A 56493-nucleotide genomic window follows, 5' to 3' on the forward strand; every position below is an offset into this window, starting at 1 on the left:
CACCACCAGCGCCGGATACGGCTCGAAGCCGGTGATCAGCCGCTCGATGCCCTCGCGCACCACGTCCACCACGGCTCGCGGCCGCCCCTCCGGGCTGCCGGCGTCAGTCCGTCCAGGTGGTGAAGAGGGCGTTCAGTCCCTCGGCCATGGTCGGATGGGCGATGAGGCCGTCGCGCAGCGCAGTGTACGGCAGCCCGGCCCACATGGCCGTCTGCACCACGGTCAGGACCTCGGAGGACTCCGGACCGAGCAGCGCCACGCCGAGGATCTCCTCGGTGTCGCGGTCCACGACCGCCTTCCACAGGCCCCGGGTGTCGCGCAGGGTCCGGGACCGGGGAATGGCCTTGACCGGCAGCTTCGCGACCCGTACGTTCCGGCCGGTGGCGCGGGCCTGGGCCTCCGTGAGGCCCACGCGGGCCAGCTCCGGATCGGTGAACAGGTTCCAGGGGATCAGCCGCCGTGAGGTGCTGCGGGTGCCGCCGGCGATGTTCTCCTTCACGACGCGGTAGTCGTCGAGGGAGACGTGGGTGAACTGCGGGCTGCCCGCCACGTCACCCACGGCCCAGGTGTGCGGCGCGTCGGTGGCCAGCCGGTCGTCCACCCGGATGAAACCGCGCGCGTCGGTGCGTACGCCCGCCGCGTCCAGTCCCAGCCCGGCGGTGACCGGGTCACGGCCGGTTGCCGCCAGAATGTCGTCCGCGACCAGGGACCGGCCGTCGTCTAGGAGCAGCCGGAGGCCGTCCTCCTCGCGGACGACATCCTTGACGGTGACACCCCTGACCATCTCCACGCCGTCCTCGCGCAGGTACTCGGCGAGCACCTCTGTGATGTCCGGATCCTCCTGGGGCAGCAGGGTGAGGTTGCGGTCGAGCACGGTCACCTGACTGCCGAAAGCGGCGAACATCTGCGCGAACTCCAGACCGACGTAACCGCCGCCGATCACCACCAGCCGTTCCGGTATGCGGTCGAGCTGCTGGATCGTCTCGCTGTTCAGCGCTCCGGCCTCGGCCAGGCCGGGGACCGGCGGCAGGTGTGGCACGGTCCCGGTGTTGATCACGACGTCCGCGCCCCGCACGAAGCGGCGCCCGCCGTCGTTCAGGCGGACCTCGACCGTCCGCTCCGCGACGAAGCGGGCCTCCCCCAGAACGAGGTCCATTCCGCTGTCGAGGAACTGGCGGTGGTTGAGGTCGACCATCTCCGAGACCACACCCTCCTTGTGGGAGCGCAGGAGCCGCAGGTCGACCTCCAGCTTGCCCAGGTTCAGCCCCAGCGACTCGGCCGTGGCCGCGCGGCGGGCCAGTCGGGCGCTGGTGACCAGGGCCTTGGTCGGGATGCACGCCACATTGATGCAGGTGCCGCCGATCATGCCGCGTTCGACCATGACCACCTTGCGGCCGACCCGGGCGGTGTCCATGGCCAGCGTCTTGCCGGCCTTGCCCCCGCCCACCACCAGCAGATCGACGTCCTCCACGACGTCCTCGGTACCGATCATCGGCGTGCACTCCCTCAGAGGTGTTACGAACGGACAGTGGACGGCTCTCCCGGTGGTTCCGGTCGACGGCCGTCAGGTCCCAGCGTCACCCCGACGCCGCCTGCCGCGCATCGGTCACATGACTCGTCTCCCCGGGTCTGCCGAGGAACGGCGGCGTTGAGTCATCCGACCGATGCGGGCCCCCGGCCCGGCGCCCTACGTTGGCCCGGCCGCCGGAGTTCCGCATGCGGCGGACGGTACGGGAGCAACGAGCGGAGGCCGTCATGACCATGCACCCGAGGGGCGCGACGACCGGCGGACCGGCCGGGGAACCGGGAGCCGTCGGACCCAGCGTCCGTTTCACCGTCCTCGGCCCGGTACGGGTGTGGGCGGACGGTGTCGAACTGCCCACCGGGCCACGGCAGCAACGGCTCGTCCTGGCGGCGCTGCTGGCACGGGCCGGACGCCCGGTGTCCCTGGAGGAACTCGTCGCTCTGCTCTGGGAGGAGGATCCGCCCGCCAGCGCGGCCAATGCCGTGCACCGGTACGTCGGTGCGCTGCGCCGCCTGCTCGAACCGGGGCTCCCGGCCCGTGCGCCGGGCCAGTGGCTGGTCCGCCGGGCCGGCGGTTATCTGCTGCGGGTCGGTCCGGACGAACTGGACTTGCTGGCCTTCCGGCACCTGGTGCGGCGGGCCCGTGCGGCCGCGGACGCCGACGAGGCGGTGGACCTGTTCGTCGCGGCGTTGGAGCAGTGGCGGGGCCGGTGCGCGGCGGACGTCGTGACCGCGGACCCGGTGCCGCGGGTCTTCGCCTCGGTGGATCACGAGTACGTCGCCGCCGTGTCGGCGGCTGCGACCGTCGCCCTGGGCTGCGACCGGCCCGGAGCCGTCCTCCTGGCGGCACGCCAGGCGGTGGAACGGCAGCCGTTCAATGAGCAAGTGCTGGCCCGGACGATGCTCCTGCTCACCGCCGACGGCAAACAGGCCGAGGCGCTCACGCTCTACCACCGCTTCCGCGCCGACCTGAAGGAGGCGCTGGGACTGTCACCGGGAAGGGACGTGCGCGCCGCCTACGACCGGATCCTGCGCGAACCCCGGGAGCCAGGGCCACCGACTGCGAACGCCGGCCCGGTGACTCCCGCCGCCACCCTCCGGCAGGTCCGTCCGGAAGCGCCGGTACCGCACCATCCGGCGCTCGCCCAACTCCCCGCTGACCTTCCCTGTTTCATGGGACGTACCGAACTCTTGGAGCAGGCGGCGCGCTTCGCGGCGGCCGACGACGACGCGCTGCGCGTGCTGGCCGTGGACGGCATCGCCGGCGTCGGCAAGACCGCTCTCGCCGTCCACCTGGCGCACCGGATCGCCGCCAGCTTCCCGGACGGCCAGCTCTTCGCCGACCTCGGCGGGTTCGCTTCGGCCGACGGCCCGGCCGAAGCGGGCGAGATACTGGCCGGCTTCCTCGCGGCACTGGGGGTAGACCGCACCCGTGTCCCCGCTCGGACGGACGCCAGGGCCGCGCTGTTCCGCAGCGTGCTGGCCACCCGAAGGGTCCTGATGGTGCTCGACAACGCCCACGACGCGGACCAGGTAAGGCCGTTGCTGCCCGGCTCGGCCCGGTGCTCGGTTCTGATCACGAGCCGTCGCAGGCTCACGGACCTCGCCACCATGAACGGCGCCCGGCTGATGTCGCTGGACGTTCCCTCCGCACAGGAGGCGGCCGACTGCTTCGTCCAACGGGTGGGCACCGGAGGCCCCGTCACGGACGCCGCAGCAATCTCCGACATCGTCGAGCGCTGTGGCCGGCTGCCGCTGGCCCTGGGCATCGTGGCCGCCAGGGCGACGGCCTACCCGGACGTGCCGCTGCGGCGGATCGCCGACGAACTGGCGGCGGCCGGGGAGAACCTCGAAGCGTTCAGCGACAACGACCGGGACAATCCGGTCCGCGCCGCCTTCTCCTGGTCGTACCGCCTCCTGGGATCCGACGCGGCCCGGCTGTTCCGCGCTCTGCCACGGCACGGGCGGGGAAGGCTGAGCACCGCGGAGCTGACGCGTCTCGTTCCCGTGCCGGCCCATGTGGCCGCCGAGGCCGTCGCCGCACTGGTGCGTGCCCGGCTGCTGACGCCTGTACGGCCGGACCGGTACGACGTGCATCCGCTGGTCCTGGCGTACGCGGCGGAGCTGGCCCGCGAGAGCCGGCGGCGGACGGGCGTCACCCGGACCGCACGGGCCGGTGCCGGACGCGTCGTGATCCCATCCGCCGGACGGCGTGCGCGCTCCGGCCGCGCCCCGGCGGCGCTGCCGCAGGTCAGGCCGGCGCTTCGCTGACTGCTGCTGCCACGACGCTACGGCTGCGGGCGTCACCGCCGTACCGCTGCGCCTGCCGATTCGACCGAACCCGTGGCTGTCCGCAACGGACGGTGGGCGCAGTACCACGGTGGTGCCTGGTGCCGGCCTGCCCCACGGTGACTGGACCTGCCGGGCCGTGCGTGCACCGGGCGCCCGGGGAACACGTGTGGGTGAAGAGTGTGCCGCACGCCGGTGCCGGAGTGTCAGGCGCGCAGGGCGTCCAGGGCGATGGCGACCTCGTCGGCGACGGAGGACTGGTCCCCGACCACCTTAGCCCGCAGCGTAGCGCCCTCCAGGAGGTCGAGCAGGAAGACCGCGAGAGCGGCGGGCGACCGGTCCGCCGTGATCTCCCCAGTGGCCTGCCCTTCGGCGATCGTCCCCGTCATCGCCTCCGTCCAGCTGTCCAGGGCCTCGCGCACGCTCTCCCGTACGCGCCGCCCCGCGGTGGCACCGTCGCCGGCGAGGGTGCCCAGGAGGCATCCGAACTCCACGCCCGAGGCGCGGACGCGGTCGATCTGTCCGGTGAGGTGCCGGTGCAGCCGCTCCAGGGCGGGGCCTTCGTCGCTCAGAGTGGAGAAGTCGGTGGCCCTCGCGTATCGTGCCACGATCTCCGAGGCCAGATCCTGCTTGCCGGTGAAGTGGTTGTAGAACGACCCCTTGGGCACACCCGCCGCCTCGGTGATGTCCCGCACGCTGGCCGCGTTGAAGCCCTTGAGGCGGAACACGTCTTCGGCGTGCTCGATCAGTTGTTCCCGCACGCTCACACGTGGCATGTCAGCCTCCTTGGACGAGGTGCGGGCTGCCCGCCCGGCGCGCCCGCCGGGCGAGGGAGAGAGCGGCTGTCGCGGCGAGCAGGGCGACGGCGGCGCCGTAGGCGACCACCGTGGTGGGCAACGGAACGAAGTCGGTCGCGAGACCGGCCAGTAGGACCGGTACCCCGTAGGCGGTGTACGCGATGAGGTAGACCGCGGCGAAGAGGCCGCCGCGGTGGGCGTTGCCGGCGGTGGGGCCGAGGATGCGCAGAGAGGAGCCGAACGCCGCGCCCTGTCCCGAACCGCCCGTGAGGGCACCGGCGATGACGAGCGGGAGGCTGGACGCCGCGACGCCGGCGCCCGCCAGTACGGAGCCCGTGAGGAGCAGCATCGCGCCTGCGCGGGTGGCCGCCGTGGCCGGCATACGGCCGAAGGCGATGCCCGCGACGGCCGCGGCCATGGGCTGCAGCGCGACGATCACGCCGTTCACCGCCCCGCTGTGGATGCCGAAGACCTGGCTGTCGAAGGAGGGCGCCAACCCCAGGAAGAGGCCGGAGAACATCCAGCCGGCCGCGACGAGCGGCGCCAGCGACCAGAACCAGCCGCGGGCCGGCCGGACGACGTTGATCTGTGGACGCAGGGAGGCCAGGGCACCTGGACGGCGATCCGCTGTCTTGGGAACGGTGAGCACCGAGACGATGCCGTAGAGCAGGACGAGGGTGAGGCCAAGGAAGACGACCGCGGTGGGGTGGTCGGTGAACTCCACCGCCAAACCTGCGAAGAGCGCCCCCAGGGCGAGACCGCCGACCGGGGCAGCGCTGGTCAGCACGGTCATCAGGGGCAGTCGGCGAGGGCTGGCGAGTTCGATGATCGCGGCGGTGAAGGTGCTCGTGGCCGCGCCGGTCGCCATGCCCTGGACGGCGCGGGCCGCGATGATCCAGCCGATACCGTCGGCGGCGAGGAACAGCCCACTGGTCACCAGCAGCAGAAGCATGGCGACGACCAGCACCGGACGGCGGCCGATGTGATCGGAGGCCGATCCGGCGACCAGCAGGGTGGCCAGGAGGGTTACCGCGTAGACGGTGAAGGCCGCCGTCAACTCCCAGTCGGAGAAACCCCACTGGCGCTGGTAGAGCACGAAGAGGGGACTGCCGGCCCCCGCTCCGAAGGCGACGGCGACAGAGGCGGCCACGACGCCCCACGTCGACAGAGGGCTGCCCCGACCGTCGGGCCCCTCGGATGCGGAGGTGCGCGGTCCGACCGGTGCCGGCCGAGGTGTCATGGGCGTCACTGCAGGGAGCTTCACGGCGTCTCCTCGCGGTCGTCGTTCCGGAAGGGAACGGGTGGTGGCCTGCCGCGGTCGGCAGGCCACCACCCGGGGTCAGGCGGCGACGGAGAGGGCGCGGCGGCCGGCGCTGATCGTCGCGGCGTGACGGGCCACCCGCGCGCCCAGGTACTCGGCGGTGGCGATGTCCGCGGCGTGGACGGTGTCGGTTCCGCCGTCCATCGGGGTCTGGGCACCGGCCCCGGCCCAGAAGCCGAGACGGTTCAAGTCGTTCTCCGATGCGGTGGTGCTGTTCCAGCCGGGGGCCAGGCCCAGGCTGACCCAGAGCATCTGGTGCTGGGCCGCCAGGGCGGCGAAGAAGGCCAGGGTGTTGCTCTTGTCGCCGCTCTTGGACGCGGAGTTGGTGAAGCCGGCGGCGAGCTTGTCAGCCCAGCGTCCTTCGATGAACCGACGGCTGGTGGCCTCGGCGAAGGCGTGGAAGCCGGCCGAGGCGCCGCCCATGTACGTGGGGGAGCCGAAGATGATCGCGTCCGCGTCGTCCAGCTGCTGCCACTGCTCCTCGCTGATGTCGTCGACGTTCACGAAGGCCACGTCGGCCCCGGTTCCGGCGATGCCGCGCCGTACGGCTTCGGCCAGCACCGCGGTGTGTCCGTAGCCGGAGTGGTACGCGACGGCGACGGTGGGGCGGGTCGTCGATGCGGTCATGGTGCAGCTCCTTGAACAGAAAGAGGGTGGGTGAAGAGTTCCGGCCGGTCAGGAGCGGTGGCGCACCACCACCCTTTCAATATGACCGGTCGTCTTAAAATGGTCAAGTGGCCAAGCGAGGCAGAACGGTTTCAGAAGCCGGTCAGGGTCACGCCGCCGTCCAGCCCGGCACCTTGAGGGTGCCGTCCGGCGGCGCTCCGGCTGACCTGGTGGCCGACCGGGTCAGCCCCGTGCGAAGGGGTGGCTCAGGGCCTCGAAGTCGGCCTGTGACAACTCCAGCGCGGCGGCCGCCACGTTGTCCTCCAGGTGCGCCACCGACGAGGTGCCGGGAATCGGCAGCACGACGGGTGAGCGGCGCAGCAGCCAGGCCAGGGCCGCCTGGGACGGCGAGGCGCCCAGCCGGTCCGCGATCCGGGTGAGCGGGCCGCCCGGACTCGCGAGCTGCCCGGTGGCCAGCGGGAACCAAGGCAGGAAGGCGATGCCGTTCGCCTCCGCGTACCGCACGACCTCCTCGGAGTCGCGTTGCGCCACGTTGTAGAGGTTCTGCACGGAGGCGATGGGGACGATCGCCTGGGCGCGGTCCAGATCCTCGACGCCCACCTCGGAGAGCCCGACATGGGCGACTTTGCCTTCGTCGCGCAACTCCCGCAGGACGCCGATCTGCTCCTCGAAGGGCACGGCGGGGTCGATGCGGTGCAGCTGGAAGAGGGGGATGCGCTCCAGGCCGAGTCGGCGCAGGCTGGACTCCGCCTGCCGCCGTAGGTATTCGGGCCGCCCGTTCGACCGCCACTGGCCGGGACCTGGACGGGTCAGGCCGGCCTTCGTGGCGATCACCAGGTTCTCCGGGTACGGGTGGAGAGCCTTGTGGAGAAGTTCCTCCGCCGCGCCGGGACCGTAGGAGTCGGCCGTGTCGAAGAGCGTCACGCCGAGTTCCACGGCGCGACGCAGCACACGCACGCCCCGCTCCTGGTCGGGGAAAGGACCCCATACACCGGGACCGGTCAGCTGCATGGTGCCGTAACCGAGCCGGTTCACCTCCAGCTCGCCGCCGAGGATGAACGTCCCGGAGGACGTCGCTGAGATGCTGTTCATGGTGGTGCTGCCTTTCTGGGGATCGGGAAACCGGGAAGCGACGGTCAGGAGACCGTCACGTCCTCCAGCCGGACCGACACGACCAGTGGGTCGGGGACCTTGTGTCCCCTCTCGTCCCGGCTGTAGATCATCCGGGTGGTCGGAATGACCAGTCCGGAGACCTCCCGGTGGCCGGAGACGTAGTGGGCCGCGGGCGTGGAGCCGGCGATCTCCACGCTGTAGTCACGCCGTCTGATCAGCCCTGAGCCGTCGACGTACAGGGTCTGTTCGGTGCTGAGCGTGGCGATGCTGTCAGGGAAGACCACGTGCAGGCGGCGGAAGGTCTCGCCCTCCTCGGTCCAGGTGCCGATCTCCTCGGTGCGCACGCCCGGGAAGGTGAGGGAGAGGGGCTCGGCCAGGTAGGTCCACATCGCGCTGCCGGAGAAGTAGGCGAGCTGGAGCCGGCTCCACGGGGTCATCAGGTCGTGGCCCGCGAACGAGGTGCGCGGATCGAGGAGTTCCTCGACGGCCCTGCCGTCGGTGTCCTCCACCGCGACCCGGTCCGCCGTGAACGACGTGTGGTGGCCGTCCTGAAAGAAGGGGTCCTGCCGGACGTACTGGCGGCGCAGCCCGACGGTGACGTCCACATCGTCAAGGGCTCCCGGATGGCCCTTCATCCCCCACAGGGCGCCGCCGAAGAACTGGCGGGCGTGGATCTCGTTCGCCTCCTCCCAGCGGGCGCGGCCTCCGTGGGCGTCGAGGACGGTGCTGAGCAGATCGGACATGGTGATGCTCCTGGTGCGTGTGGGATGGAATCAGCCGAGGAACGCGTTGACGTCCTTGGCCACGTCGTGCGGGTACTGGAACAGCGACGCGTGTGCTGCGTCCGGGTAGATGCGGATGCGCGCGTCCGGTATGAGACCGGCCATCAGGTGGCTGGCCTTCGTCGGGATCATCAGGTCGTCGTCGCCCTGGACGATCAGGGTGGGGGCCTGGATGCCGGTCAGCCGCTGGAGGGCCGAGTGGTCGGGGACGCCCCACTCCAGTACGGCGTCGTACTGGGCGTCGCGTGAGGTGAGACTGCTGGGCACGTCCCGGTCCTCGGTGCGCGCCATGAAGCGGCCGAGGAACTCGATCCCCTTGGCCTGGCTGGTCTCGGTGTGCGCGAAGAAGATGTACAGCAGGTCCTCGCCGGTCGGCTCCTTCGCACGGGCGCGGTTCTCGATGTCCTCGCGCCAGCCGTGCATTCCCGGCGCGCCCTTCGGACCGGTGCCGGCCAGCACCAGGCGCCGGATCAGGCGGGGTCGCACCAGCGCGATGTCCTGGGCGGCGAAACCACCGAGGGAGAAGCCCAGGAGGTCGATCCGCTCCAGGCCGAGGGCGACGGTGAAGTCGATGATCTGCCGTGCCAGTTCGGCGACGGTGCGCGCCGGTGTCCCGGTCGAGGAGCCCACCCCGGGGTAGTCGACGAGGATGACCTCGCGCTCCGCCGCCAGGGCGTCCACGAGCGCGGGGTCCCAGTTGTCGAGGTTGCCGGTGAAGTGCTGGAGCATCACCAGCGGCGCCGGGCCGCCGGTACCCAGCCTGCGGTAGGCGTAACGGACACCGTCCGCCTCGACGAACCGGGTGGGCGCGGTGTGATGCGTCACGGGGGACATGACTTCTCCTTGGCGGGCCGTGTGCGATGAGGGGCCGACTGCGGCCACCGCTCCAGCATCAGCGGCAGAAGTGGAAACTTTGTGGCCCGCTTCTTGACGCCGGGCGGTGGGCGGACGCGGATCACGCCGGCGGTCGCTGCCCGTGACGCGGTGGTGTGCGCAGGCGGATGTCCCGGGGCCGGGCCCCGGCCTCGTGCGTACCCTTCCCGACCGGGCCTGGCCCCGGATGCCGGAGACGGGATGCCGCCTCGTGGGCGACAGGATCGCGCTGCGGGCGCGGAGAACCGATATCTGCTCCGCGAGGACCGCCGCGGGTGCCTCGTGGCGTCATATCCGGATGTTCCAGGCAGTTCAGTGCAGTGCTGAGAATTAACGGGCCATGGACCGTCAGGGCGCTACTGCCAGCTGGGTTACGGCTCTTGCCAAGCTGCTGTCCGTGTCCTTTTGGTGGCCCGCTATATGACTTGTGGCTAGCCGTGTATCGGAAAGAGGACTCGAAGCCGTTCGTGCGATGGTCGATGAAGGACGACCGTAAGGCGGGCCACATCGCTGTCCTTCATTGCCGGTCACGAGTGGGCGGGGAGTCAGCTCATTGTCAGCCTGCTCCGGCCGGGTCGGGCACTGGTTCGGGCGAAGCCGTCCGGTTGTGGTCGAGACGTGTCGGTGCGCCGGGATCGATGGGACGGTTGCGCGATGCCGTCCCGTACGGGGGTCTGACTCGTGAGATTTTTGACCGAAGTGTCCAGTCACCGGCATGTCGACCGTCGTTGCGGGATGCTGCCTGCCACCGAGCCACAGGGCGTGTCCCTATAGGGGCCTTGCCGAGTTCCAGGCGCCATCACGGTTCAGACCGCCCGAGCGGGCCGGTGCCATCCACACAGCCAGCACGTCACCACGTAGGAGGCGAATCATCATGACGACCCGACAGCGCAGTACCTCCTCGAGCACGGATCCGCCCGTCCGGCGCGAGGTCGTCCTGGGCGTGGACACGCACGGCAAGGTTCACGTCGCCGCCGTGATCTCCCCGCTCGGGAAGATCCTGGGCACCGAGTCCTTTCCGGCGACGGCGGCCGGTTACCGACAACTGCTCGTGTGGGCCCGCAAGCGGGGTACGGTGCGCCGAGCCGGCGTGGAGGGCACCGGCACCTTCGGAGCGGGCCTGTCCCGCTACCTGGTGACCCAGCAGATCCAGGTGTTCGAAGTGAACCGGCCCGACCGGTCGGCCCGCCGGTTGCTCGGTAAGTCGGACCCGCTCGATGCGCAGGCCGCAGCGCGAGCCGTGCTCAGTGGTCGCGCCCGGGCCCAGGCCAAATCCGGCGACGGACCCGTGCACAGCGCCCGGATCTACAAACTCGCCAAGGACTCCGCGGTCAAGGCCCGCACCCAGGCGATCAACCAGCTCAAGGCCGTCCTGGTCATCGCCGACCCCGCCCTGCGGGAACGGTTGTCGACCTTGGGCAATGCCGAGCTGTTCCGCACCTGCGCGACCCTCAGCCCACCCGATGGTGGGGGAGACGAGGACGCGGTGGCCCAGGCCACCCACATGACATTACGCATGCTCGCCGAACGCATCGAACAGCTCAGCGGACAGATCAACGAGCTGAACCAACGCCTGACCCGGCTCGTCGAACGCTACGCGCCGCAACTGCTCGTACCGGTGGGCATCGGCCCGGACAGTGCCGCCACTCTCCTGATCACCATGGGGGACAATCCCGAGCGACTGAACACTGAGGCGTCCTTTGCTGCCCTTTGCGGAGTCAGCCCCATCGAGTACTCCTCTGGCCGACGGTGCACGCGTCGGCTCAACTACGGCGGCGACCGGCAGGCGAACGCTGCCCTGCACCGCATCGTGTTCACCCGCCTGCGCCACGACCCGCGCACCCGGGCGTACTACGAACGCCGCACCCAGGAGGGCAAGACCCGCCGTGAGATCATCCGATGCCTCAAGCGATATGCCGCCCGCGAGGTCTTCAACCTGGTCAGACCGGTTTCCCGCACCCCTGCGTTATAGGGGCGTCCGTGAGACGTGAGAGGGTCTGGGGCGTGAGCGAGACACCACCCAACACCCTGCAATACCGCTTTGACGGGCCAGAAGACGCTCCGGTCCTGATCCTGGGTCCCTCACTGGGTACCACATGGCACATGTGGGACCGGCAGGTCCCCGAGCTGACGAAGCAGTGGCGTGTGTTCCGGTTCGATCTGCCGGGACACGGAGGCGCCCCCGCCCACCCCGCGGGCTCGGTCGCCGATCTCACCACGCGGCTGCTCGCCACCCTCGAGAGCCTCGGCGTGCAGCGCTTCGGCTACGCGGGCTGCGCGCTCGGCGGCGCCGTGGGGATCGAGCTGGCCCTGCGCCACCCCGAGCGCCTGGCGTCCCTCGCGCTGATCGCCGCCTCGCCCCGCTTCGGCACGGCGGACGAGTTCCGCCGGCGCGGGGTGATCGTACGGACCAACGGGCTCGACCCCATCGCCCGCTCCGCGCCGGAGCGGTGGTTCACCGGCGGCTTCGCCGCCGCCCAGCCCGCGATCACCGAATGGGCCGTGCAGATGGTGCGCACCACCGACCCCGGCTGCTACATCGCCGCCTGCGAGGCGCTCGCCTCGTTCGACGTGCGGGCCGGACTCGGCAGCGTCGGCGTGCCGACCCTGGTGCTGGTCGGCTCCGAGGACCAGGTCACCGGCCCCGCCGAGGCCCGCACCCTGGTCGCCGGGATCCCGGACGCCCGGCTCGCCGTCGTACCCGGCGCCTCCCACCTGGTGCCGGTGGAGCAGCCGGCCGCCGTCACCGATCTGCTGGTGCGGCACTTCTCCACCGCCTGGCAGCCCGGTTTCGACACCGCCACCGGCCACGTCGCCCTGCCGGCGGCGGCGGTGAAGCCGGTGCCGGCCGTCGCCCCGCCGCAGCAGGTCCCCGTCGCCGAGATCGCCCCGCCGCCCGTCGCACCGCAGCGGCCGCAGGGCAGACCGGACGCCTACGACGCCGGGCTCAAGGTCCGCCGGGAAGTGCTGGGCGACGCGCACGTCGACGGGGTGCTGGCCGGGACCGACGACTTCTCGGGCGACTTCCAGGAGCTCGTCACCCGCTACGCCTGGGGCGAGGTCTGGGACCGGCCCGGACTCGACCGGCGCACCCGCAGCTGCGTCACCCTCACCGCCCTCGTCGCCGGCGGCCACCTGGAGGAGCTCGCCCTCCACGTCCGGGCCGCCCTGCGCAACGGGCTCACCCCGGACGAGATCAAGGAGGTGCTGCTCCAGGCGGCCGTCTACTGCGGCGTCCCGGCGGCGAACAGCGCCTTCCGGGTGGCCCAGCAGGTGGTCCGCGAGGAGACCACGCCCCAGGAATGAGCCCCCCGGGGGTGCTCCGCGCGGCCGTGAGCGGCACGGGGGCAGGATGGAACCATGAAGCTCACGAAGAAGTCGCACGCCTGTGTCCGCCTGGAGAAGGACGGCCGCGTCCTCGTCCTCGACCCCGGAGGGTTCAGCGAGCAGGACGCGGCCCTCGGCGCGGACGCCGTCCTGGTCACGCACGAGCACCCCGACCACTTCGACGAGGGCCGGCTGCGGACCGCGCTGGAGGCCGACCCGGCCGTCGAGATCTGGACCCTGAGGTCGGTCGCGGAACAGCTCTCGGCGGCCTTCCCGGGCCGCGTGCACACCGTCGGCCACGGCGACACCTTCACCGCCGCCGGCTTCGACGTCCAGGTCCACGGTGAACTCCACGCGGTGATCCACCCCGACATCCCGCGCGTCACCAACGTCGGCTACCTCGTCGACGACGGGAAGCTCTTCCACCCGGGCGACGCGCTCACCGTCCCCGACCGGCCGGTCGAGACGCTGATGCTGCCGGTCATGGCGCCCTGGAACAAGATCTCCGAGGTCATCGACTACGTCCGCGAGGTGAAGCCGCGGCGCGCCTACGACATCCACGACGCCCTCCTCACCGACCTCGCCCGGCCGGTCTACGACCGCCAGATCGGCGCGCTCGGCGGCGCGGAACACCTGCGGCTCGCGCCGGGCGGCTCCGCCGAGCTGTGAGGCGGCGGGCGGCGGGCGAGCGTTGTCACAGGTGCCGGGTAGGTTGGGGAACATGCGCATCGCGACCTGGAACGTGAACTCGATCACCGCCCGCCTGCCGAGGCTCCTGGCCTGGCTGGAGAGCAGCGGCACGGACGTGCTGTGCCTCCAGGAGGCCAAGGTCGCCGAGGAGAAGTTCCCGGTGGAGGAGCTGCGCGAGCTGGGCTACGAGTCGGCGGTGAACGCCACCGGCCGGTGGAACGGCGTGGCGGTGCTCTCCCGCGTCGGCCTGACGGACGTCGTCAAGGGCCTGCCGGGCGACCCCGGCTACGACGGCTCCGTCGAACCCCGCGCCGTCTCCGCGACCTGCGGCCCGGTCCGCGTCTGGTCGGTGTACGTGCCCAACGGGCGCGAGGTGGACCACCCCCACTACGCGTACAAGCTCCAGTGGTTCGAGGCGCTCAAGGCCGCCGTGGCCGGCGACGCGGCGGGCGGCCGCCCGTTCGCCGTCCTGGGCGACTACAACGTGGCACCGACCGACGACGACGTCTTCGACCGGGCCGTCTTCGAGGGCTCCACCCACGTCACCCCCGCCGAGCGCGCCGCCCTCGCCTCCCTGCGCGAGGCCGGCCTCTCCGACGTCGTCCCGCGCCCCCTCAAGTACGACCACCCGTTCACGTACTGGGACTACCGCCAGCTCGCCTTCCCCAAGAACCGGGGCATGCGCATCGACCTGGTGTACGGCAACGAGCCCTTCGCGAAGGCGGTCACGGACTCCTACGTCGACCGCGAGGAGCGCAAGGGCAAGGGCGCCTCGGACCACGCACCGGTCGTGGTGGACCTCGACGTGTAGCGAGACGCCGGCCGGCCGCCGTCCGACCCCGCGCGCCTGTGGTGTGCGACACGGTACGGATGACAGGCTGGCGGTATGAACATCCCTTTCCTGGGCAACCGGCGCCGGAAGACGGGAGTTCCCGATCCCGAGGGCATCGCGGAACTCCTCGCCGAATGCGAGCTCTTACGCTCCCAGGCCGACCGGGCGGGGGTCCGGCTCGACGACTCCCCGGCCTCGCTGGAGGCGCTGGACCAGCTGGTGCCGCGCTGGCGGGACGACGAGGAGACCGCGACCTGGCTGGGCAACGACGCCGGACTGTATCTCGGCACCGTCATCGTGCGCACCGTGCCGGGGGCCGGCTGGGAGATCCGCGCGGACGGCCAGCCGGTCGTACGGCTCACCTCCGGCCGGGAGTTCGACGTCGTGGACGCCGGACACGAGTGGGCGGCCGACGGCGTGCCCGAGCTGTCCCAGCTGTACGCGGAGGTCGCGGAGGCGTGAGGCCCCGGTCCGCCACTCGGCGCACACCGGTGTAAATACGGCTGATGACCGAGGAACGCGTGTCGCACCCTCCCGGTGATCTTGTCCGGATACGTTGCGGCGACCGCTGCACGGCCGAGACGAGTAGGGGCGGGCATGACCGTCGATCCGCTGATCGAGCTGCGTGACGCCGACAAGTACTTCGGGGGCCTCCGCGTCCCGCGGGACGTCGGGCGCACCGTGGGCAGGGGAGAGGTGGTCGTCGTCATCGGCCCGTCGGGGTCGGGGAAGTCGGCGCCGTGCCGGGCGATCAACCGGCTGGAGACCGTCCGGTCCGGCACGATCCTGCTCGACGGACAGCCGCTCCCGCACGAGGGCAAGGTGCTGGCGAGGCCGCGCGCCGACGTCGGCATGGTCTTCCAGTCGTTCAACCTCTTCGCGCACAAGACCGTGCCGCGGAACGTCTCGCCGGGCCGGGTGAAGGTCCGCGGACGGAAGAAGGAGGACGCCGACCGGCGCTCCCGCGACCTCCTCGACCGCGTCGGCGTCGTCGACCGGGCGGACGAGTACCCGGCGCAGCTCTCGGGCGGCCGGCAACCGGGGTCGCCTCCCAGGCCTTTGAGGCACTGGGGGAGGGTGGCGATCGCGCGGGCGCCGGCGGTGGAGCCCAAGGCGGTGCTGTTCGACGAGCCGACCTCCGCCCTGGACCGGAAGGTGATCAACGAGGTCCTGGAGGTCGTGCGGCAACTGGCCGGTGAGGGCATGACCGTGATCGTGGTCACGTACGAGACGGGATGCGCCCGCCCGGCCGCCCACCGCGTGGTCCTCATGGCCGACGGCCGGATCGTGGAGGACCGCCCGCCCGGTGAGTTCTTCGGCGATCCGAGGAGCGACCGGGCCGAGGACTTCCTCTCCAAGATCCTCAAGCACTGACGGATGAGGCCCATGGATCCGTTCGCCCGGACCTCGACTAGGATGGTCCCTTCATCCCGGTGGGGGAGGGGACTCCGCGTCAGGAGCGGGGACACCGTCACCGGGAGGGGCCCACCGCCCCACGTCCACGGGGCGGCGGAGCACATCGGCCAGTCCCGTCCGGCGGCAGTCGGAGATCACTGCTCGCGCGGCGGACGCGACCCCGACGGGTCGCCCGCCGGCGAGGAGAAGGTCAGCTGCGCGCCGGACGGGTGGTGCCGGACGAGGTCAGCCCGCCCGGTGACCGGTGCGCGGCGCGGCAGCCGGCAGCGCGCTCTGCGCGGTCCTGGTCACATCCGCGACCAGTTCGACCACATCGGGGCCGTACGCCTGTGAGTTGATCACCTTCAGCAGCAGGACGAACGAGTTCGAGCCGTACTTGCGGGCCAGCCGCTCGTGGTGGCGGGCGAGGTAGCGGGTCGCGGCCTGGTTGGTGATCGCCCGCTGACCGCAGAACAGGAACACCGGCCGCGTCTCGCGCCGTTCACCGGCGGTCAGCCGCGCCAGCAGGACGTACTCGGTGACGCCCGGGTCCATGCGGTAGCGCTCGGAACCGATCTGGAAGGCGCCCCGGTCCGGGCCCGGCTCCGGATCTATGTTGACCCGCACCCCCGGCAGCATGGCCGCCATGTGGGCCACCATCCGCCGGTTCGACCCCGGCCCGCCCACACAGAACTCGGTCCGCTCGCCGAAGCCCTGGTGGGCCGCGTCCTGGGTGATCATCTGGACGTGCGCCCCGCAGTCCTTGATCAGCGCGGAGAGCTCGAGCAGCGCGAACACGTCGAAGCGGTGCACCGCCGGTTCCGCCGCCGCCGGATCGCGGTTGACGACGAGCAGGGACTCGGAGTTCTCCGGCAGGCCGAAGAACGCCTGCTTGCGCCGGAGCTTCCGCCTCCACAGATAGGTACGGGCGATCCAGCCCAGCGCGGCGCTGATGCCGGCGGCCACCACGCCCAGAACGATGTTGCGCACGTCGTCACTCATGGGCGCGCATGCTAGCGGTCCCACGCAAACCCGTGTTCGAGACGTAGACCGCAAGGCCCGCCGGACGACGGGACGGCACACCCCTTCGGCATCCCTGACGGGAGCCCGGTGACGAACTAGGCTGCGCGGACAGCCGTTTACCGGAGGTACGGATGCGCCGTCCTGTCGCACGGAATCTCGCAGCCCTGGCGGCCGGTGCCGCCGTCCTGTCGGTGGGGGCGGCCCCGCCGCCCGACCGGCACGAGACGCCCGCCCGACACACCCCCGACAAGGTCCCGGTGGCCGTCGGCCACGGCGGCGCGGTCTCCAGCGTCGATCCCGACGCCTCCGCCGCCGGGATCGAGATCCTGAGGAAGGGCGGCAACGCCGTCGACGCGGCCGTCGCCACGGCCGCCGCGCTCGGCGTCACCGAGCCGTACTCGGCCGGCATCGGCGGAGGCGGCTACTTCGTCTACTACGACGCCCGCTCCCGCACCGTGCACACCCTCGACGGCCGCGAGACGGCCCCGCTCACCGCCGACGCCGGACTGTTCCTGGAGAACGGCGAGCCGGTCCCGTTCGCCGAAGCCGTCAGCAGCGGACTCGGGGTCGGCACCCCCGGCACCCCCGCCACCTGGCAGCGGGCGCTCGACAGGTGGGGCGAGCGCGGCCTGGGCACGGTCCTCAAGCCCGCCGAACGCCTCGCCCGCGACGGCTTCACAGTCGACGACACCTTCCGCGCACAGACCGCCGCCAACGAGACCCGCTTCCGCCACTTCCCCGACACGGCCGAGCTGTTCCTCCCGGGCGGCGAACTCCCGGCCGTCGGCTCCACCTTCAAGAACCCCGATCTGGCCCGCACCTACAAGGAGTTGCGCCGCGAGGGCGTCGACGCCCTGTACCGGGGCGACATCGGCCGGGACATCGTGCGGACCGTCAACAAGCCTCCCGTGGACCCCGATTCCGGCTGGAACGCCCGGCCCGGCGAGCTGTCCGAACGCGATCTCGCCGCCTACCGCGCCAAGTTCCAGCCGCCCACCAGGACCTCGTACCGCGGACTGGACGTCTACTCCGTCGCGCCCTCCTCCTCCGGCGGCACCACGGTCGGCGAGGCCCTCAACATCCTGGAGCGCACCGACCTCTCCGAGGCGAGCGACGTCCAGTACCTGCACCGCTTCATCGAGGCGAGCCGCATCGCGTTCGCGGACCGGGGGCGCTGGGTCGGCGACCCCGCCTTCGAGGACGTACCGACCGAGGAACTGCTCTCCCAGCGGTTCGCCGACTCGCGCGCGTGCCTCATCGAGGACGACGCCGTCCTCACCAGCCCCCTCGCCCCGGGCGACCCCCGCGACCCCGAGCCCTGCGCGACCGGCGGCGAGGCCGCCCCGACGACGTACGAGGGCGAGAACACCACGCACCTCACCACCGCCGACCGGTGGGGCAACGTCGTCGCCTACACCCTCACCATCGAGCAGACCGGCGGCAGCGGCATCACCGTGCCCGACCGCGGATTCCTGCTCAACAACGAGCTGACCGACTTCTCCTTCGCCCCGGCGAACCCGGCCGTCCACGACCCGAACCTGCCGGGCCCCGGCAAGCGACCCCGGTCGTCCATCTCGCCGACGATCGTGCTCGACCGGCACGACCGGCCGGTGGTGGCGCTCGGCTCGCCCGGCGGCTCCACCATCATCACCACCGTGCTGCAGACCCTCACCGGGTTCCTCGACCGCGGGCTGCCCCTGGTCGACGCCATCGCCGCGCCGCGCGCCAGCCAGCGCAACACGGCACGGACGGACCTCGAACCCGGCCTGTACGGCAGCGAGGTCAGGCAGCGCCTGGAGGCCATCGGACACTCCTTCCGGGAGAACCCGGAGATCGGCGCGACCACGGGCGTCCAGCGGCTGCCGGACGGCAGGTGGCTCGCGGCGGCGGAGAAGGTCCGCAGGGGCGGCGGCTCGGCGATGGTGGTCCGCCCCACGCGCTAGGAACACGCGGGGGACGCCGGTGCTCTCACAGCTCGGGAGCCGGCGTCTCCCGCGTTTGGAACGTCAGGCGCCCGTCCGCCGTGTCCACCGTCACCCGGCCGCCCTCCCGGACGCGGCCGTCCAGCAGCAGCCGCGACAGCTGGTTGTCGACCTCCCGCTGGATGGTGCGGCGCAGCGGCCGGGCGCCGTACTCGGGCTGGTACCCGCGCTCGCACAGCCAGTCGACGGCGGCGTCGGTGAAGTCGATCGCGATGTCCTGGCCCTTCAGCCGGCGCCGGGTGCTCTCGAGGAGCAGGTCGGTGATCCGCCGCAGCTCCTCGGCGGTCAGCTGGCGGAACACCACGATCTCGTCGATCCGGTTGAGGAACTCGGGCCGGAAGTGCTCCCGCAGCGGCCGCAGGATCTGCTCGCGCCGCGCCTCCTCGTCCGCGTCCGCGCCGCCGGACGCGAACCCCAGGGTCGCGCCGCGCCGGGTGATCGCCTCGGAACCGAGATTGCTGGTCATCACGATCACGGTGTTGGCGAAGTCCACCGTCCGGCCCTGCGAGTCGGTCAGCCGGCCGTCGTCGAGGACCTGGAGCAGGATGTTGAAGACGTCCGGGTGCGCCTTCTCCACCTCGTCGAGCAGCAGCAGCGAGTACGGGTGCCGGCGCACCACCTCGGTGAGCTGCCCGGCCTCCTCGTGCCCCACGTAACCGGGCGGGGCGCCCACCAGCCGGCTGACCGTGTGCCGCTCCTGGTACTCGCTCATGTCGAGGCGCACCATCCGGTCCTCGCTGCCGAACAGCGCCTCGGCGAGCGCCCGCGCCAGCTCCGTCTTGCCGACGCCGGTCGGCCCGAGGAACAGGAAGCTGCCGATCGGCCGGTCGGGGCTGGCGAGCCCCGCGCGGGAGCGCAGCACCGCGTCCGACACGACGCGCACCGCCTCCTCCTGGCCGACGACCCGCTGGTGCAGATGCTGCTCCAGCCCCAGCAGCCGGTCCTTCTCCTCCTCGGTGAGGCGGCTGACCGGGATGCCCGTCTGCCGGGCCACCACCTCGGCGATCGCCTCGGCGTCCACCCACAGGCTCTGCCCCTCGTCGACCTCGCCGTCGCCGCCGGCGTCCGTGATCCGCTGCTTCAGCTCCCCGATGCGGTCCCGCAGCTGCGTGGCCCGCTCGTACTGCTCGTCGGCGACCGCCTGGTCCTTGTCGCAGGTCAGCTGTTCGACCTCGCGCTCCATGGCCCGTACGTCCGTGCCCTTGGTCCGGGCCCGCAGCCGCACCCGCGCGCCGGCCTGGTCGATCAGGTCGATGGCCTTGTCGGGGAGCCGACGGTCGCTCAGATAGCGGTCGGACAGCTCCACGGCCGCCAGCAGCGCCTCGTCGGTGTACCGCACCTGGTGGTGGGCCTCGTACCGGTCCCGCAGACCGCGCAGGATCTCGACCGCGTCGGCGGGCGTCGGCTCGGGCACCATGATCGGCTGGAAGCGGCGGGCCAGCGCCGCGTCCTTCTCGATCCGGCGGTACTCCTCCAGGGTGGTCGCGCCCACGATGTGCAGTTCGCCGCGGGCGAGGGCCGGCTTGAGGATGTTTCCGGCATCCATCGAGCCGCCCTCGCCTCCGCCCCCGGCGCCGACGACGGTGTGCAGCTCGTCGATGAAGATGATCAGCCGGTCGGAGTGGGACCGGATCTCCTCGACGATGTTGTTCATCCGCTCCTCGAAGTCGCCCCGGTAGCGGGTCCCGGCGACGACCGCCGTCAGGTCCAGGGCGACCACGCGCCGTCCGAGGAGTACGTCGGGTACGTCCCCCTCGGCGATCCGCTGGGCCAGCCCCTCCACGACGGCGGTCTTGCCGACGCCCGCGTCACCGATCAGCACCGGGTTGTTCTTGCCGCGTCGGGAGAGCACCTCGACGGTCTGCTCGATCTCGTCGTCGCGCCCGATCACCGGGTCGACACGGCCCTCGCGGGCGAACTCGGTGAGGTCACGGCCGTACTTGTCCAGGGTCGGCGTGCCCGTCGCGGGGCGGGGCCGTTCGGCGCGGACCTGCGGGGGCTCCGGTGCCTCCGGGGGGCCGGAGGGGGAGAACCGGGCCGCGTTGAGGATGTGGCCCGCAGCCGAGTCGGGGTTGGCGGCGAGGGCGGTGAGCACGTGCTCCGGGCCGATGTAGCCGGCGCCGGACGCCCTGGCCATCTCGTGCGCGTCCAGCAGGGCCCGCTTGACGGCGGGGGTCAGGGACAGCGAGGTCGGGGGCGGGGCCTCGCCCGGGCCGTGCTGGACGGGTCCCGACCGGTCGTCGATCTGGGACGCCAGGGAGTCGGGGTCCGCACCGGACCGGCTGAGCAGGCTCCGGGTCGGTTCGGCGGAGAGGGCGGCGCGCAGCAGATGCTGGGTGTCCAGGTCACGGCTGCCGTGTTCGGCGGCGTACTGGGCGGCGCCGCGCACCAGTTCCCGGGCGGGCTGGCTGAGGAGTCGGCCGATGTCGATCTGGCGGGGGCGCGCGCCCCCGAAGAAGCGGGCGAGGAATTCTGCGAAGGGGTCGCCCTCCGGGCCGACGAAACCACTCGTCATCGTCATCCGTTCCTTCGCTGGGTCGACGTGCCGGGGCCGGGTAACCCGGTCGGGGCTCGCTCATGCCCACGATGACACGTTCCGTATCCGCGGGCATGTCAGGAGGGCGACGGAGTGCGGCCCGCGGACCGGCGGTCGCCCGGCCGCAGCATCTGGCTCGCGGCCAGCTTCCGGTAGAGGGGGTTGGCGGCCAGCAGCTCCTCGTGCCGCCCCTGGCCCACGGTCCGGCCCCGGTCCAGGACGACGATGTGATCGGCGTGCCGCACGGTGGACAGGCGGTGGGCGACGACCAGCAGGGCGCACTCCCGGGCCACGTCCTTCATCACCGTGGTCAGCGCCGCTTCGTTGATCGCGTCCAGGTGGGAGGTCGGCTCGTCGAGCAGCAGCAACGAGGGACGGGCGAGCAGGGCCCGGGCCAGCGCCACGCGCTGGCGTTCGCCGCCCGAGAGGGTGCTCCCGCGCTCGCCGACCACGGCGTCCAGACCGCCGGGCAGCCGGTCGACGACCTCCTCGAGCCGGGCCAGCTCCACCACCCGCCTCAGCTCCGTCTCCGGGGCGTCGGGCACGGCGTAGGCGATGTTCTCCCGCAGGGTGCCGTGCACGACGTGGGTGTTCTGGTCCACGACGGCGATACGGCGCCGGCACGCGTCGCGGCCGAGTTCGACGGCCGGCCGGCCGTCGAAGAGCACGGCGCCCGCGTCCGGCTCGTAGAAGCCCGCGACCAGTGCGAAGACCGTGCTCTTCCCGGCGCCCGAGGGGCCCACCAGGGCGACCTGACGGCGTGGGGCGACGGCGAAGGACACACCGCGCAGCACCGGCCGGCGCGGGTCGTAGCCGAAGCGGACGCCGTCCAGGGCGAGCGCGGGACGCTCGTCGCCGCCCGGCGCCGCGGGGCGGGGCCGGACGCGGGCGGGTGCGGCCGGGACCGACGGCCCGGTGTGCTCGACGGGCAGGCGCAGCACCTCCTCGACGCGCCGGTGGGCGCCCATGCCGCGCTGGACGAGGCCCACCGCCTGGAAGACGGAGGACAGCGGCAGCACGAGGTAGGAGGCGTACAGCAGGAAGGCGACCAGGTCGCCGAGGGAGCCGTCCCGGCCGCCCACGCGCAGGCCGCCGACGACGAGGACCACGAGGAAGGAGCCCTGGACGGCGAGTTCGACGGCGGGGCTCATGACGGAGGCGAGCTTCGCGGTGCGCACGCCCGCGTCGTGGGCCTCCTGCACGCGCGCTCCCACCCGGGCCGTCTCGCGCCCCTCGGCGCGGTGCACCCGGACCATGGGCAGGGCGCCGAGGGCCCGTTCCAGGTCGGCGGCGACGGCACCGACCGCGCGCTGCATGCGTTCGGAGGCGCACCGGATCCCCTTGAGCAGGGAGGTGACGACACCGGCCGCGGCGGCTACGGTGAGCACGACCAGGAGCAGCAGCAGCGGGTCGAGCCACGCCATCAGGACCACGGCCCCGACGGCGACGACGCTCCCGGTCACCAGGTCGACCAGGGCCTGCGAGACGACCTCGCGCAGCAGGGCCGTGTCGGTGGTGACCCGGGAGACGAGGTCGCCGCAGCGGTGGCGGTCGTACTCCCGCATCTCCAGCCGGAGCAGCCGGTCCACCAGGCCGAACCGGAGCTGCCGTACGACACCCTCGCCCATGCGCTCCAGGAGGAAGCGTCCCACCGAGCCGGTCGCGGCCTCGGCGGCGAACAGCGCGCCGAGCAGGGCCAGCAGCGGCCAGACGACCTGCCCGCGGCCGCTCGCGTCCACGGCGTGCCGGGCCACGAGCGGCTGGGCCAGCCCCAGGGCGGAACCCGCGAGGGTCAGTACGGCGGCCACGGCGACGGCCCGCCGGTGCCCGGCGGTGAGACGGTAGAGCGTACCGAGCGCCGCCCGGGTGGACCGGTCCTCGCCCGGGGCCGGCGGGGGAGCGGGGGGACCGGCCGGTTCCCCGGTGTTCCGGGCCGGGGGGTCGGTGGTGGGGACGTCGGCCGTGGGAGTGTCGGCGTTCGGGGTGTCGGCGGCCGGGGTGCCGGAGTGCCGGGACATCGGGGCGTCGGTCACCGGGACGGCGGGCGGGGACGGGGCTCGACGGAGACCAGCCGGGCGAAGTACCCCTCGGGCACGCCCTCCCCGACCGGGAGGCCCTCCGCCTCGATCCAGGCGTGCGCGGTGAAGGGCGGCACGACCCGGACCCCGGCGCACCAGGTCGGCCACGTGCCCCGCAGCCGGCACAGCAGGACGGCGCCCAGGGAACGGGGCAGGCAGCCCTTCGGACCGGTGCAGCGCAGGCTGACCGCGCACAGGGCGTCCCGCGCGTTCTGGGCCTGGGCGGCCGTGGCGGGTGCCGCGCCGCGCCGCAGGACGCACAGCACGGCGCGGATGCGGCGGGGCGGCAGCAGGGTGAGCAGGAAGGCGGGCAGCAGGACCAGACGGGCGACCAGGCGCAGCCCGAGCGGCACCCCGGTGGGGCGTTCCAGCGCGCTGGGCGTGGTCATGAGGCCAGCCCCGCCTCGCGCAGGTCGCGGACGAGCGCCTCGACGTCCCGCAGGGCCTGCGGCCGCTCGATGTCGAACTCGCGGACCAGTACGGCGGCCGCGTCGGCGATCTCGCCGCCGTCCATCAGCGTCCGCACCACCAGCGTGGCGGTGGGGTTCAGCTCCCAGTAGTCTCCGGCCCGTTCGTTCAGGAGCACGGTGCCGTAGTCGGTCTCGGCGGTGGAGACGTGTGCGTCGAAGCGCAGGGGCATGGCATCGCCTTTCTGTGCCGCGAGGGGCCCTCGCGGCCACGGAGGGCTACGGGATACGGGTACCGCCGCGGCTGCGGGAGCGCCCGCGCAGCCACACCTCGGCGGCGATCGTCGAGTAGAGGACGGCGTCGGACAGACCGGGGGAGGCCGGCCGCCGGGCGAGCCGGCGCAGCTCGGCGCCGTCCACCAGTCCCAGCCGCTCCAGCCGGGAGTCCTCCCACAGCGCCAGCAGGTCGGCACGGTTCTCGCGCAGTCCGTTGGAGGCGTCCATGGAGGCCGCGGCCTTGGTGGTCCGGCGCAGGCACGGCTCGGGAACCACCCCGCTCATCGCGGTGGTCAGCACCGGCTTGTACCGGAACGGTGTGACGCGCTCGGCCGGACGCACGGCCAGGCACGCCTCGACGACCCGGTCGTCCAGGAAGGGCGAGGCCATCGGCAGGCCGGCGCGGGCCGCCATGTGGTCCCACTGCCGGATGACGCGGGTGGTGGAGCGGATCTGCTCCAGGTCCGCGTGCATGCCCCGGTCGGGGTGGAGCGGAGTCGCCGTCGCCGCGGCGTCGAGCAGTGCCCGCCGTGCCAGCCGTTCGGCGTCCGCGGTCATCCAGCCGAGCAGGCGGGGGGCCATGCCCCAGCCGAGTGCGGTGGCGACGGAGGACGGGGACGGGTCGCGCAGCCGGCCGGCGGCGTCGGCGAGCCACTTCCCGTACGGCCGTGTGTCGGCCAGGGCGCGGACCGTGCCGTCGAGCGGCCACTGCCACAGGGCCCGGAACCCGCGCAGCTGCCGCAGCGCGTGCAGCGGGCGGGTGCGCAGCAGCCGGTGGTAGTACGCCTCGGAGCACCAGGCCACGTGGTCGCCGCCGATGCCGGTCAGGTGCACGCGGCTGCCGCGCGCGGCCAGTCCCGGCAGGTGGTGCAGGGCCCGGGAGCGGTCCATGACGCCGATGGTGGGTTCGTCGAGGCCGTCGTCGATGTCCAGCAGGTCGTCGTAGACCAGCGGCGAGGCGTCGGCGTCCCAGACCACGTGCTCGACGTCCGGGAGGTACCCGGCGGCCCGCTCGGCCCAGTACAGGTCGGTGTCGGCCGGGTCGCGTCCCGGCCAGGTGGAGGCCACCACGCGGGCGGGGGAGCGGTCGGCGAGGAAGCAGACGGAGGTGGAGTCCAGCCCGCCGGACAGGTCGCAGCTGACCACGCCGCCCTGCCGGGTCCGCGCGTCGACGGCGTCCTGGAGCGCCGCGCGGACCGGGCCGGCCGCCTCCATCAGCGGCACGACCGGTTCGGGCGGCGTCCACCACCGCGTGTGCCGTGCGCCGCGCCCGTCCGCCGCGACGACCACCGCGTCCTGCGGGGGTACGGCGGTGACGGCGGGCCACAGCGACGTCTCGTACAGCGGATGCGGGGCGGGCCACAGCAGCCGGACGGCCAGTTCCGCGGGGTCGGGGTCGAGGCCGAGGGCGTCGGCGAGCACGTCGGCCCGGCTGGCGACGACCCGGGTGCCGGCGATCTGCGCGTGGAAGACCAGCCGGAGGCCGGAGGCCGTGCCCTGGACCCGGATCCTCCCGTGGAGGGCGGCCACCAGGTGGAAGCTGCCGGGGAGGGAGCGGGCCAGCGCGTCGACCTCGGCGAGGTCGCGCAACCGGGCCGCCCGGTGCCGCAGTTCGTCCGCCTCCACCGGGCAGCAGCCGAGGACCGCCAGGGCGGCCTCGCCGGCGTGTGCGGTGACGGCCTCGTCGTCGCGCCAGTGACCGACCAGCCAGGGCCGGCCCGAGGGGTGGTCCACGGTCCGGCAGCCGGGCCGGGCGAAGGAGCGGGCCGCGGCGGCCGCCTCCTCGCGGTCGGTGAAGACCGCGAAGTGCGCCTCGCCGGGGCCCGTCCCCGCACTTTCGTGCAGTGGTGTCATGACGTCGGTTCGGTACCGTCCGTCAGTTCTTGCTCAGGATCAGCCGGTCGTTTCCGGCCCGGCCCAGGAGCCCGGTCTCCTTGCGGAACGTACCGAGACGGACGAGGGTCGGCGCTTCGTATGCCTTCTTCATGACTCTCCTCGCGTGCTGGCTGCTCGGCCGCTCCCCTCGTCGACATGCCCGCGGCTCATCGGGAGCCCGGAGCGGGGAGCGGTGCGGCACCCAGCTAGCGGCAGAACCACCGGTCAGGGCAAGAAGGTCCGGAAAAGTATGACCGTATGCAAAACCTCGAGGACTCCGCTTGCCGGCCGGTCCGGTGTCGTCCGGTCCGGTGGGGCGCGCGGGGGCGGTTCGCCCGGACATTTGTGCGAAGAAACGTTCCCATCTCGGCTTCGGTGCGGGACCGCCGGCCCGGCACGGCGGTCCTGCCGCGAGGGGCGGAGGGGAGCCGCCGGGGCGCGTTCCCGGCCTTCCGGCGTGCACCATGCGCCTCCGCCTGTGCGGGGAGGGGAGAGGGTGTTGCAGGGGGTGCGGGCGTTCTCAGGCGGTCCGGCGGGCCGTCAGGACGCGCGGTCCGTTCTCGGTGATCGCCACCGTGTGTTCCACGTGGGCGGCGCGGGAGCCGTCGTTCGTGCGGAGGGTCCAGCCGTCCGGGGCGGTGTGGTAGGTGTCGGTGCCGCCGGCGATGAGCATCGGCTCGATCGCGAGACACATGCCGTGCCGCAGCGGCATCCCCCGGCCCGGCCGGCCCTCGTTCGGCACGCCCGGGTCCTCGTGCATGCGGCGGCCGATGCCGTGGCCGCCGAAGTCCTCCATGATGCCGTAGCCCGCGCCGCGGCACACCGTGCCGATCGCGTGCGCGATGTCGCCGACGCGGTTGCCGACGACGGCCGCCGCGATGCCCGCCGCGAGCGCCCGCTCGGCGGTCTCGATCAGCGTCACGTCGGCCGGGCGCGGGGTGCCCACGGTGAAGCTGATCGCCGAGTCCCCGGCCCAGCCGCCCAGTTGGGCACCGCAGTCGACGGAGACCAGGTCCCCGTCGCGCAGCCGGTAGCCGTCCGGGATGCCGTGCACGATCGCGTCGTTCACGGAGGCGCAGATCACCGCGGGGAACGGGGTCGGCGCGAAGGAGGGCCGGTAGCCCAGGAAGGGCGAGGCCGCACCCGCCGCACGCAGTACGTCCCGCGCCACCTCGTCCAGCTCCAGCAGGGAAACGCCCACGTCGGCGGCTTTCCGTACGGCCGTCAGCGCACCCGCGACGACCTGGCCCGCCTCGTACATGGCATCGATCGATGTGTCGGTCTTCAGTTCCACCATGCCAATTACTATACCGGTATTAGAATGGGTGCCATGGTGCGCACCCCCTTGACCCCGGAAGAGCGTGAACGCGGCGAGCGGCTCGGCAGGCTGCTGCGCGAGGCGCGCGGCGGCCGCAGCATGGCCGACGTCGCGGCGAGCGCCGGCATCTCGGCGGAGACCCTCCGCAAGATCGAGACCGGCCGGGCCCCGACCCCCGCGTTCTTCACGGTGGCCGCGCTGGCCGGCACGCTCGGCCTGTCGATGGACGAGGTGGCGGTGCGCTGCGCACCGGCCGCGCCCGCCCCTTCGGCCGCCGCCTGAGTCCCGCCGCAGAGCTCTCCGTGGCGTCGCTGTGACGCGACGGGAAGCGGATCCTGCGGCAGGGCGTCGTACGGTCGGCTCACCCACAGGAGTGCGAAACGCGATCGACTCAGCGGGTTCACGACGATGGTCTTGGCAAGGCCGCCCGAGAGGCTTAGGTTCGTCCCTCTACGACCCCTTCTACGGGCGTAGAGGCTCTGACGTCGCGTCGAAGGAGCAGCTCATGACCAACGTCGTACGTGCCGCTCTGGTCCAGGCCACCTGGACCGGGGACACCGAGTCCATGCTGGTGAAACACGAGGAGCACGCCCGTGAGGCGGCCCGGCGGGGCGCGAAGGTCATCGGGTTCCAGGAGGTGTTCAACGCCCCCTACTTCTGCCAGGTCCAGGATCCCGAGCACTACCGCTGGGCCGAGCCCGTGCCCGACGGGCCGACCGTCCGCCGGATGCGGGAACTGGCCCGCGAGACCGGCATGGTGATCGTCGTGCCGGTGTTCGAGATCGAGCAGTCGGGCTACTACTACAACACCGCCGCCGTGATCGACGCCGACGGCACCGTCCTCGGCAAGTACCGCAAGCACCACATCCCGCAGGTCAAGGGCTTCTGGGAGAAGTTCTACTTCCGGCCCGGCAACCTCGGCTGGCCGGTCTTCGACACCGCCGTGGGCAAGGTCGGCGTCTACATCTGCTACGACCGCCACTTCCCGGAGGGCTGGCGGCAACTCGGCATCAACGGCGCCCAGTTGGTCTACAACCCGTCCGCCACGCACCGCGGCCTCTCGTCCCACCTGTGGCGGCTGGAGCAGCCGGCGGCGGCCGTCGCCAACGAGTACTTCGTCGCCGCCATCAACCGCGTGGGCGTGGAGGAGTACGGCGACAACGACTTCTACGGCACCTCGTACTTCGTCGACCCGCGCGGACAGTTCGTCGGTGACGTCGCCAGCGACAGCAAGGAGGAACTCGTGGTCCGCGACCTGGACTTCGGCCTCATCGAGGAGGTGCGGCAGACGTGGGCCTTCTACCGCGACCGCCGCCCCGACGCCTACGAGGGGCTGGTGCGGCCGTGACCGACGACCTGCTGGGCCGCCACCGGTCCGTGCTGCCCGACTGGCTCGCCCTCTACTACGAGGAGCCCATCGAGATCACCCACGGCGAGGGCCGCCACGTCTGGGACTCCCACGGCAACCGCTACCTCGACTTCTTCGGCGGCATCCTCACCACCATGACCGCCCACGCCCTGCCCGAGGTCACCAAGGCGGTGAGTGAGCAGGCCGGGCGGATCGTCCACTCCTCCACCCTCTACCTCAACCGGCAGATGGTGGAACTCGCGGAGCGCATCGCGAAGCTGAGCGGCATCCCGGACGCCCGGGTGTTCTTCACCACCTCCGGCACCGAGGCCAACGACACCGCCCTGCTGCTCGCCACCACCTACCGGCGCAGCAACACGATCCTGGCCATGCGCAACAGCTACCACGGCCGCTCCTTCAGCTCGGTCGGCGTCACCGGCAACCGGAGCTGGTCCCCGACCTCGCTCTCCCCGCTGCAGACGCTCTACGTCCACGGCGGTGTGCGCAGCCGGGGCCCGTTCGCCGCGCTCGACGACTACGACTTCGTCGCGGCCTGCGTCGACGACCTCAAGGACGTCCTCGGCCACACCCGCCCGCCCGCCGCGCTGATCGCCGAGCCGATCCAGGGCGTCGGCGGCTTCACCTCGCCGCCCGACGGCCTGTACGCGGCCTTCCGCGAGGTGCTGCACGAGCGGGGCGTCCTGTGGATCTCCGACGAGGTGCAGACCGGCTGGGGCCGCACCGGCGAGCACTTCTGGGGCTGGCAGGCGCACGGCCGCGGCGGGCCGCCCGACATGCTGACCTTCGCCAAGGGCATCGGCAACGGCATGTCCATCGGCGGGGTCGTCGCCCGCGCCGAGATCATGAACTGCCTGGACGCCCACAGCATCTCGACCTTCGGCGGCACCCAGATCACCATGGCGGCGGGCCTGGCCAACCTCACCTACCTGCTGGAGCACGACCTCCAGGGCAACGCCCGCCGGGTCGGCGGCCTGCTCATCGAGCGGCTGCGGGCCGCCGCCGCCCACGTCCCCGCCGTGCGCGAGGTCCGCGGGCGCGGGCTGATGATCGGCGTCGAGCTGACGAAGCCCGGCACCGACGAGGCCGACCCGGCGGCCGCGTCCGCCGTCCTGGAGGCGGCCCGCGAGGGCGGTCTGCTCATCGGCAAGGGCGGCGGCCACGACACCAGCGTCCTGCGCATCGCCCCACCGCTGTCCCTCAACGTGGCGGAGGCCGAGGAGGGCGCCGCGATCCTCGAACGCGCCCTGAGGAGCACGTCGTAGCACCGGCTCGCAGAGCTCGTAGAACTCGTAGAGCTCGCAAAGCTCGTAGAGAGGGAGCCCATGAGCAGCCGTACCGTCATCCGCGGAGGCCTCGTCATCACCGCCTCCGACGAGATCCACGCCGACGTCCTGATCGAGGACGGCCGCATCGCCGCCCTCGCCGCCTCCGCCACCCCGGCCGCCGAGGCCTTCACCGCCGACCGGACCATCGACGCCACCGGCAAGTACGTCATCCCGGGCGGGGTCGACGCCCACACCCACATGGAGCTGCCGTTCGGCGGCACCTTCGCCTCCGACACCTTCGAGACGGGCACCCGGGCCGCCGCCTGGGGCGGTACGACCACCGTCGTCGACTTCGCCGTGCAGAGCGTCGGCCGGTCCCTGCGCCAGGGCCTGGACGCCTGGCACGCCAAGGCGGAGGGCACCTGCGCCATCGACTACGGCTTCCACATGATCGTCTCGGACGTCAACGACGAGACGCTGAAGGAGATGGACCTCCTGGTGGAAGAGGGCGTCACGTCATTCAAGCAATTCATGGCGTATCCAGGTGTCTTCTACTCCGACGACGGCCAGATCCTGCGCGCCATGCAGCGCTCCGCCGAGAACGGCGGGCTGATCATGATGCACGCCGAGAACGGCATCGCCATCGACGTGCTCGTCGAACAGGCCCTCGCCCGCGGCGAGACCGATCCCCGCTTCCACGGCGAGGTCCGCAAGGCCCTCCTCGAGGCCGAGGCCACCCACCGCGCCATCCGGCTCGCCCAGGTCGCCGGTGCCCCGCTGTACGTGGTGCACGTCTCCGCGACGGAGGCGGTCGCCGAGCTGACCCGGGCCCGCGACGAAGGGCTGAACGTCTTCGGCGAGACCTGCCCGCAGTACCTGTTCCTCTCCACCGACAACCTCGCCGAGCCCGGCTTCGAGGGCGCCAAGTACGTGTGCAGCACCCCGCTCAGGCCGAAGGAGCACCAGGCGGCCCTCTGGCGGGGCCTGCGCACCAACGACCTCCAGGTGGTCTCCACCGACCACTGCCCCTTCTGCTTCACCGGCCAGAAGGAACTCGGCCGCGGCGACTTCTCCAAGATCCCCAACGGTCTCCCCGGCGTGGAGAACCGCATGGACCTGCTCCACCAGGCCGTCCTCGACGGACACCTCTCCCGCCGCCGCTGGATCGAGATCGCCTGCGCCACCCCGGCCCGGATGTTCGGCCTGTACCCGAAGAAGGGCACCATCGCGCCCGGTGCCGACGCCGACGTCGTCATTTACGACCCGCACGCCGAGCAGGTCATGTCCGCCGACACCCACCACATGAACGTCGACTACTCGGCCTACGAGGGCAGGCGGGTCACCGGCCGCGTCGAGACCGTCCTCTCGCGCGGCGTCCCCGTCATCACCGACCGGGAGTACACCGGGCGGGCCGGACACGGCGTCTACACCCCGCGCTCCACCTGTCAGTACCTCACCTAGGAGAGCCGCGCATGGACTTCGGACTCGTCCTGCAGACCGACCCGCCGGCCTCACGGGTCGTCAGCCTGATGAAGCGCGCCGAGCGGAACGGCTTCACCCACGGCTGGACCTTCGACTCCGCCGTGCTGTGGCAGGAACCCTTCGTGATCTACAGCCAGGTCCTGGCCAACACCACGGGACTGAAGGTCGGCCCGATGGTCACCAACCCGGGCACCCGCACCTGGGAGGTCACCGCCTCCACCTTCGCCACCCTCAACGACATGTTCGGCAACCGCACCGTCTGCGGCATCGGCCGCGGCGACTCCGCGATGCGCGTCGCCGGACGCAGGCCCAACACGCTGGCCCGCCTCGGGGAGGCGATCGACGCGATCCGCGACCTCGCCGAGGGGCGGGAGGCCGAGGTCGACGGGCAGCCGCTGCGGATCCCGTGGGTGCGGGACGGGAAGCTGCCCGTCTGGATGGCGGCGTACGGGCCGAAGGCGCTGGCCCTCGCCGGACGGAAGGCCGACGGCTTCATCCTCCAGCTCGCCGACCCGTACCTCACCGAGTGGATGGTGAAGGCCGTGCGCGCCGCGGCCGCGGAGGCGGGGCGCGACCCCGCCTCCGTCACCGTCTGCGTCGCCGCCCCGGCGTACGTGGGCGACGACCTGGCGCACGCCCGGGAGCAGTGCCGCTGGTTCGGCGGCATGGTCGGCAACCACGTCGCCGACCTGGTCGCCCGCTACGGCGAGCACTCCGGCCTGGTCCCCGAGGCGCTGACGTCGTACATCAAGGAACGGCACGGCTACGACTACAGCCACCACGGGCGGGCCGGCAACCCGTCCACGGACTTCGTCCCCGACGAGATCGTCGACCGGTTCTGCCTGCTCGGCCCGGTCGAGGCGCACGTCGAGAAGCTGCGGGCGCTGCGCGAGCTGGGCGTGGACCAGTTCGCCGTGTACGACATGCACGACGCGCAGGAGACGACGATCGACGCGTACGGCGCGGAGATCATCCCGGCACTCCGCCGGTAACCGCCCCGAACAGGTACGCCCCTGCCGGTACGCCTCCGGCGCGCGTGCGCGTGCGGGGGCTACCGGGCCGTGCCGAAGTCCTGGGTCCAGTAGGAGCCGGGCTGGGCGAGACCGACACCGATCTCCTTGAACCCGCAGTTGAGGATGTTCTCCTTGTGGCCGGGACTGTTCATCCAGCCGGTCATCACCTGCTCGGGGGTGGAGTAGCCGTGGGCGACGTTCTCGCCGTAGGTGCTCCAGCTGTAGCCGGCGCGGGTGATGCGGTCGCCGGGCGAGGAGCCGTCCGACCCGGTGTGCGACATGGTGCCGCTCGCCGCCATGTCCTCGCTGTGGTCCTGCGCGGCCTTGGCCAGGGTGGCGTTCGCCTTCACCGGGGAGCAACCGGCCTTGGCGCGTTCGGCGTTGACGAGTTCCACGACCTTGGCGACGGCTCCGGAGGCACTGGCGCCGCCCGGTGCGGCCGGGCTCGGCGCGGTGGCGGTGGGCTTCGGGGCCGCGGTCGTGGGCTTGGGAGCCGCGGTGGTGGGCTTCGGGGCCGCGGTGGTGGGCTTGGGAGCGGCCGTGGTGGGCTTCGGGGCCGCGGTGGTGGGCTTGGGAGCGGCCGTGGTGGGCTTCGGGGCCGCGGTGGTGGGCTTGGAGGTGGCTGCCCCGGGGGCCTTCGTCTTCGGCTTGTGCGACGGCTTCGCGCTGCTGTGCTTCGGCGTGCCGGGCTTCGAGGCGCTCGCGGTGGCGGTCGGCGTGTCCGACGGCAGGGCCGTGGGCTCACCGGGCTGCCGGCTGCTCCACTGGCCGTACCAGTCGGGGCCGCCCCACCCGCCCTCGGTCCCGGCCGCCGCGCCCTGGCTCTGCCGGCTGTCGTCGCCGGACCAGTCCGTGCAGGCCATGGCGACCGAGGGTATGCCTATGACCCCCATGGCGACAGCCGCGACGACCGTCCGCCGGTACTGCTTCTGATGACGATGCTTTCCCATGAGTGACCTCACCCCTGCTGTCCGGAGGCTGGTCATTCTTCGGACGCCCCGGCGCCGGGCGCAAAGGGCCCTCGTACTACCGGGCTTCGTAGGACCGCAGGGGGCTTGCGACGGGCGGGAGAGCATGCCGACCCGCCCGCGGCGTGCCTCTCGGGACGTCTGCCGCCCCGTCAGAAAGCCGTATGCGGCGAAGGAGCGGTGGCCACCGGCTTTCCACCCGGGCACCCCCTGCCCCGCCCCCGTCCGCATTCACGGCAAGACGGACAAGTCCCCTATGTCGCCAGGATGATCGCTACTAAGCGACCCGCGCAGATCGTCGACAGCTGTGACAGATGTCACGGAACCATCAATTCCGGTTCTTCTCCAGTGCCGCCATCGCCTCCTTGGCGGCCTTGATGGCGCCCTTGTTGATCTCGTCCGTGCCCGGTGCCTTCTTCGACTCGAAGTCGCTGCCGTTGTACGTCACGACCACCAGCGCGTTGGAGGCGCGGGCCACCACCACGCCCTCGCGCGTCTGCTGCTTGTCCTCGGTGGTGAGGTTCACGACGGAGTACGCCGCGTCCCCGAGCCCGGGGACCGCGCCCCCGCCGCTCATGTCCGCCAGCCGCCCCTGGTACGACCGCTCCGCCGCCTCGTCCGACTCCAGCACCTCGAAGGAGACGTCGAGCCAGCGGTACTCGTAGCCCTTGAGCGCGTTCCAGGAGCAGGTGCGGCGCAGGTCCGAGTCCGTGGACGGTATCTCCTTGCCGGCCGTCCTGGCGCCCGGCACAAGGGACTTGACGGTCTTCTCGACAACGCTGTCGCACGGTGCCGGCGCGGCGGCGTACGTCTTCACCGCCTGCGTCCGCGAAGGGGCGGCGGACTCGGTCTTCGTCTTCCCGGTCGGCTGGTCCGCGGCCTTCGACGGCGCGTCCGTCGGGCCGGAGGACAGCGCCCAGCCGGCCGCGGCGAGGACGATGACCGGGGACAGGCGCGCGGTCAGGGCGACCGGCAGGGGAAAGGAACGCACGGCGCACTCTTCGTGGGGGACGGTGCGGAGGGGGTCCGCACAGCGGACGGGACGCCAGTGTCACACGCGTTCCCACGGTGCGGGAAGGGCCAACTCGCTCCGTAGGGGGGCGGTGACAGGTGCGTACCGCCGGAGGAGGCGACTTGCCTCAATTCCCCCCGTCAAGAGGTGATTTGCGTGCTCAGGGCACGCGGGCGGTCCAATCCGGCGTGGTGAACTTCGTCCGCGCCAGTTCCTCCGCGAGGGCCAGCTCCTGGTCCGTCACCTTGCCGTCCGCCGCCCCGTACCGGGCGCGGAACGAGTCGATCATCCGCTCGATGACGGCCTCGCGCGGCAGACCGGTCTGCCGACGCAGCGGGTCCACCCGCTTCTTCGCGCTCCTGGTGCCCTTGTCGGACAGCTTCTCCCGGCCGATGCGCAGCACGTCGAGCATCTTGTCGGCGTCGATGTCGTACGCCATCGTCACGTGGTGCGGCACCGCGCCGGGACCGCCGTCCGGGCCCACGATCCGCTTCTGCGCGGCGCCCGCGATCTTGCCCTGGTCGGTGGCGATGTCGTTCAGCGGCTGGTACCAGGCTTGGATCCCCATCTCGCCGAGCGCGCCCAGCACCCAGTCGTCAAGGTAGGCGTAGCTGTCCTGGAACGACAGCCCCTGCACCAGCGCCTCCGGCACGGACAGCGAGTGCGTGATGGTGTTGCCGGGTTCCACGAACATCGCGCCGCCGCCGGAGATCCGGCGCACCACCTCGACGCCGTGCCGCCGGGCGCCCTCGGGGTCGACCTCGTTGCGCAGCGACTGGAAGCTCCCGATGATCACCGCCGGGGCGCCCCACTCCCACACCCGCAGCGGTGGGGGTCCCCCCACGCCCTCAAGGCAGTGGGGGAGGACGCCGGCCGGCGGCGACCTCGGCGGTCAGGACCTCGTCCAGCGCCATGTGCAGGGCGGGGGACTGCGGGCCCTCGTGGACCACCTGCCAGTCGTAGTCGGTCCAGTCGGTGGCGTGCGCGAGCGCGCGGCGCACCGCGGTGCCGACGCCCTCCGGGGTGAGCCCGTACATCACGGTCCCCTCGGGGAGGGCCGCGTCGATCCGCGCGGCGAGCCCGGCGGCGTCGGTGTCGGCGGGGGCGCCGTCCAGGGCGCGGTTCACGGCGTCCAGCGCCTCGTCGGGTTCCAGGAAGAAGTCGCCCGCCACCCGCGCGCGGCGCAGCACGCCGTCCTCCACGTCCAGGTCCACGACGACGAGCTTGCCGCCGGGAACCTTGTACTCACCGTGCACGGCTCCGCCTTTCCCCGCTGTCGTGGACGCCAGCACCGGCGGGGGCCGGGGTGTTCCCCGCCCCGGACCGGCGGGAGGCCGGGCGGCCCCGGCGGCGACCGGGAACGGGTGCGGAACGGGAACGGGTGCGGAACGGGCGGTCGGAGGGTGGCGGGTCGATTGCCGGGGGGCACAGGGCGGTGCGGCACGATCCGCCCGGGACGTTCCAGCAGACTGGGCGTGGCCGACGGCAGGAGCTCGGGGCACGGGTGGCGGGAGCCCTCCGGGACCCGGGCGGCCCGGCCCGCCACCATCCGTCCAGCCCAGGAGGCACCATGACCCCGTCCCAGTCCCAGCCCCTCCGCGGCGTCGTGCCGCCCGTCTGCACCCCCCTGGACGCGTCGGGCGAGGTCGACACCGTCTCGCTCACCCGGCACGTGGAGCGCCTCGTGAGCGAGGGGGTGCACGGGGTGTTCGCCCTGGGCTCCAGCAGTGAGGTCGCCTTCCTCACCGACCGGCAGCGGGAGGTGGTGCTGCGGACCGTCGTCGGGGCCGTCGCGGGCCGCGTCCCCGTGCTCGCCGGCGTCATCGACATGACCACGCCCCGCGTCCTCGTCCACGCGGAGGCCGCCCGCGAGGCCGGCGCCGACGCGCTGGTCGCGACCGCACCCTTCTACACCCGGACCCACCCCGTCGAGATCGCCCACCACTTCCGCACCGTCCGCTCCCGCGTCGGCCTGCCCCTGTACGCCTACGACCTCCCGGTCTCCGTGCACAGCAAGCTCTCCGTCGCCCTGGTGCGCGAACTCGCCGCGGACGGCACGCTGGCCGGCCTCAAGGACAGCAGCGGCGACGAGGGCTCCCTGCGCCGGCTCATCGTCGGACTCGGCGGGCGCGAGGGCCGCGCCGACGGCCCGGCGCCCTCCTTCAGCATCCTCACCGGCTCCGAACTCACCGTGGACACCGCCCTGCTGGCCGGCGCCGACGGCGTCGTGCCCGGCCTGGGCAACGTGGACCCCGCCGGGTACGTACGCCTCTACGACGCCGTACGCGGCGGCGACCTCGACCGTGCCGTCGAGGAACAGGAGCGGCTCGTCGAGCTGTTCGGCATGGTCGACGCCGGACCGGAGAACGAGATGGGCCGCAACTCCTCCGCCATCGGTGCCTTCAAGCACGCGCTGCGCCTGCTCGGGGTGTTCGCCGACGGCACCACCGCGGCCCCGCAGATCCAGCTGGGCGACGCCGCGATCGCGCTCGTCGAGCAGCGGCTGCGCGGCGCCGGCCTGCTCCCGGCCCGGTGACGGCACGGCACCCGGACGACGCACCGGTGACCGGCCGCAGCCTCGCCGACCAGGGACTTCGCGGCCGGCCCCGGCTGCTGGCCGGCGGTCGGCGCAGGACGGGGGCCGGTTAGCCTGAGCGCATGCGTGTCATCAGGGACCTGCCGGCACTCGCCGCCGGCGAGGGGGACGTGCCCTTCGTGATCCAGGGGTACGAGGAGGTCGTCGCCGCCGACACGACGTGGAACGAACACTCGCACCCCTGGCACGAACTCCTCTGGAACGAGTACGGCACCTCCACCGCCGTGGTCGGGTCCCAGGTGTGGTGCATCACGCCGACGCTGGGCCTGTGGATGCCGGCGGGGCAGCTGCACTCCGCCTCCGCGGTCGCCGGGACCTCCTACCGCGCCCACTTCTTCCGGCACGGCACACGGTCGGCGCTGCCCGACGAGCCGGTGGCCGTGGAGATCACCCCGCTGCTCCGGCTGCTCCTGGAGCGGCTCGAGGAGCCCGGTCTGCCGCCGCGCTCCAGGGCCGTGGCCGAGGCGATGGTGCTCGACGTGCTGTGCCCGTCGTCCCGGGCGCTGCTGGTGCAGCTGCCCACCTCCGCGTTGCTGCGGCCCATCGTGGACGCCGTACGGGCCGATCCCTCCGACCAGCGCACGCTCACCGGCTGGGCCGCCGCCCTCGGGTGCAGCGCCCGCACGATCACCCGCGCGTTCCAGAGCGAGACGGGCACGAGCTTCGCCCGCTGGGTCGCCTCGGTGCGGGCCCAGCACGCCGTGCAGCTGCTGTCCCTGGGCTTCGAGGTCGACGTGGTGGCCGACGCGGTCGGCTACCGCTCGGCGAGCGCCTTCGGGGCGGCCTTCCGGCGGACGACCGGCATGACCCCCGGCAGGTTCCGGGCGCGCTGAAGGACCGGGGAGGGCGACGGCCGTCGTCCGGGGAACCCGTCCGCCCGCATGTCCCGATCGCTACAACGGATGTCGAAAAGGCTCGATTGATCGAAGCGCCCCCACTCCATACGCTGTTCAGGCAAGCCTTACCTAACTTGCTGTAGCGAGTCTGGTGCCCTGCTCCACGACCCACGGTCCCCGGTCCGGACGTGCGAGCTCCGGCACCCCGGACCGAAAGTGGAACACGGTCGATGAGAACCCCACGCCTTCGTGCGCTCGCCCTCGCGGCGGCCCTCCTGTTCGGACTCACCGCCTGCGGCGGCGAGTCCGGCGACACCGACGACGACAGCGGCGCCGCCGGTGCCGACGCCAAGGGCTCCGGCCAGTTCCCGGTGACGATCGAGCACGCCCTCGGCACCACGGTCATCCCCGACAAGCCGAAGCGCGTCGCCACCGTGAACTGGGCCAACGACGAGGTCCCGCTCGCCCTCGGCGTCGTCCCCGTCGGCATGGCCAAGGCCAACTTCGGCGACGACGACGGCGACGGCGTACTGCCCTGGGTCGAGAAGCGGCTCAAGGAACTCGACGCCAAGACGCCGGTCCTGTTCGACGAGACCGACGGCATCGACTTCGAGGCCGTCGCCGACACCAGGCCGGACGTCATCCTCGCCTCGTACTCCGGACTGACGGAGCAGGACTACGAGACCCTCAGCCAGATCGCCCCCGTCGTGGCCTACCCCGAGGCCGCCTGGGCGACCCCGTGGCGCGACATCATCCGCTTCAACAGCAAGGCCATCGGACTGGCCGACGAGGGCGACGACCTGATCGCCGACCTCGAGGGGCAGATCGAGAAGACCGCCGCGAAGTACCCCCAGCTGAAGGGGAAGACGGCGATGTTCATGACGCACGTGTCGTCCAAGAACGTCAGCCAGGTCGGCTTCTACACCACCCACGACACCCGCACGCAGTTCTTCACCGACCTCGGCATGAAGATCCCCGCCAGCGTCTCCGGGCCGTCCGAGTCGACGAAGAAGTTCGTCCTCACCAAGAGCGCCGAGCACATCGACGACTTCAACGACGTCGACATCATCACCGGCTACGGGGACGACAAGGGCGAGCTGCTGAAGGCCCTCAAGAAGGACCCGCTCACCTCCAAGCTGGCCGCCGTGAAGCGGGACTCCCTCTACCTGCTGCCCGGCAGCACCCCGCTGGCCACCGCCGCCAACCCGACCCCGCTGTCCATCCCGTACGTCCTGGAGGACTACGTGAAGGCGCTCGCCGAGGCCGCGGACAAGGCAGCGTGACCGTCACCGAGAACCCGCCCGCGCCGGACACCGCCCCGCTGCGGCGTCCGGCGCGCGTGCGCGTCACCTGGCTCCTCGTCGTCGCCGCGGTCCTGCTCGCCGCCATGACGGCCTCCCTCGCCCTCGGCTCCCGGAACGTCGCCTGGGCCGACGTGTGGGCGGCGCTCGGCGGAGCGGAGGGCACCCTGGAGGAGGCGGCGGTCGCCAACCGCGTACCGCGCACCCTCCTCGCCGTCGCCGTCGGCGCCGCCCTGGGCCTCTCCGGCGCGGTCATGCAGGGCGTCACCCGCAACCCGCTGGCCGACCCCGGCATCCTCGGCGTCAACATGGGCGCCTCGCTCGCCGTGGTCACCGGCATCGCCTACTTCGGCCTCGCGTCGGTGTCCGGGTACATCTGGGCGGCGATGACCGGGGCGGCCGTGACCGCCGGGTTCGTGTACGCCGTCGGCTCGCTGGGCCGGGGCGGCGCCACCCCGCTGAAGCTGGCCCTCGCCGGTGCCGCCATCGCGGCCGCGCTCGCCTCCCTGGTCAGCGCCGTCGTCCTGCCGCGCAACGACATCTCCGACACCTTCCGGCTGTGGCAGATCGGCGGCGTCGGCGGCGCCACCTACGCGCAGCTCGGCAGCGTCCTGCCGTTCCTCGCCGCCGGCTTCGTCGTCTGCCTGGCCTCCGCCCGCGCCCTCAACTCCCTCGCCCTGGGCGACGAGCTGGCCGCCGGACTCGGCGAGCGGGTGGCCCTCGTGCGGGCGGGCGCCGCGCTCGGCGCGGTGGTGCTGTGCGGCGCGTCCACCGCCGTCGCCGGCCCGATCGCCTTCGTCGGACTCGTCGTACCGCACGCCTGCCGGCTGCTGGTGGGCGTGGACCACCGCTGGCTGCTGCCGTTCTCCGCGCTGGGCGGCGCCGTCCTGCTGACGGTCGCCGACGTGGTGGGGCGGGTCGTGGCCCGGCCGTCCGAGATCGAGGTGGGCATCGTGACCGCGTTCGTCGGCGCCCCCTTCTTCATCCACATCGTCCGCCGGCAGAAGGTCAGATCCCTGTGAGCGCCCCCGTCGTCACCGCCCCGCCCACCCTGCGCACGGTCACCCGGGCCCGGGTCCGCCGCGCGTACCGGCGACGGCTGATCGTCTGCGCCCTGCTGGTCCTCGTCGTCGCCGCCTTCGGCACCACGCTCATGGCCGGGCACACCTTCTACCCGGCCTCCGACGTGCTGCGCGTCGTCATGGGCGAGCGGGTGCCGGGCGCCTCCTTCACCGTCGGCACGCTGCGGCTGCCGCGCGCGGTGCTCGCCCTGACCGCCGGGTTCAGCTTCGGCATGGCCGGCGTCACCTTCCAGACGATGCTCCGCAACCCGCTCGCCAGCCCCGACGTCATCGGCATCAGCGCGGGCGCGGGCGCGGCGGCGGCCATCGCCATCGTCACCTTCTCGCTGAGCGAGACCCAGGTGTCCGCCCTGGCGATCGCCGCCGCGCTCGGGGTGGCACTGCTGGTGTACGTCCTCGCGTTCCGCGACGGGGTCGCCGGCACCCGGCTCATCCTGATCGGCATCGGCATCGCCGCCCTCCTCGACAGCGTCACCTCCTACGTCCTGTCCCGGGCCGGCGAGTGGGACCTCCAGGCGGCGATGCGCTGGCTCACCGGCAGCCTCAACGGCACCACCTGGGAGGAGGCCGTGCCCACCGTCCTGGCCGTGCTGGCGCTCGGCCCGGTGCTGCTGTCCCAGGGCCGCAACCTGAGCGCGCTGAGCCTGGGCGACGACACGGCCTCCGCGCTCGGCGTCCGCGTCGAACGCACCCGCGTCACCGTGATCGTCGCCGCCGTCGGACTGATCGCGTTCGCCACGGCGGCCGCCGGACCGATCGCCTTCGTCGCGTTCCTCTCCGGTCCGATCGCCGCCCGGCTCACCGGAACCGGCGGCTCCCTGCTGGTGCCGGCCGGCCTGGTCGGCTCCCTGCTCGTCCTGGTCGCCGACTTCACCGGCCAGTACGCCTTCGACACCCGCTACCCGGTGGGCGTCGTCACCGGCGTCCTCGGCGCGCCTTACCTTGTCTACTTGATCGTCCGCACCAACCGGGCCGGAGGCTCACTGTGACCGCGTCCCACACCCTCGCCACCGAGGACCTCACGCTCGGCTACGGCGACCGCGCCGTCATCGAGGGCCTGGACCTGACCCTCGCGGCCGGGCGGATCACGGTGATCGTCGGCGCCAACGCCTGCGGCAAGTCGACGCTGCTGCGCTCGATGTCCCGGCTGCTGGTCCCGCGCACCGGCCGGGTCGTCCTGGACGGCAAGGAGGTCCACCGCACCCCCGCCAAGGAACTCGCCCGCACCCTCGGCCTGCTGCCGCAGTCACCGGTCACGCCCGAAGGCATCACGGTCCTCGACCTGGTCGGCCGGGGCCGCCACCCCCACCAGCGGGCCTTCTCCCGCTGGACGGCCCAGGACGACGCCGCGGTCGCCGCCGCGCTGGAGGCCACACAGACGACCGAACTGATGGACCGGTCCGTCGACGAACTCTCCGGCGGCCAGCGCCAGCGCGTGTGGATCGCGATGGCGCTGGCCCAGCAGACCGACCTGCTGCTGCTCGACGAGCCCACCACGTTCCTCGACGTCAGCCACCAGATCGAGGTCCTCGACCTGCTGACCGACCTGAACCGGACCCGCGGCACCACGATCGTCATGGTCCTGCACGACCTCAACCTGGCCGCGCGCTACGCGGACCGGCTCGTCGCCCTGGCCGCGGGCCGGCTGCACGCCGCCGGAACACCCGAGGAGGTGATGACCGAGGACACGGTCCGGGCCGTCTACGGCATGGACAGCCGCGTCATCGAGGACCCGGTCTCGGGCAAGCCCCTCGTCCTGCCGATCGGACGCCACCACTCGACGACCGGGGACGCGGACGCCGCCCCCGCGCCGGAACCGGCCGGGAGCCGCTGACCATGCACGCCAAACTCGCCGCCGTACTCCCCGATCTCTCCCCCTGGCGCTCCTCCCGCGACTTCCGCCTGCTCTGGGTGCAGGGCGTCGTCACCTACGTCGGCAGCGTGATGGCGCTCATCGCGCTGCCGCTGCAGATCAAGGAGCTGACCGGTTCACCGCTCGCGGTGGGCGCGATGGGCGCCGTCGAACTGGTGCCGCTGGTGGTCTTCGGCCTGTACGGCGGGGCACTCGCCGACGCCGTGGACCGGCGCAAGGTCATCGTGCTCACCGAGGCGGGACTGGGGGTGCTGGCCGCCGTCCTGCTGCTGAACGCGCTGCTGCCCAGCCCCATGCTGTGGCCGCTGTACGTGGTCGCGGCCGGTGTCGCGGCACTCGCCGGACTCCAGCGGCCCGCCCTGGACTCGCTGCTGGCCCGGATCGTCCCGCACGACCAGCTCGCCGCCGCCGCCGCGCTGAACGCCCTGCGCTGGCAGGCGGGCGCGATCGGCGGACCCGCGCTGGCCGGCCTCGTGGTGGCGTACGCGGGCAACGTCCCCGCGTACGCCACCACGGTGGTCTGCTTCCTCGCGTCGGTCCTGATGTGCCGTCGGCTCTCTCCCGTGCCGCCCGTCGAGCACGCGGCCAAGCCGTCGTTGCGCGGCATCGCCGAAGGGGCCAGGTACGCCTGGTCGCGGCCGGTGCTCCTCGGCACGTACGCGGTGGACCTGGCGGCGATGTTCTTCGCCTTCCCCAACACGATCTTCCCCTTCCTCGCCGACGAGCTCGACGCCGACTGGTCGCTGGGCCTGATGTACTCGGCGGGCGCCGTCGGGTCGCTGCTGCTCAGCCTCACGAGCGGCTGGGTGTCCCGGACGCGGCGGCACGGCCTGCTGGTGGTGTTCGGCGCCGCCGGCTGGGGCCTGGCCATGGCGGCGGCCGGCTGGACGTCGAACGTGTGGCTGGTCCTGGCGTGCCTCGGTCTGGCGGGGGCGGGGGACATGCTCAGCGGTCTCGGCCGCTCGACCATCTGGAACCAGACCATCCCCGACCGGCTGCGCGGCCGGCTCGCCGGCATCGAGGTCCTCTCCTACAGCGTCGGCCCGCAGCTGGGCCAGGTCCGCGCCGGGGCGATGGCCGGCTGGACCGGTGTCCGCCCCGCGATCTGGACGGGCGGACTCGCGTGCGTCGCGGCGGTGGGCCTGCTCGCCGCCGCGCTGCCGAAGCTCATCAGCTACGACGCCCGCACCGACGAGGACGCCCGCCGCCGCGCCGCCGAGGGCACCGGAACCGCGCCGGACGCCGAGGGCGCCGGAACCGCGCCAGATGCCGAGGGCGCCGGAACCGCGCCGGACGCCGAGGGCACCGGAACCGCGCCGGACGCCGAGGGCGCCGGAACCGCGCCGGGCACGGACGTCCCGCGCGTGTCCGGCGCCGCACCGGCTGCCCGGGGCGCTTCCGCCGAGCGGCCCGTGGAGCGGGGAGAACCGTCGCACCCCTCTTGACGCCCGGCGGTTCAGGCGCCGTTCGGCCACGGCCTCACCGGCGTCGTCAGGACGACGGAGCCGGTCCGGGCGGTGATGTCCTCGACGGTGACGCCGGGAGCCGTCTCGACCAGGGCGAGGCCGTCGGGGGTGACGTCGAGGACGCCGAGGTCGGTGATGACCCGGTGGACGCACCGCTCGCCGGTGAGGGGGAGGGTGCACTCGTCGAGGATCTTGGGGGTGCCGTCCTTGGCGGTGTGCTCCATGAGGACGATGACGCGGCGGGCGCCGTGGACCAGGTCCATGGCACCGCCCATGCCCTTGACCATCTTGCCGGGGATCATCCAGTTGGCGAGGTCGCCGCGGGCCGAGATCTGCATGGCGCCGAGCACGGCGGTGTCGATGTGGCCGCCGCGGATCATGCCGAAGGAGAGCGCGGAGTCGAAGAAGCTCGCGCCGGGCAGCACGGTGACGGTCTCCTTGCCGGCGTTGATCAGGTCGGGGTCGACCTCGTCCTCGCGCGGGTAGGGGCCGGTGCCGAGGATGCCGTTCTCCGAGTGGAGCACGACGTGGACGCCGGGCGGGAGGTGGCCGGGGATCAGGGTGGGCAGGCCGATGCCCAGGTTGACGTAGGAGCCGTCGGTGAGTTCGGCGGCGGCGCGGGCGGCCATCTGGTCGCGGGTCCAGCTCATGGGCGTACGGTCCCTCGTGTCGAAGACGCGGACATGGTGAGGCGCTCCACGGGCTTGTCGGCTGCCTGCTCGGCGGTGAGCGCCACGACCCGCTGCACGTAGACGCCGGGCAGGTGGACCTCGTCGGGGTGGAGTCCGCCCGGTTCGACGAGTTCCTCGACCTCGGCGACGGTGACGCGGCCGGCCATGGCGGCGAGGGGGTTGAAGTTGGCGGCGGCGCGCCGGAAGACCAGGTTGCCGTGGCGGTCGCCGCGCCAGGCCCGCACCAGCGCGAAGTCGGTGGCGATGCCGTGCTCCAGCACGTGTGCGCGGCCGTCGAAGTCACGGGTCTCCTTGGGCGGGGAGGCGACCGCCACCGTCCCGTCGGACGCGTACCGCCAGGGCAGCCCGCCCCGCGCCACCTGGGTGCCGACGCCCGCCGGGGTGTAGAAGGCGGGGATGCCCGCGCCGCCCGCGCGCAGGCGTTCGGCGAGGGTGCCCTGCGGGGTCAGCTCGACCTCCAGTTCGCCGGAGAGGTACTGGCGGGCGAACTCCTTGTTCTCGCCGACGTAGGAGCCGGTGACCCGGGTGATGCGGCCGGCGGCGAGCAGGACGCCGAGACCGCGGCCGTCCACGCCGCAGTTGTTGGACACCACCTCCAACGAGGTCGTGCCCCGCTCGTACAGGGCGCGGATCAGGACTTCGGGTACGCCGCTGAGGCCGAAGCCGCCGACGGCGAGTGAGGCACCGTCGGGGATGTCGGCGACCGCCTCGGCGGCGTCGGCGCGGACCTTGTTCATGTGCGGATCGCCTTTCGGCTCGGGGCGCCGGACAGGACGGCGGACCGGCCGCCGTCCACGACGAGGCCGGCGCCGGTGAGGGGGGCGGCCTCGTCGGAGGCCGGGACGGCGGCCGGGAGGACGGCCGGGTCGACGGCGTCGCCGGGGTGCCCCGGCCGCCCGAGCGGGAGGTGGCGGTGGACGCCGTCCACCGGGTGCTCGTCGGCGGGCAGGTCGCCGCGCGAGCCCCCGGCGCCGGTCGTCCCGGGGCCCACGCAGTGCGCGCGGACGCCGTGTGGTGCGCCCTCGGCGGCGAACCGCAGCGCGGCGGCCCGGCCCCGGCCCCGCCCCGTCCCGGAGATCAGCGCCCCCCTGCCTTCCAGCCGCTTCACGGCGTCCCCTCGCGCAGGGCGTCGGAGACGGACTTGACGCCGCCGTGCGCGGTCAGGCCGCCGTCCACCGGGATCTCCGCGCCGCTGATGAACGACGCGTCGTCGGACAGCAGGAACACGACCAGGGGCGCCACCTCGCCGACGGTGCCGGTACGTCCGAGCGGGGTCTCGCGGAGGTTGGCCTCGCGGAACGCCGGGGCGGCGGAGGCGGTCATCTCGGTTTCGACGTAGCCGGGGTGGATCGTGTTGACGCGGATGCCGCGCGGCCCCAGCTCCAGGGCGGCGGTCCTCGACAGGCCGCGCAGCGCCCACTTGCTGGTGGTGTAGGCGACCGGGTAGTGCGCGGTGAGGGCCGCCGAGGAGCCGACGTTGACGACCGAGGAGCCGGGCGGCATGAGCGGCGCGAGGTGCTGGATGCCCAGCATCGGGCCGGTGACGTTGACCGCGTGGACGCGGGCCATGTCCTCGGGGCGTACCTCGTCCAGGCGGGCCCGCCAGGTGACGCCGGCGTTGTTGACCAGGCCGTGCACCTGCCCGTACGACTCCCGCAGCTCGGCCGCGAGTTCGGCCCAGTCCTGCTCGCTGGTCACGTCGAGGCGCCGGCAGCCGGGCGCCTCGGTGACGTCGGTGGCGATGACCCGGGCGCCCTCCCGGGTGAGCGCCTCGGCCTCGGCGGCGCCCTGCCCGCGGGCGGCGCCGGTGACCACGACGACCTTGCCGAGCAGCCTCTTGGGACGCAGGTCGCTCACGGCCGCTCCCGGGACCGGCGCCGGCCGGCCGGCAGCGGGACGGGCTCCACACCGGGGACGACGGTGTTGGTGAGGGTGCCGAGGCCCTCGACGGTGAGGGTGACGGTGTCGCCGGGCTTCAGCGGCGGCGGGGTCCGCTCGCCGCGCCGGCCCCAGAGTTCGGCGAGGCAGCCGCCGTTGCCGCAGGTGCCGGAGCCCAGGACGTCGCCGGGCACCACCCGGGTGCCCCGGGAGGCGTAGGCGGTCATCTCCTCGAAGGTCCAGCTCATGTTGGACAGCAGGTCCTCGCCGACGACCGCGCCGTTGACCTCGGCGGTCAGCGCCAGCCGCAGGAAGCCGTCGGTGTCCCGGTACGGCTCCAGTTCGTCGGCGGTGACGAGGTAGGGGCCGAGGCTGGTGGCCGTGTCCTTGCCCTTGCAGGGGCCGAGGCCCACCTTCATCTCCGCGCCCTGGAGGTCGCGGGCGGACCAGTCGTTGAAGACCGTGTAGCCGACGATGTGGTCGCGGGCACGTTCGGGGGTGAGGTCGCGGCCCTCCCGGCCGATCACGGCGCCCACTTCGAGCTCGAAGTCGAGCACGGCCGAACCGGGGGGTACGGGGATGCCGTCCTCGGGGCCGTAGACCGCGTGCGGGTTGGTGAAGTAGAAGGTCGGGGCCGCGTACCACTGCTCGGGGACGCCGCCGGTGCCCTCCACGGACCGGCGCACCCCCTCCACGTGCTCCTCGAAGGTCACGAAGTCCCGCACCGAGGCGGGCCGGAGCGGGGGCAGCAGCCGGACCTGGGAGACGTGCGGCCCGGGGGGCACGTCCAGGGCCGCGGCGCCGGCGGCGAGCAGCCCGGGGAGTCCGCCGGTCTCCTGGATCAGTGCGGTGAGCGAGGTGACGCCCGGCAGTGGGAAGAGGGTGCCGTCCTCTTCGGCGACCGCCACCCGGCGGCGGTGTCGGTGTTCGTAAGCGGCGAAACGCATGGTGCGGCTCCAGCGGCGTGTGATCGGGCACCGGGGACGCGGCGGCGCGCGTCGGGGCAGGGCCGTACGGCCGCGTCCCCGGAGCCGGCGGGGTGGTTCAGACCGGCGGGGCGACGAAGACGCCGCGGTCGGGGTCGTTGAAGGACTCCTTGGCGACGAGTTCGTTCATGGGGTTGGCGGTGCCCCACTGGTCGGTGACCTCGGGCCGGGAGAAGTCGTAGACGTGGGGGTGCCAGGTGTCCTCGTCCAGGCACTCCAGCTCGGTGGTGTACTCGACGGTGTTGCCGTGCGGGTCGAGGAAGTAGGTGAAGGTGTTGTCGCCCGCCATGTGCCGTCCCGGACCCCAGATCTTCTTGAAGCCCGCGCGGATGACGCGCCCGGAGCCGCGCATGTACTCGTCGATGCCGCGCATCTCGAAGGAGACGTGGTGCAGGGAGGTGTGCGGGCCCTTGGCCAGCGCCATCGAGTGGTGCTGGTTGGAGATCCGCATGAAGTGCATGACCTCGCCCATGTGCGGCGAGCTGAGCGTGTCGGACAGCGCGAAGCCGAGGTGGCGCTCGTACCACGCGCGGGTGCGGTTCAGGTCGGGCGAGTTGAGGACGACGTGGCTCAGCTTGACCGGGATGGACTCCTTCTCCTCGATCTTGCGGTGCTGCCTGACCTCGACGTCGGCGGAGACCTCGACGGTGCGGCCGTCGACGTCGAAGAAGCGGAAGCCGTAGCCGCCGCCGGGGGTGTCGACCTTGCCGGGCCGGGAGATCAACTGGACGCCGCCCGCGAGCAGCCGCTCGGCGAGGGTGTCGACGTCCTCGCGCGAGGCGGCGCCGTAGGAGACCAGGTCGAGGCGCTTCTCGTCGGCCCTGCGCAGCCGGACGACGTACTGCTCGGGGGAGCCCTCGGCGGCCAGGAAGGAGATCCCGGAGTCCTCGGCGACCTTGGTCAGGCCCCAGACGCCGGCGTAGAAGTCGAGCTGCTTGTCGTAGTCGGGCACGGCGAGGTCGACGTGCCGCAGATGGGTGAGCAGGCGCATGGTGTCAGTCCTTCCGGAGGAGGGCGGCGGCGTTGCCGCCCCGTACGGCGTCGAAGTCGGTCTCGGACAGCTGTGCGGCGCGCAGGGCGGCCACGGGGTCCTCGGTGCCCATGTCGAAGGGGAAGTCGGAGCCGAGCAGGACCCGGTCGGCGCCGGCGACGCGCACCAGTTCGCGCAGGACGTGCGGGTCGTGGACGAGGGAGTCGAAGTACAGGCGCCCGAGGTAGCTGCTGGGCGGGTGGGCGCAGCCGGCGCCCGCGTCGGAGCGGGTGGACCAGGCGTGGTCGGAGCGGCCGATGTGGGTGGGCAGGTAGCCGCCGCCGTGCGCGGCGATCACCTTCAGACCCGGATGCCGGTCCAGGACGCCTGAGAAGATCAGGTGGGACAGCGCGACGGCGTTCTCCGTGGGCTGCCCGACCGTGTTGGACAGGTACCACCGGTCCAGCCGCTCGTCGAGCGTGCAGCCGAAGGGATGCAGGAAGAGCAGTGCGCCGGTCTCCTCGGCGCGGGCCCAGAAGGGTGCGTAGGCCGGGTCGGAGAGTTCGCGGCCGGGGGCGTGGCTGGAGATCTCCACGCCGAGCAGCCCCTGCGCGAGGGCGTGGTCGAGCGCGTCGACCGCGAGCGCCGGGTGCTGGAGCGGGACCAGGCCCAGTCCGCGCAGCCGGCCGGGTGCGGCCGAACAGTGCGCGGCGGTCGCCTCGTTGGCCAGCCGGTACACCTTCTCGGCGGTCTCCTCGCCGGCCCAGTAGTGGTAGTGCGAGGGGGAGGGGCTGACCAGCTGGACGTCCACGCCCTGCGCGTCCATCGCCGCCAGCCGCACGGTGACGTCGGTCAGGCGGGGGAAGCGCTCGCGGACCATGGGGCCGCTGACCGCGAGGGCGGCGGGGCCGTTGCGGCGGGCGTCCAGCGCGCGCGCCTCGGCCAGTCCGGGCCGCCCCTCGACCAGCGCCTCGACCTCGGGCAGCAGGACGTGCGCGTGCACATCCACGGTGGGCGTGTCCGCGGCGTTCACGGCAGTTCCCTGAGCATGGTCATGGTGCGGGCCATCAGCCCGGGCACGTCGGCGTCCCGCACCCCGTCGAGCTGCCACCGCCCGATCTGGACGGACGCCTCCACGACCGGCCGGACCCGGGCGATCCGCCGCTCGTGGTACGCCTGGAACAGGGCGTCGTCCCAGGTGCCGGACTCGGTGAGCATCCGGGCGAGCACCCACGCGTCCTCCAGGGAGAGGGCGGCCCCCTGCGCGAGGGTGGGCGGGCAGCAGTGCGCGGCGTCACCGATCAGCACGACCCGGCCGCGGTGCCAGGAACCCTCGACCAGCATGCGGTCGAACCAGGTGTAGTTGACCTTCGCCGGGTCGGTGATGTGCGCGGTGATCTCCGGCCAGAAGCCGCCGTAGTGCCGGGTGAGGCGGCGCATCTCGTCCGCGTACGACTCGGGGGGTATCCCGGCGCGGTCGCGGCTGGCCTCGACGACGTACGCGTAGAGCGTCGTCTCGCTGGTGGGGCAGTACCCGGCGATGTACGCCGGGCCGCCGTAGGCGAGGTCGGTACGGGTGACGCCGGCCGGGCGGGGGGCCGCGACGCGCCAGATGGCCATGCCGGTCGGTTCGGGCCTGTCGGTGATGCCGATCGCGGCGCGGGTGGCGCTGCCGAGGCCGTCGGCGGCGACCACCAGGTCGTAGCGGTGCTCGGAGCCGTCGGAGAGCCGGACGGAGACCCCGTCGGCGTCCTGGCCCAGGATCTCGGCGGTGGTGCCCAGGCGCACGGTGGCGCCACTGGCGCGTACGGCGTCGATGAGGATCCGCTGGAGTCGCGGTCGCTGCATGCCGACCGTGGCGGGCAGGTCGTCGCCGCCGGTGCGCAGGTCGTCCTGGACGTGCAGGACGGTGCCGTCGGGGGCGGTGATGCCGACCGAGCCGAAGCCGTGACCGGACGCCTCCACCCGCTCCCAGACGCCCAGTTCGCGCAGGACGCGCAGGGCGTTGCCCTGGAGGGTGATGCCGGAGCCGGCGGTGGCGTTCCAGTCGTCCTTGGCCTCGATCAGGTCCACGGTGAGGCCGGCGCGGCGCAGCAGGATCGTCACGGCGTTGCCGGCCGCGCCGCCGCCGACGACGAGGACCGTGCGGGGATGGGTCATGGGGAACTCCCTTGTTCCTCTGCTTACTTGACGGCGATCGGATTGACGGGGGAGCCGACCGCACCGGTGATGGGCAGGGGCGCGGCGGTGAGCCAGAAGGCGTACCGGCCGTCGGCGGCGCAGTCCTCGGCGAGGGCGTCCAGGTCCCACATCTCACCGATGAGCAGGCCGATGTGCGGGATGGCGACCTGGTGCAGCGGCTGGAAGGCGTGCTCGAACTCGTTGGGACGGACCTCGAACCCCCAGGTGTCGGTGGCGATCGCGGCGATCTCGCTGCCGTGCAGCCAGCCTGCCGAGGTGAACGACAGTCCGGGAGCGGGACCGCCCGCGTAGTCGCCCCAGCCGTCGCCCCGGCGGACCCGGGCGAGCTGACCGGTGCGGACGAGGACGATGTCGCCGCGCCCCACCCGCACACCGTGCGCCTCGGCGGTCGCCGTGAGGTGCTCCTCGGTGATCGCAAAACCGTCCGGCAGCTCGCCGTCCGCACCGAGGACCCGTCCCACGTCCAGGAGCACACCGCGTCCGGCGACGTGCGGCGCCATGTGCTCGATGCCCGTGACCAGGTCGCCGTCGGAGGTGACGACCTTCTCGGCCGGGCGCCCGTTCCACGCCCTGCCGTGGTCGAAGATGTGCCCGAGCCCGTCCCACTGGGTGGAGCACTGCAACGGCATCGCGATCACGTCGTCGGCACCGCCGATGCCGTGCGGGAAGCCCTGGTTGCCGAGGGCCGCGTCCGTGCCGGTGTCCAGCATGGTGTGCACCGGGTTGGTGCGCCGGCGCCAGCCCTTCTGCGGGCCGTTCATGTCGAAGCGCTGCGAGAGGGAGAAGCTGACGCCCCGTCGGATCAGCGCGGCACCTTCACGGCGCTTGGCCTCGTCGAGGAAGTTGAGGGTGCCGAGCACGTCGTCCCCGCCCCAACGGCCCCAGTTGGAGCATGCCTCGGCGGCCTTCGCTATCGCGCCCTCGGGGTCGCTGCGGTCCAGGGTCACCGGGCCGCCTCCGCCACGCAGCGGGTGCGCTGGGCGCCGAGCCCGGTGATGGCGGCGTCCATGACGTCGCCGTCGCGCAGCAGCCGGCCCCAGTGCATGCCGTTGCCGGCCGGGGAGCCGGTGAGCACCAGGTCGCCGGGGAGGAGGCGGGCGGTCCGCGAGGCGTAGGAGACCATCCGCGCCACGTCGAAGATCATGTCCTCGGTGGACTCGTCCTGCATGGTCTCGCCGTTCAGCTTCAGCGTCAGCCGCAGGTCGTCCGTGTCCGCGATCGAGGCGGCGGGCACGATCCACGGGCCCAGCGGTGTGAAACCGGGCGCGTTCTTGCTGCGCAGCCAGTCGGTCCCGATCTGCGGCATGTCCCGGCGGAAGACGGCGGCGCGGTCGGTGAGGTCGTTGGCGATCGTGTAGCCGGCGACGTGGTCGAGGGCCTCCTCGACGGACACCCGGTGGGCGGGTCGGCCGATCACCGCGGTCAGTTCCAGTTCCCAGTCGGGCTTCTCGGCCCAGGACGGCAGCACGACGTCGTCGTAGGGGCCGGTGATCGCGCTCGGCAGACCGACGAACACGTACGGCAGGTCCTCGGCCGCCCGCCGGTCCATGATCTCCGCGGCCTCCGCGCGGCGCTCCTCCTCCGGCCGGTCGTCACCCGGGGCCCGGTGCGCGACGTGCAGATCGATGACGTGCTGACGGTAGTTGGCGCCGGACTGGAACACCTGACGCGGCTCGACCGGCGCGTGCACCCGGAAATCCGCCAGCGGCTCGCGCCGCGGAGCGCTGTCCTCGGCCAGCGCCGTCAGTCGCGGCAGCACCGCGTCCCAGTCGTCCAGGACGTCCCGCACGGTCAAGTCGGCGCCGCCCAGGGCCGGTCGCAGGTCGATCACCCGGGCGTCAGGGGTGACGAGAGCGGGGAAGGCGTTCCCCTCGGGGGCGGAAAGGGTGGCGAGGGCGAAGGGTCCGGCGAAGAGGGCGGACGCGGCTTCAGGTTTCACGGACATGTCCTCCTGATTGCGGTGGCACTAATCTGGACCCGCCACTCGCGATCACGGAAATCAATTCCGTGGATGATGGCCATCCACGCGGCGAATTTCCGCAGGTCGTCGCCGGACAGCTAGGGAATGTGCCGTGAATCTCAGTCGCCTGGACCTCAACCTCGTCGTCGCCCTGCGCGCCCTGCTGGAGGAGCGCAACGTGACCCGTGCCGGGCAGCGCGTCGGCCTCAGCCAGCCGGCGATGAGCGCGGCGCTCTCGCGCCTGCGCCGGCACTTCGACGACGACCTGCTGGCCCGGGTCGGCGGCCACTACGAACTCACCGCTCTCGGACAGGTCCTCCTCGACCGCGCGTCCACCGCGTACGACCTGCTGGAACGTCTCTTCGCCAGCCAGGCGAGCTTCGACCCGGCCAAGGAGAGCCGTGAGTTCAAGCTCGTGGCGTCCGACTACGCGGTCGCCGTCTTCGGCGCCGAACTCGCCCGGGTCGTGCACCAGGAGGCCCCCGGCATCCGACTGCGGTTCGCCCAGACGCCGACCACCGTGGTGGACGCCACGGACACCCTGCTGAGCACCACCGACGGCCTGCTCATGCCGCACGGCGTCATCAGCGACTTCCCCGCCACCGACCTCTACCAGGACCGGTGGGTCTTCCTCGTCGCCGAGGACCACCCGAGCGTCGACGACCGGCTGACCCGGGAAGACCTGGCCCGGCTGCCCTGGGTCACCTACCAGCGCACCTACGACGCCCCGGCCGTCCGCCAGCTCGGCATGCTGGGCATCGAGCCCCGCGTCGAGGTCTCCGTCGACAGCTTCCAGATCATGCCGCTGCTGGTCAGCGGAACCCGGCGCATCGCCCTGATCCAGGCCCGGCTCGCCCGGCTCCTCGCACCGCTCGCCGCCGTACGGGTGGTCGAGCCCCCCTATGAGGCGGTGCCCCTGCGAGAGGCGCTGTGGTGGCACCCGGTGCACACCCACGACGCGGCCCACATCTGGCTGCGGGAGACCGCCGCCCGGGTCGGCGGCCGCATGACCGACGAGGTGGGGACCTGAGCCACGCACCGCCGCAGGGGAGCGGAGCCATCCGCCGGCTGGATGGCGGGTATCCGGTCCATGAATCGTGCCCCGCGAGCGCACGGTGCGCGGGACCGGTGGTCCCGCGAGCGGACGGACCCGGGCAGGCGGACCTTCCCCGTCGCCGACCCGGATCCGCACGTGGCCGCGCCGCCGGCCACCGGCGGTCCGGAGCGGACCCGGACCCTCCGACGGGGTTCCGGGCTCCGCCCGTACGGGGCATCGCGAGCGGGTGATGAGCGCCGCGTAGGCTCCGTGGAGGAGACGGTCTCGCACTCGTCCTCCCCGGATATCCCCCGCGGCCCGTCCTGTTGGCGGACGGGCCGACCGACGTCCACGAACACCGAGGTCCAGGTATGCAGTTCACGACTCGCCCCACCCTGAGCGGCACCTTCGGCATGGTGTCCTCCACCCACTGGCTGGCCTCGCAGTCGGCGATGGCCGTGCTGGAGGACGGCGGCAACGCCTACGACGCCGCCGTGGCCGGGGCCTTCGTCCTGCACGTCGTCGAACCGCACCTCAACGGTCCCGCCGGCGAGGTGCCGATCCTGCTCGCGCCGGCCGGCGGGGAGGTGCGGGTGCTGTGCGGGCAGGGCGTCGCCCCGGCCGGGGCGAGCGCCGCCCACTACCGGGGACTCGGCCTGGACCTCGTCCCCGGCACCGGACCGCTCGCCGCGGCCGTGCCCGGCGCCTTCGACGCCTGGATGCTCCTGCTGCGCGACCACGGCACCAAGACCCTCGCCGACGTCCTGAAGTACGCCGTCGGGTACGCCGAGGACGGGCACCCGTCCGTGGAACGCGTCGGCGAGACCGTCGAGACCGTACGCGAACTGTTCGAGACGGAGTGGACCTCCTCGGCCGAGGTGTACCTGCCCGGCGGCCGGGCGCCCCGCCCCGGTGAGCTCTTCCGCAACCCCGCCCTGGCCGCCACCTGGAAGCGGCTGCTGGACGAAGTCGCCGGAGCCGGGGACCGGGAGGCGCAGATCGACGCCGCGCGGGAGGTGTGGCGGACCGGGTTCATCGCCGAGGCCCTGGTCCGGCAGGCCGGACGTCCCACCATGGACACCAGCGGCGAGCGCCACACCGGCACGCTGACCGCAGCCGACCTCGCCGGCTGGTCCGCGACCTACGAGACCCCGGCGACGTACGACTGGAACGGCTGGACCGTGTGCAAGGCCGGCCCCTGGAGCCAGGGGCCGGTCCTGCTCCAGCAGCTCGCCCTGCTGCCGCCGGAACTGCCCCGCTACGGCTCCGCCGAGTACGTGCACCTGCTGATCGAGGGCTGCAAGCTCGCCATGGCCGACCGCGAGGCCTGGTACGGGGACGCGGCCGAGGTGCCGCTCGACGACCTGCTGTCGGCCGAGTACAACGCCGAGCGGCGGACCGGGGTCGGCCCCCGCGCCTCCCACGACCTGCGGCCCGGCAGCCCGGGCGGGCGCACCCCCCGACTGAGCGCCCACGCGCGCGTGGTGGCCACCGAGGACCCCGGCTCCGGCCCGATGGGCGTCGGCGAACCCACCGTCGCCAAGAGCCCGACGTCCCCCGTGCCCGGCGAACCCGACGTCTTTGCCGACGGCGGCACCCGCGGCGACACCTGCCACCTGGACGTCGTCGACCGCTGGGGCAACATGGTCGCGGCCACCCCCAGCGGCGGCTGGCTCCAGTCCAACCCCGTCGTGCCCGAACTCGGGTTCCCGCTCGGTACCCGGCTGCAGATGACCTGGCTGGAGGAGGGCCTGCCCAACACCCTCACCCCCGGCCGCCGCCCCCGGACCACCCTCACCCCGTCCATAGCCCTGCGCGACGGGGTGCCCGTCATGGCGTTCGGCACGCCCGGCGGGGACCAGCAGGACCAGTGGCAGCTGCACTTCTTCCTCGCGGTCGCCCTGCGCGAGCGGGTGCGCGGCGGACTCGACCTCCAGGGCGCCGTCGACGCCCCCAACTGGCACAACGACAGCTTCCCCGGCTCCTTCTACCCGCGCGGCATGCGCCCCGGCAGCGTCACCGTCGAGTCCCGCACGGACCCCGCGGTGGTGACGGAGCTGCGCCGCCGCGGCCACGAGGTGACGGTCGGCGACGCCTGGTCGGAGGGCCGGCTCTGCGCGGTCGCCCGGGACCCGGACACCGGCGTCCTCTCCGCCGCCGCGAACCCGCGCGGCATGCAGGGGTACGCGGTGGGCCGCTGAGCCCACGGCGCCGCGGACCGGCACCCCGTTTTCATCCCGATTCCACCTGGAGTGCACCGGACGGGCGGGGAATGTCAGTGGCGCGTGCTCTCATGGAGGCATGACCGAGACCAACGAAACCATCGACGAGTTTCTCGCCCGGCACGCCATCGACGTGGAGGAACTGGTCCGCAAGGCCGCCGCGCAGGAGATCGTGCCGCGCTGGCGGCGGCTCGCTGACCACGAGGTGGACCTCAAGGCCGGCCCGCACGACCTGGTGACGGACGCCGACCGCAACGCCGAGCTGTACCTCACGGACGCCCTCGCCGCCCTGCTGCCCGGCTCGGTCGTGGTCGGCGAGGAGGCGGTGCACGCCGACCCGGTGTCGTACGAGGCGCTACAGGCCGAGGCACCGGTGTGGATCGTCGACCCCGTCGACGGCACCCGCCAGTTCGTGCACGGCGACACCGGCTTCTGCACCCTGGTCGCCCTCGCGCGGGGCGGCGTGGTGCACGCCTCCTGGACCTACGCCCCCGCCCGCGACCAGTTCGCCACGGCCGTACGGGGACAGGGCGCCCACCTCAACGGCGAGCGGCTGCGCGCGGGCTCCCCGGAACCCGGCCGCGACCTCCGCGTGGCCACCTCCCACCCGGACTACACCACGGACGAACAGAAGCGCGCCCTGCTCGGCCTGTGGACGGACGGGGTGGCACCCCGCGCCTGCGGCTCGGCCGGCCTGGAGTACCTGGCCATCGCCCGCGGCGAACTGGACGCCACCTCGTTCAGCTGGGAAGCCGCGTGGGACCACGCCGCCGGTCTGCTCCTCGTGGAGGAGGCGGGCGGCACCCACCTCACGCGCGCGGGCGAGCCCTTCAGCATCAGGGGCGGCAACACCCTGCCCTTCACCGCGGCCCGCGACGAGGCCACGGCCCGACGGGTGGCGGAACTGCTGGCGGACGGAGTCTGATGCCGCACCCCTCTCCGGAGGCCCCGGGAGAACGCCGACGGCCCGGCATATCCTGATCCCCCAGTGGCCGTCGGCTGACGAAGGAGTCCGAAGGTGCCGTCGATGCTCGATGCGGTCGTGGTGGGTGCGGGGCCGAACGGGCTGACCGCTGCCGTGGAGCTGGCCCGGCGCGGCTTCTCGGTGGCCCTGTTCGAGGCGATGGGCACCGTGGGCGGCGGCGCCCGCACCGAGGAACTCACCCTCCCCGGCTTCCGCCACGACCCCTGCTCCGCCGCCCATCCCCTCGGCGTCAAC

The 56493-nt window shown here is 72.8% G+C and carries 50 protein-coding genes and 2 pseudogenes (1 of these 52 only partly in view); 24 read left to right on the forward strand and 28 right to left on the reverse strand.

Features of this window, described 5'->3' with window-relative positions; all coding sequences use genetic code 11:
* Positions 1-103: 103 nt before the first annotated feature.
* The gene (locus tag AB0A94_RS29755) at positions 104-1492 is read right to left on the reverse strand and encodes an FAD-dependent oxidoreductase (protein WP_361749029.1); all 1389 of its coding nucleotides are present in this window, start codon (positions 1490-1492) and stop codon (positions 104-106) included.
* Positions 1493-1755: 263 nt separating this feature from the next.
* On the opposite strand from AB0A94_RS29755, the gene AB0A94_RS29760 reads away from it, so the two are divergent.
* Positions 1756-3795 carry a BTAD domain-containing putative transcriptional regulator gene (locus AB0A94_RS29760; protein ID WP_361749030.1) on the forward strand — a complete coding sequence of 680 codons (2040 nt, stop codon included), beginning with the start codon at positions 1756-1758 and terminating at the stop codon, positions 3793-3795.
* A gap of 224 nt (positions 3796-4019) precedes the next feature.
* Here AB0A94_RS29760 and AB0A94_RS29765 read toward each other — a convergent pair whose 3' ends face one another.
* The 6 genes from AB0A94_RS29765 to AB0A94_RS29790 form a co-directional block, all read right to left on the reverse strand.
* Positions 4020-4589 (reverse strand): TetR/AcrR family transcriptional regulator, encoded by a 570-nt coding sequence (locus tag AB0A94_RS29765; protein WP_361749031.1) that lies wholly within the window; start codon positions 4587-4589, stop codon positions 4020-4022.
* Position 4590: 1 nt separating this feature from the next.
* The gene (locus tag AB0A94_RS29770; protein WP_361749032.1) at positions 4591-5760 is read right to left on the reverse strand and encodes an MFS transporter; all 1170 of its coding nucleotides are present in this window, start codon (positions 5758-5760) and stop codon (positions 4591-4593) included.
* 189 nt (positions 5761-5949) lie between these two features.
* On the reverse strand, positions 5950-6558 hold the full coding sequence (locus tag AB0A94_RS29775) for a flavodoxin family protein (RefSeq protein WP_361749033.1): 609 nt from the start codon (positions 6556-6558) through the stop codon (positions 5950-5952).
* Between the two features lie 222 nt (positions 6559-6780).
* The gene (locus AB0A94_RS29780) at positions 6781-7650 is read right to left on the reverse strand and encodes an aldo/keto reductase (protein ID WP_361749034.1); all 870 of its coding nucleotides are present in this window, start codon (positions 7648-7650) and stop codon (positions 6781-6783) included.
* 44 nt (positions 7651-7694) lie between these two features.
* Positions 7695-8414: a hypothetical protein gene (locus AB0A94_RS29785; protein ID WP_106411639.1), complete on the reverse strand. Its 720-nt coding sequence runs from the start codon at positions 8412-8414 to the stop codon at positions 7695-7697.
* Between the two features lie 30 nt (positions 8415-8444).
* Entirely contained in the window at positions 8445-9287 is an 843-nt protein-coding gene (locus AB0A94_RS29790) for an alpha/beta hydrolase (protein WP_361749035.1), read from the reverse strand.
* Between the two features lie 982 nt (positions 9288-10269).
* Between AB0A94_RS29790 and AB0A94_RS29795 the strand changes: the two genes are divergently transcribed.
* The 6 genes from AB0A94_RS29795 to AB0A94_RS29820 all read left to right on the forward strand — a co-directional run bounded on the left by AB0A94_RS29795 (position 10270) and on the right by AB0A94_RS29820 (position 15549).
* On the forward strand, positions 10270-11298 hold the full coding sequence (locus AB0A94_RS29795) for an IS110 family transposase (protein WP_361749036.1): 1029 nt from the start codon (positions 10270-10272) through the stop codon (positions 11296-11298).
* A 32-nt stretch (positions 11299-11330) separates the two neighbouring features.
* Positions 11331-12632, forward strand: a complete 1302-nt coding sequence (pcaC, locus tag AB0A94_RS29800) for a 4-carboxymuconolactone decarboxylase (protein WP_361749037.1) — start codon at positions 11331-11333, stop codon at positions 12630-12632.
* 54 nt (positions 12633-12686) lie between these two features.
* Positions 12687-13322: an MBL fold metallo-hydrolase gene (locus tag AB0A94_RS29805; protein ID WP_361749038.1), complete on the forward strand. Its 636-nt coding sequence runs from the start codon at positions 12687-12689 to the stop codon at positions 13320-13322.
* Positions 13323-13374: 52 nt separating this feature from the next.
* Positions 13375-14154, forward strand: coding sequence for an exodeoxyribonuclease III (locus AB0A94_RS29810; protein WP_361749039.1), 780 nt, complete (start codon positions 13375-13377; stop codon positions 14152-14154).
* A gap of 75 nt (positions 14155-14229) precedes the next feature.
* On the forward strand, positions 14230-14637 hold the full coding sequence (locus AB0A94_RS29815) for a DUF6278 family protein (RefSeq protein ID WP_361749040.1): 408 nt from the start codon (positions 14230-14232) through the stop codon (positions 14635-14637).
* Between the two features lie 135 nt (positions 14638-14772).
* Positions 14773-15549, forward strand: coding sequence for an amino acid ABC transporter ATP-binding protein (locus AB0A94_RS29820; protein WP_361749042.1), 777 nt, complete (start codon positions 14773-14775; stop codon positions 15547-15549).
* A 267-nt stretch (positions 15550-15816) separates the two neighbouring features.
* Here the strand turns inward: AB0A94_RS29820 and AB0A94_RS29825 are convergent, their stop codons facing one another.
* Positions 15817-16572, reverse strand: a complete 756-nt coding sequence (locus AB0A94_RS29825) for a hypothetical protein (protein ID WP_361749043.1) — start codon at positions 16570-16572, stop codon at positions 15817-15819.
* Between the two features lie 152 nt (positions 16573-16724).
* Here AB0A94_RS29825 and ggt point away from each other — a divergent pair, with 152 nt between their 5' ends.
* On the forward strand, positions 16725-18536 hold the full coding sequence (ggt, locus tag AB0A94_RS29830; RefSeq protein ID WP_361749045.1) for a gamma-glutamyltransferase: 1812 nt from the start codon (positions 16725-16727) through the stop codon (positions 18534-18536).
* A 25-nt stretch (positions 18537-18561) separates the two neighbouring features.
* On the opposite strand, the gene AB0A94_RS29835 is transcribed toward ggt, so the two are convergent.
* The 7 genes from AB0A94_RS29835 to map form a co-directional block, all read right to left on the reverse strand.
* Positions 18562-21090, reverse strand: coding sequence for an ATP-dependent Clp protease ATP-binding subunit (locus tag AB0A94_RS29835; protein WP_361749105.1), 2529 nt, complete (start codon positions 21088-21090; stop codon positions 18562-18564).
* Positions 21091-21188: 98 nt separating this feature from the next.
* On the reverse strand, positions 21189-23129 hold the full coding sequence (locus tag AB0A94_RS29840) for an ABC transporter ATP-binding protein (protein ID WP_361749046.1): 1941 nt from the start codon (positions 23127-23129) through the stop codon (positions 21189-21191).
* Positions 23130-23140: 11 nt separating this feature from the next.
* Positions 23141-23578, reverse strand: a complete 438-nt coding sequence (locus tag AB0A94_RS29845) for a lasso peptide biosynthesis B2 protein (protein WP_361749047.1) — start codon at positions 23576-23578, stop codon at positions 23141-23143.
* The gene (locus AB0A94_RS29850; protein WP_361749048.1) at positions 23575-23829 is read right to left on the reverse strand and encodes a lasso peptide biosynthesis PqqD family chaperone; all 255 of its coding nucleotides are present in this window, start codon (positions 23827-23829) and stop codon (positions 23575-23577) included. Before AB0A94_RS29850 ends, AB0A94_RS29845 begins: the two co-directional genes overlap by 4 nt.
* 46 nt (positions 23830-23875) lie before the next feature.
* A complete protein-coding gene (locus AB0A94_RS29855; RefSeq protein ID WP_361749049.1) occupies positions 23876-25726 on the reverse strand; it encodes a lasso peptide isopeptide bond-forming cyclase in 1851 nt (616 codons plus the stop codon).
* A 22-nt stretch (positions 25727-25748) separates the two neighbouring features.
* On the reverse strand, positions 25749-25859 hold the full coding sequence (locus tag AB0A94_RS29860) for a keywimysin-related RiPP (RefSeq protein WP_107056101.1): 111 nt from the start codon (positions 25857-25859) through the stop codon (positions 25749-25751).
* Positions 25860-26267: 408 nt separating this feature from the next.
* Positions 26268-27044, reverse strand: a complete 777-nt coding sequence (gene map, locus AB0A94_RS29865) for a type I methionyl aminopeptidase (RefSeq protein WP_361749050.1) — start codon at positions 27042-27044, stop codon at positions 26268-26270.
* Positions 27045-27077: 33 nt separating this feature from the next.
* On the opposite strand from map, the gene AB0A94_RS29870 reads away from it, so the two are divergent.
* The 5 genes from AB0A94_RS29870 to AB0A94_RS29890 all read left to right on the forward strand — a co-directional run bounded on the left by AB0A94_RS29870 (position 27078) and on the right by AB0A94_RS29890 (position 32173).
* On the forward strand, positions 27078-27347 hold the full coding sequence (locus tag AB0A94_RS29870; RefSeq protein ID WP_217135749.1) for a helix-turn-helix transcriptional regulator: 270 nt from the start codon (positions 27078-27080) through the stop codon (positions 27345-27347).
* Between the two features lie 223 nt (positions 27348-27570).
* Positions 27571-28413: a nitrilase-related carbon-nitrogen hydrolase gene (locus tag AB0A94_RS29875; protein ID WP_361749052.1), complete on the forward strand. Its 843-nt coding sequence runs from the start codon at positions 27571-27573 to the stop codon at positions 28411-28413.
* The gene (locus AB0A94_RS29880; RefSeq protein WP_361749053.1) at positions 28410-29696 is read left to right on the forward strand and encodes an aspartate aminotransferase family protein; all 1287 of its coding nucleotides are present in this window, start codon (positions 28410-28412) and stop codon (positions 29694-29696) included. Before AB0A94_RS29875 ends, AB0A94_RS29880 begins: the two co-directional genes overlap by 4 nt.
* Positions 29697-29756: 60 nt before the next feature.
* Positions 29757-31160 (forward strand): dihydropyrimidinase, encoded by a 1404-nt coding sequence (gene hydA / locus AB0A94_RS29885; RefSeq protein ID WP_361749054.1) that lies wholly within the window; start codon positions 29757-29759, stop codon positions 31158-31160.
* Between the two features lie 11 nt (positions 31161-31171).
* Positions 31172-32173 carry a TIGR03842 family LLM class F420-dependent oxidoreductase gene (locus tag AB0A94_RS29890; RefSeq protein WP_361749055.1) on the forward strand — a complete coding sequence of 334 codons (1002 nt, stop codon included), beginning with the start codon at positions 31172-31174 and terminating at the stop codon, positions 32171-32173.
* Between the two features lie 59 nt (positions 32174-32232).
* Here AB0A94_RS29890 and AB0A94_RS29895 read toward each other — a convergent pair whose 3' ends face one another.
* The 3 genes and pseudogenes from AB0A94_RS29895 to AB0A94_RS29905 all read right to left on the reverse strand — a co-directional run bounded on the left by AB0A94_RS29895 (position 32233) and on the right by AB0A94_RS29905 (position 35430).
* Positions 32233-33144, reverse strand: a complete 912-nt coding sequence (locus AB0A94_RS29895) for a CAP domain-containing protein (RefSeq protein WP_361749056.1) — start codon at positions 33142-33144, stop codon at positions 32233-32235.
* Positions 33145-33490: 346 nt separating this feature from the next.
* Positions 33491-34153 (reverse strand): hypothetical protein, encoded by a 663-nt coding sequence (locus tag AB0A94_RS29900; protein WP_361749057.1) that lies wholly within the window; start codon positions 34151-34153, stop codon positions 33491-33493.
* Between the two features lie 181 nt (positions 34154-34334).
* Positions 34335-35430 (reverse strand): annotated as a pseudogene (locus AB0A94_RS29905) (biotin/lipoate A/B protein ligase family protein).
* 314 nt (positions 35431-35744) lie between these two features.
* On the opposite strand from AB0A94_RS29905, the gene AB0A94_RS29910 reads away from it, so the two are divergent.
* From AB0A94_RS29910 to AB0A94_RS29940, 7 genes and pseudogenes are all read left to right on the forward strand, one after another.
* Complete coding sequence (locus AB0A94_RS29910) at positions 35745-36710, forward strand: dihydrodipicolinate synthase family protein (RefSeq protein ID WP_361749058.1); 966 nt, start codon at positions 35745-35747, stop codon at positions 36708-36710.
* Positions 36711-36832: 122 nt separating this feature from the next.
* Positions 36833-37603, forward strand: coding sequence for an AraC family transcriptional regulator (locus AB0A94_RS29915; RefSeq protein WP_361749059.1), 771 nt, complete (start codon positions 36833-36835; stop codon positions 37601-37603).
* Between the two features lie 233 nt (positions 37604-37836).
* Positions 37837-38889: an iron-siderophore ABC transporter substrate-binding protein gene (locus tag AB0A94_RS29920; RefSeq protein ID WP_361749060.1), complete on the forward strand. Its 1053-nt coding sequence runs from the start codon at positions 37837-37839 to the stop codon at positions 38887-38889.
* Positions 38886-39929: an iron ABC transporter permease gene (locus AB0A94_RS29925; RefSeq protein WP_361749062.1), complete on the forward strand. Its 1044-nt coding sequence runs from the start codon at positions 38886-38888 to the stop codon at positions 39927-39929. Before AB0A94_RS29920 ends, AB0A94_RS29925 begins: the two co-directional genes overlap by 4 nt.
* Positions 39926-40978 carry an iron chelate uptake ABC transporter family permease subunit gene (locus AB0A94_RS29930; RefSeq protein ID WP_361749063.1) on the forward strand — a complete coding sequence of 351 codons (1053 nt, stop codon included), beginning with the start codon at positions 39926-39928 and terminating at the stop codon, positions 40976-40978. The genes AB0A94_RS29925 and AB0A94_RS29930 overlap by 4 nt, the downstream gene beginning before the upstream one ends.
* Entirely contained in the window at positions 40975-41823 is an 849-nt protein-coding gene (locus AB0A94_RS29935; protein ID WP_361749064.1) for an ABC transporter ATP-binding protein, read from the forward strand. Before AB0A94_RS29930 ends, AB0A94_RS29935 begins: the two co-directional genes overlap by 4 nt.
* 2 nt (positions 41824-41825) lie before the next feature.
* A pseudogene (locus AB0A94_RS29940) lies at positions 41826-43082 on the forward strand (MFS transporter); the annotation flags it as partial.
* 236 nt (positions 43083-43318) lie between these two features.
* Here AB0A94_RS29940 and AB0A94_RS29945 read toward each other — a convergent pair.
* The 10 genes from AB0A94_RS29945 to AB0A94_RS29990 all read right to left on the reverse strand — a co-directional run bounded on the left by AB0A94_RS29945 (position 43319) and on the right by AB0A94_RS29990 (position 52001).
* A complete protein-coding gene (locus AB0A94_RS29945; protein WP_361749065.1) occupies positions 43319-43978 on the reverse strand; it encodes a CoA transferase subunit B in 660 nt (219 codons plus the stop codon).
* Positions 43975-44757, reverse strand: coding sequence for a CoA transferase subunit A (locus AB0A94_RS29950; RefSeq protein WP_361749066.1), 783 nt, complete (start codon positions 44755-44757; stop codon positions 43975-43977). The genes AB0A94_RS29945 and AB0A94_RS29950 overlap by 4 nt, the downstream gene beginning before the upstream one ends.
* A complete protein-coding gene (locus AB0A94_RS29955) occupies positions 44754-45128 on the reverse strand; it encodes an SDR family oxidoreductase (protein WP_361749067.1) in 375 nt (124 codons plus the stop codon). The genes AB0A94_RS29950 and AB0A94_RS29955 overlap by 4 nt, the downstream gene beginning before the upstream one ends.
* Positions 45125-45877, reverse strand: a complete 753-nt coding sequence (locus tag AB0A94_RS29960) for an SDR family oxidoreductase (RefSeq protein WP_361749068.1) — start codon at positions 45875-45877, stop codon at positions 45125-45127. The genes AB0A94_RS29955 and AB0A94_RS29960 overlap by 4 nt, the downstream gene beginning before the upstream one ends.
* Positions 45874-46845 (reverse strand): fumarylacetoacetate hydrolase family protein, encoded by a 972-nt coding sequence (locus AB0A94_RS29965; RefSeq protein WP_361749069.1) that lies wholly within the window; start codon positions 46843-46845, stop codon positions 45874-45876. Before AB0A94_RS29965 ends, AB0A94_RS29960 begins: the two co-directional genes overlap by 4 nt.
* Positions 46846-46942: 97 nt before the next feature.
* Positions 46943-47875 carry a VOC family protein gene (locus AB0A94_RS29970; protein ID WP_361749071.1) on the reverse strand — a complete coding sequence of 311 codons (933 nt, stop codon included), beginning with the start codon at positions 47873-47875 and terminating at the stop codon, positions 46943-46945.
* Between the two features lie 4 nt (positions 47876-47879).
* Complete coding sequence (locus AB0A94_RS29975) at positions 47880-48887, reverse strand: amidohydrolase family protein (protein ID WP_361749072.1); 1008 nt, start codon at positions 48885-48887, stop codon at positions 47880-47882.
* On the reverse strand, positions 48884-50014 hold the full coding sequence (locus tag AB0A94_RS29980) for an FAD-dependent oxidoreductase (RefSeq protein ID WP_361749073.1): 1131 nt from the start codon (positions 50012-50014) through the stop codon (positions 48884-48886). The genes AB0A94_RS29975 and AB0A94_RS29980 overlap by 4 nt, the downstream gene beginning before the upstream one ends.
* Positions 50015-50037: 23 nt before the next feature.
* Positions 50038-51003, reverse strand: coding sequence for a cyclase family protein (locus AB0A94_RS29985; RefSeq protein ID WP_361749074.1), 966 nt, complete (start codon positions 51001-51003; stop codon positions 50038-50040).
* Positions 51000-52001: a fumarylacetoacetate hydrolase family protein gene (locus AB0A94_RS29990; RefSeq protein ID WP_361749075.1), complete on the reverse strand. Its 1002-nt coding sequence runs from the start codon at positions 51999-52001 to the stop codon at positions 51000-51002. Before AB0A94_RS29990 ends, AB0A94_RS29985 begins: the two co-directional genes overlap by 4 nt.
* Positions 52002-52128: 127 nt before the next feature.
* Between AB0A94_RS29990 and AB0A94_RS29995 the strand changes: the two genes are divergently transcribed.
* The 4 genes from AB0A94_RS29995 to AB0A94_RS30010 all read left to right on the forward strand — a co-directional run.
* Positions 52129-53046, forward strand: a complete 918-nt coding sequence (locus tag AB0A94_RS29995; protein ID WP_361749076.1) for a LysR family transcriptional regulator — start codon at positions 52129-52131, stop codon at positions 53044-53046.
* Positions 53047-53423: 377 nt separating this feature from the next.
* Complete coding sequence (locus tag AB0A94_RS30000; protein ID WP_361749077.1) at positions 53424-55253, forward strand: gamma-glutamyltransferase; 1830 nt, start codon at positions 53424-53426, stop codon at positions 55251-55253.
* A 100-nt stretch (positions 55254-55353) separates the two neighbouring features.
* Complete coding sequence (locus tag AB0A94_RS30005; RefSeq protein WP_361749078.1) at positions 55354-56199, forward strand: inositol monophosphatase family protein; 846 nt, start codon at positions 55354-55356, stop codon at positions 56197-56199.
* Positions 56200-56301: 102 nt separating this feature from the next.
* A protein-coding gene (locus AB0A94_RS30010) for an NAD(P)/FAD-dependent oxidoreductase (protein WP_361749079.1) crosses the window boundary here: on the forward strand, positions 56302-56493 show its beginning. It continues 1218 nt past the right edge of the window; 192 of the gene's 1410 nt are visible here — the first part of the coding sequence; its start codon is at positions 56302-56304; the stop codon falls past the right edge of the window.

The sequence above is a fragment of the Streptomyces sp. NPDC044984 genome, from assembly GCF_040646935.1.
GTDB lineage: Bacteria > Actinomycetota > Actinomycetes > Streptomycetales > Streptomycetaceae > Streptomyces.

Excerpts from the sequence above, each read along its gene's own strand:
- AB0A94_RS29895 (WP_361749056.1), bottom strand. The coding sequence starts at position 33,144 with ATGGGAAAGCATCGTCATCAGAAGCAGTACCGGCGGACGGTCGTCGCG.
- AB0A94_RS29965 (WP_361749069.1), bottom strand. The coding sequence starts at position 46,845 with ATGCGTTTCGCCGCTTACGAACACCGACACCGCCGCCGGGTGGCGGTC.
- AB0A94_RS29840 (WP_361749046.1), bottom strand. The coding sequence starts at position 23,129 with ATGTCCCGGCACTCCGGCACCCCGGCCGCCGACACCCCGAACGCCGAC.
- AB0A94_RS29785 (WP_106411639.1), bottom strand. The coding sequence starts at position 8,414 with ATGTCCGATCTGCTCAGCACCGTCCTCGACGCCCACGGAGGCCGCGCC.
- AB0A94_RS29920 (WP_361749060.1), top strand. The coding sequence starts at position 37,837 with ATGAGAACCCCACGCCTTCGTGCGCTCGCCCTCGCGGCGGCCCTCCTG.
- AB0A94_RS29845 (WP_361749047.1), bottom strand. The coding sequence starts at position 23,578 with ATGACCACGCCCAGCGCGCTGGAACGCCCCACCGGGGTGCCGCTCGGG.
- AB0A94_RS29835 (WP_361749105.1), bottom strand. The coding sequence starts at position 21,090 with ATGACGAGTGGTTTCGTCGGCCCGGAGGGCGACCCCTTCGCAGAATTC.
- AB0A94_RS29760 (WP_361749030.1), top strand. The coding sequence starts at position 1,756 with ATGACCATGCACCCGAGGGGCGCGACGACCGGCGGACCGGCCGGGGAA.
- AB0A94_RS29915 (WP_361749059.1), top strand. The coding sequence starts at position 36,833 with ATGCGTGTCATCAGGGACCTGCCGGCACTCGCCGCCGGCGAGGGGGAC.
- AB0A94_RS29990 (WP_361749075.1), bottom strand. The coding sequence starts at position 52,001 with ATGTCCGTGAAACCTGAAGCCGCGTCCGCCCTCTTCGCCGGACCCTTC.
- AB0A94_RS29780 (WP_361749034.1), bottom strand. The coding sequence starts at position 7,650 with ATGAACAGCATCTCAGCGACGTCCTCCGGGACGTTCATCCTCGGCGGC.
- AB0A94_RS29945 (WP_361749065.1), bottom strand. The coding sequence starts at position 43,978 with ATGAGCTGGACCCGCGACCAGATGGCCGCCCGCGCCGCCGCCGAACTC.
- hydA (WP_361749054.1), top strand. The coding sequence starts at position 29,757 with ATGAGCAGCCGTACCGTCATCCGCGGAGGCCTCGTCATCACCGCCTCC.
- AB0A94_RS29860 (WP_107056101.1), bottom strand. The coding sequence starts at position 25,859 with ATGAAGAAGGCATACGAAGCGCCGACCCTCGTCCGTCTCGGTACGTTC.
- AB0A94_RS29805 (WP_361749038.1), top strand. The coding sequence starts at position 12,687 with ATGAAGCTCACGAAGAAGTCGCACGCCTGTGTCCGCCTGGAGAAGGAC.
- AB0A94_RS29870 (WP_217135749.1), top strand. The coding sequence starts at position 27,078 with ATGGTGCGCACCCCCTTGACCCCGGAAGAGCGTGAACGCGGCGAGCGG.
- AB0A94_RS29950 (WP_361749066.1), bottom strand. The coding sequence starts at position 44,757 with ATGAACAAGGTCCGCGCCGACGCCGCCGAGGCGGTCGCCGACATCCCC.
- AB0A94_RS29875 (WP_361749052.1), top strand. The coding sequence starts at position 27,571 with ATGACCAACGTCGTACGTGCCGCTCTGGTCCAGGCCACCTGGACCGGG.
- map (WP_361749050.1), bottom strand. The coding sequence starts at position 27,044 with ATGGTGGAACTGAAGACCGACACATCGATCGATGCCATGTACGAGGCG.
- AB0A94_RS29820 (WP_361749042.1), top strand. The coding sequence starts at position 14,773 with ATGACCGTCGATCCGCTGATCGAGCTGCGTGACGCCGACAAGTACTTC.
- AB0A94_RS29765 (WP_361749031.1), bottom strand. The coding sequence starts at position 4,589 with ATGCCACGTGTGAGCGTGCGGGAACAACTGATCGAGCACGCCGAAGAC.
- AB0A94_RS29855 (WP_361749049.1), bottom strand. The coding sequence starts at position 25,726 with ATGACACCACTGCACGAAAGTGCGGGGACGGGCCCCGGCGAGGCGCAC.
- AB0A94_RS29910 (WP_361749058.1), top strand. The coding sequence starts at position 35,745 with ATGACCCCGTCCCAGTCCCAGCCCCTCCGCGGCGTCGTGCCGCCCGTC.
- AB0A94_RS29775 (WP_361749033.1), bottom strand. The coding sequence starts at position 6,558 with ATGACCGCATCGACGACCCGCCCCACCGTCGCCGTCGCGTACCACTCC.
- AB0A94_RS29755 (WP_361749029.1), bottom strand. The coding sequence starts at position 1,492 with ATGATCGGTACCGAGGACGTCGTGGAGGACGTCGATCTGCTGGTGGTG.
- AB0A94_RS30005 (WP_361749078.1), top strand. The coding sequence starts at position 55,354 with ATGACCGAGACCAACGAAACCATCGACGAGTTTCTCGCCCGGCACGCC.
- AB0A94_RS29970 (WP_361749071.1), bottom strand. The coding sequence starts at position 47,875 with ATGCGCCTGCTCACCCATCTGCGGCACGTCGACCTCGCCGTGCCCGAC.
- AB0A94_RS29825 (WP_361749043.1), bottom strand. The coding sequence starts at position 16,572 with ATGAGTGACGACGTGCGCAACATCGTTCTGGGCGTGGTGGCCGCCGGC.
- AB0A94_RS30000 (WP_361749077.1), top strand. The coding sequence starts at position 53,424 with ATGCAGTTCACGACTCGCCCCACCCTGAGCGGCACCTTCGGCATGGTG.
- AB0A94_RS29790 (WP_361749035.1), bottom strand. The coding sequence starts at position 9,287 with ATGTCCCCCGTGACGCATCACACCGCGCCCACCCGGTTCGTCGAGGCG.
- ggt (WP_361749045.1), top strand. The coding sequence starts at position 16,725 with ATGCGCCGTCCTGTCGCACGGAATCTCGCAGCCCTGGCGGCCGGTGCC.
- AB0A94_RS29890 (WP_361749055.1), top strand. The coding sequence starts at position 31,172 with ATGGACTTCGGACTCGTCCTGCAGACCGACCCGCCGGCCTCACGGGTC.
- AB0A94_RS29980 (WP_361749073.1), bottom strand. The coding sequence starts at position 50,014 with ATGACCCATCCCCGCACGGTCCTCGTCGTCGGCGGCGGCGCGGCCGGC.
- AB0A94_RS29850 (WP_361749048.1), bottom strand. The coding sequence starts at position 23,829 with ATGCCCCTGCGCTTCGACGCACACGTCTCCACCGCCGAGACCGACTAC.
- AB0A94_RS29810 (WP_361749039.1), top strand. The coding sequence starts at position 13,375 with ATGCGCATCGCGACCTGGAACGTGAACTCGATCACCGCCCGCCTGCCG.
- AB0A94_RS29815 (WP_361749040.1), top strand. The coding sequence starts at position 14,230 with ATGAACATCCCTTTCCTGGGCAACCGGCGCCGGAAGACGGGAGTTCCC.